51 protein-coding genes and 1 pseudogene (1 of these 52 running past the window's edge) are annotated in these 56033 nt (G+C 70.5%); 25 read left to right on the forward strand and 27 right to left on the reverse strand.

Annotated features, from left to right (window positions below):
* Window positions 1-94: 94 nt before the first annotated feature.
* Genes CLV67_RS47310 through CLV67_RS47330 form a run of 5 tightly spaced genes read left to right on the forward strand, consistent with a single transcriptional unit; the run spans window position 95 to window position 5354 of the window.
* Window positions 95-1687 (forward strand): sugar ABC transporter ATP-binding protein, encoded by a 1593-nt coding sequence (locus CLV67_RS47310; RefSeq protein WP_106330545.1) that lies wholly within the window; start codon window positions 95-97, stop codon window positions 1685-1687.
* Window positions 1684-2679 (forward strand): ABC transporter permease, encoded by a 996-nt coding sequence (locus CLV67_RS47315; RefSeq protein ID WP_106330546.1) that lies wholly within the window; start codon window positions 1684-1686, stop codon window positions 2677-2679. Before CLV67_RS47310 ends, CLV67_RS47315 begins: the two co-directional genes overlap by 4 nt.
* Window positions 2676-3743, forward strand: a complete 1068-nt coding sequence (locus tag CLV67_RS47320) for an ABC transporter permease (RefSeq protein WP_106330547.1) — start codon at window positions 2676-2678, stop codon at window positions 3741-3743. Before CLV67_RS47315 ends, CLV67_RS47320 begins: the two co-directional genes overlap by 4 nt.
* Window positions 3740-4894: an L-rhamnose isomerase gene (gene rhaI, locus CLV67_RS47325; protein ID WP_106330548.1), complete on the forward strand. Its 1155-nt coding sequence runs from the start codon at window positions 3740-3742 to the stop codon at window positions 4892-4894. The genes CLV67_RS47320 and rhaI overlap by 4 nt, the downstream gene beginning before the upstream one ends.
* A 55-nt stretch (window positions 4895-4949) precedes the next feature.
* Window positions 4950-5354, forward strand: coding sequence for an Hpt domain-containing protein (locus tag CLV67_RS47330; RefSeq protein ID WP_106330549.1), 405 nt, complete (start codon window positions 4950-4952; stop codon window positions 5352-5354).
* Between the two features lie 8 nt (window positions 5355-5362).
* On the opposite strand, the gene CLV67_RS47335 is transcribed toward CLV67_RS47330, so the two are convergent.
* Entirely contained in the window at window positions 5363-6529 is a 1167-nt protein-coding gene (locus tag CLV67_RS47335; protein WP_106330550.1) for a response regulator, read from the reverse strand.
* A 187-nt stretch (window positions 6530-6716) separates the two neighbouring features.
* Here CLV67_RS47335 and CLV67_RS47340 point away from each other — a divergent pair, with 187 nt between their 5' ends.
* On the forward strand, window positions 6717-7901 hold the full coding sequence (locus tag CLV67_RS47340) for a GAF domain-containing sensor histidine kinase (protein ID WP_106330551.1): 1185 nt from the start codon (window positions 6717-6719) through the stop codon (window positions 7899-7901).
* A gap of 73 nt (window positions 7902-7974) precedes the next feature.
* Window positions 7975-9579: a methyl-accepting chemotaxis protein gene (locus tag CLV67_RS47345; protein ID WP_106330552.1), complete on the forward strand. Its 1605-nt coding sequence runs from the start codon at window positions 7975-7977 to the stop codon at window positions 9577-9579.
* Here CLV67_RS47345 and CLV67_RS47350 read toward each other — a convergent pair.
* Window positions 9547-9951, reverse strand: coding sequence for an ATP-binding protein (locus CLV67_RS47350; protein WP_106330553.1), 405 nt, complete (start codon window positions 9949-9951; stop codon window positions 9547-9549). The genes CLV67_RS47345 and CLV67_RS47350 overlap by 33 nt on opposite strands.
* A 98-nt stretch (window positions 9952-10049) precedes the next feature.
* Between CLV67_RS47350 and CLV67_RS47355 the strand changes: the two genes are divergently transcribed.
* From CLV67_RS47355 to pflA, 3 genes are read left to right on the forward strand one after another with little or no spacing between them, the layout of a single operon-like run.
* Window positions 10050-12020: an ATP-binding protein gene (locus CLV67_RS47355; RefSeq protein ID WP_106330554.1), complete on the forward strand. Its 1971-nt coding sequence runs from the start codon at window positions 10050-10052 to the stop codon at window positions 12018-12020.
* A 17-nt stretch (window positions 12021-12037) separates the two neighbouring features.
* Window positions 12038-14263 carry a formate C-acetyltransferase gene (pflB, locus tag CLV67_RS47360; protein WP_106330555.1) on the forward strand — a complete coding sequence of 742 codons (2226 nt, stop codon included), beginning with the start codon at window positions 12038-12040 and terminating at the stop codon, window positions 14261-14263.
* Window positions 14260-14982: a pyruvate formate-lyase-activating protein gene (gene pflA / locus CLV67_RS47365; RefSeq protein WP_106330556.1), complete on the forward strand. Its 723-nt coding sequence runs from the start codon at window positions 14260-14262 to the stop codon at window positions 14980-14982. The genes pflB and pflA overlap by 4 nt, the downstream gene beginning before the upstream one ends.
* On the opposite strand, the gene CLV67_RS54505 is transcribed toward pflA, so the two are convergent.
* The 5 genes from CLV67_RS54505 to CLV67_RS47385 form a co-directional block, all read right to left on the reverse strand.
* The gene (locus CLV67_RS54505; protein ID WP_275414984.1) at window positions 14976-15104 is read right to left on the reverse strand and encodes a hypothetical protein; all 129 of its coding nucleotides are present in this window, start codon (window positions 15102-15104) and stop codon (window positions 14976-14978) included. The two genes, pflA and CLV67_RS54505, sit on opposite strands and share 7 nt — an antisense overlap.
* A complete protein-coding gene (locus CLV67_RS47370; RefSeq protein WP_106330557.1) occupies window positions 15101-16756 on the reverse strand; it encodes a CocE/NonD family hydrolase in 1656 nt (551 codons plus the stop codon). Before CLV67_RS47370 ends, CLV67_RS54505 begins: the two co-directional genes overlap by 4 nt.
* Window positions 16756-17211 (reverse strand): MarR family winged helix-turn-helix transcriptional regulator, encoded by a 456-nt coding sequence (locus tag CLV67_RS47375; RefSeq protein WP_106330558.1) that lies wholly within the window; start codon window positions 17209-17211, stop codon window positions 16756-16758. Before CLV67_RS47375 ends, CLV67_RS47370 begins: the two co-directional genes overlap by 1 nt.
* Window positions 17208-17639, reverse strand: coding sequence for a Rossmann-fold NAD(P)-binding domain-containing protein (locus CLV67_RS47380; protein WP_106330559.1), 432 nt, complete (start codon window positions 17637-17639; stop codon window positions 17208-17210). The genes CLV67_RS47375 and CLV67_RS47380 overlap by 4 nt, the downstream gene beginning before the upstream one ends.
* A 101-nt stretch (window positions 17640-17740) precedes the next feature.
* Complete coding sequence (locus CLV67_RS47385) at window positions 17741-18388, reverse strand: response regulator (RefSeq protein ID WP_106330560.1); 648 nt, start codon at window positions 18386-18388, stop codon at window positions 17741-17743.
* 67 nt (window positions 18389-18455) lie between these two features.
* Here CLV67_RS47385 and CLV67_RS47390 point away from each other — a divergent pair, with 67 nt between their 5' ends.
* The 6 genes from CLV67_RS47390 to CLV67_RS47415 all read left to right on the forward strand — a co-directional run bounded on the left by CLV67_RS47390 (window position 18456) and on the right by CLV67_RS47415 (window position 23713).
* Window positions 18456-20099 carry a GAF domain-containing sensor histidine kinase gene (locus tag CLV67_RS47390; RefSeq protein WP_106330561.1) on the forward strand — a complete coding sequence of 548 codons (1644 nt, stop codon included), beginning with the start codon at window positions 18456-18458 and terminating at the stop codon, window positions 20097-20099.
* A 47-nt stretch (window positions 20100-20146) separates the two neighbouring features.
* Window positions 20147-21103 carry an Acg family FMN-binding oxidoreductase gene (locus tag CLV67_RS47395; protein WP_106330562.1) on the forward strand — a complete coding sequence of 319 codons (957 nt, stop codon included), beginning with the start codon at window positions 20147-20149 and terminating at the stop codon, window positions 21101-21103.
* Window positions 21104-21167: 64 nt separating this feature from the next.
* The gene (locus tag CLV67_RS47400) at window positions 21168-21869 is read left to right on the forward strand and encodes an energy-coupling factor ABC transporter permease (RefSeq protein ID WP_203737818.1); all 702 of its coding nucleotides are present in this window, start codon (window positions 21168-21170) and stop codon (window positions 21867-21869) included.
* The gene (locus CLV67_RS47405) at window positions 21866-22201 is read left to right on the forward strand and encodes a PDGLE domain-containing protein (protein WP_106330563.1); all 336 of its coding nucleotides are present in this window, start codon (window positions 21866-21868) and stop codon (window positions 22199-22201) included. The genes CLV67_RS47400 and CLV67_RS47405 overlap by 4 nt, the downstream gene beginning before the upstream one ends.
* Window positions 22198-22947: a cobalt ECF transporter T component CbiQ gene (gene cbiQ / locus CLV67_RS47410; protein WP_106330564.1), complete on the forward strand. Its 750-nt coding sequence runs from the start codon at window positions 22198-22200 to the stop codon at window positions 22945-22947. Before CLV67_RS47405 ends, cbiQ begins: the two co-directional genes overlap by 4 nt.
* Before the next feature lie 4 nt (window positions 22948-22951).
* A complete protein-coding gene (locus CLV67_RS47415) occupies window positions 22952-23713 on the forward strand; it encodes an energy-coupling factor ABC transporter ATP-binding protein (protein ID WP_106330565.1) in 762 nt (253 codons plus the stop codon).
* 8 nt (window positions 23714-23721) lie between these two features.
* Here CLV67_RS47415 and CLV67_RS47420 read toward each other — a convergent pair whose 3' ends face one another.
* The gene (locus CLV67_RS47420) at window positions 23722-24174 is read right to left on the reverse strand and encodes a peptidoglycan-binding domain-containing protein (protein ID WP_106330566.1); all 453 of its coding nucleotides are present in this window, start codon (window positions 24172-24174) and stop codon (window positions 23722-23724) included.
* 263 nt (window positions 24175-24437) lie between these two features.
* The gene (locus CLV67_RS47425) at window positions 24438-26870 is read right to left on the reverse strand and encodes a phosphoketolase family protein (RefSeq protein WP_106330567.1); all 2433 of its coding nucleotides are present in this window, start codon (window positions 26868-26870) and stop codon (window positions 24438-24440) included.
* A 169-nt stretch (window positions 26871-27039) separates the two neighbouring features.
* On the opposite strand from CLV67_RS47425, the gene nhaA reads away from it, so the two are divergent.
* The 5 genes and pseudogenes from nhaA to CLV67_RS54650 all read left to right on the forward strand — a co-directional run bounded on the left by nhaA (window position 27040) and on the right by CLV67_RS54650 (window position 30515).
* Complete coding sequence (nhaA, locus tag CLV67_RS47430) at window positions 27040-28263, forward strand: Na+/H+ antiporter NhaA (RefSeq protein WP_106330568.1); 1224 nt, start codon at window positions 27040-27042, stop codon at window positions 28261-28263.
* A gap of 30 nt (window positions 28264-28293) precedes the next feature.
* Entirely contained in the window at window positions 28294-28632 is a 339-nt protein-coding gene (locus CLV67_RS47435) for a hypothetical protein (protein ID WP_106330569.1), read from the forward strand.
* A 62-nt stretch (window positions 28633-28694) separates the two neighbouring features.
* Window positions 28695-30026, forward strand: a complete 1332-nt coding sequence (locus CLV67_RS47440; protein ID WP_106330570.1) for a DUF418 domain-containing protein — start codon at window positions 28695-28697, stop codon at window positions 30024-30026.
* Window positions 29974-30234: pseudogene (locus CLV67_RS54645) on the forward strand (Uma2 family endonuclease); the annotation flags it as partial. The gene CLV67_RS47440 and the pseudogene CLV67_RS54645, both read left to right, overlap by 53 nt.
* A gap of 119 nt (window positions 30235-30353) precedes the next feature.
* On the forward strand, window positions 30354-30515 hold the full coding sequence (locus CLV67_RS54650) for a hypothetical protein (protein ID WP_307833906.1): 162 nt from the start codon (window positions 30354-30356) through the stop codon (window positions 30513-30515).
* A 278-nt stretch (window positions 30516-30793) separates the two neighbouring features.
* Here CLV67_RS54650 and CLV67_RS47450 read toward each other — a convergent pair whose 3' ends face one another.
* From CLV67_RS47450 to CLV67_RS47485, 8 genes are all read right to left on the reverse strand, one after another.
* Entirely contained in the window at window positions 30794-31708 is a 915-nt protein-coding gene (locus tag CLV67_RS47450) for a TIGR01777 family oxidoreductase (protein WP_106330571.1), read from the reverse strand.
* Window positions 31705-32778 carry a DUF2071 domain-containing protein gene (locus tag CLV67_RS53025; protein WP_106330572.1) on the reverse strand — a complete coding sequence of 358 codons (1074 nt, stop codon included), beginning with the start codon at window positions 32776-32778 and terminating at the stop codon, window positions 31705-31707. Before CLV67_RS53025 ends, CLV67_RS47450 begins: the two co-directional genes overlap by 4 nt.
* Before the next feature lie 514 nt (window positions 32779-33292).
* On the reverse strand, window positions 33293-35551 hold the full coding sequence (gene yicI, locus CLV67_RS47460) for an alpha-xylosidase (protein ID WP_106330573.1): 2259 nt from the start codon (window positions 35549-35551) through the stop codon (window positions 33293-33295).
* A gap of 9 nt (window positions 35552-35560) precedes the next feature.
* Window positions 35561-36445, reverse strand: a complete 885-nt coding sequence (locus CLV67_RS47465) for a carbohydrate ABC transporter permease (RefSeq protein ID WP_106330574.1) — start codon at window positions 36443-36445, stop codon at window positions 35561-35563.
* Entirely contained in the window at window positions 36442-37338 is an 897-nt protein-coding gene (locus CLV67_RS47470; RefSeq protein WP_106330575.1) for a carbohydrate ABC transporter permease, read from the reverse strand. The genes CLV67_RS47465 and CLV67_RS47470 overlap by 4 nt, the downstream gene beginning before the upstream one ends.
* 57 nt (window positions 37339-37395) lie before the next feature.
* A complete protein-coding gene (locus tag CLV67_RS47475) occupies window positions 37396-38706 on the reverse strand; it encodes an extracellular solute-binding protein (protein WP_106330576.1) in 1311 nt (436 codons plus the stop codon).
* Between the two features lie 104 nt (window positions 38707-38810).
* Entirely contained in the window at window positions 38811-39812 is a 1002-nt protein-coding gene (locus CLV67_RS47480) for a LacI family DNA-binding transcriptional regulator (protein WP_106330577.1), read from the reverse strand.
* Between the two features lie 240 nt (window positions 39813-40052).
* Window positions 40053-42959, reverse strand: coding sequence for a glycoside hydrolase family 3 protein (locus tag CLV67_RS47485; protein ID WP_106330578.1), 2907 nt, complete (start codon window positions 42957-42959; stop codon window positions 40053-40055).
* A 222-nt stretch (window positions 42960-43181) separates the two neighbouring features.
* Between CLV67_RS47485 and CLV67_RS47490 the strand changes: the two genes are divergently transcribed.
* A complete protein-coding gene (locus CLV67_RS47490; protein ID WP_106330579.1) occupies window positions 43182-44534 on the forward strand; it encodes an FAD-dependent oxidoreductase in 1353 nt (450 codons plus the stop codon).
* Here the strand turns inward: CLV67_RS47490 and CLV67_RS47495 are convergent.
* Entirely contained in the window at window positions 44531-45064 is a 534-nt protein-coding gene (locus tag CLV67_RS47495; RefSeq protein ID WP_106330580.1) for a CG0192-related protein, read from the reverse strand. The genes CLV67_RS47490 and CLV67_RS47495 overlap by 4 nt on opposite strands.
* On the opposite strand from CLV67_RS47495, the gene CLV67_RS47500 reads away from it, so the two are divergent.
* Window positions 45063-46067 carry a hypothetical protein gene (locus CLV67_RS47500; RefSeq protein ID WP_146169602.1) on the forward strand — a complete coding sequence of 335 codons (1005 nt, stop codon included), beginning with the start codon at window positions 45063-45065 and terminating at the stop codon, window positions 46065-46067. The two genes, CLV67_RS47495 and CLV67_RS47500, sit on opposite strands and share 2 nt — an antisense overlap.
* Here CLV67_RS47500 and CLV67_RS47505 read toward each other — a convergent pair.
* From CLV67_RS47505 to CLV67_RS47520, 4 genes are all read right to left on the reverse strand, one after another.
* Window positions 46019-46924, reverse strand: coding sequence for an ornithine cyclodeaminase family protein (locus CLV67_RS47505; protein WP_106330582.1), 906 nt, complete (start codon window positions 46922-46924; stop codon window positions 46019-46021). The two genes, CLV67_RS47500 and CLV67_RS47505, sit on opposite strands and share 49 nt — an antisense overlap.
* A gap of 196 nt (window positions 46925-47120) precedes the next feature.
* Entirely contained in the window at window positions 47121-48278 is a 1158-nt protein-coding gene (locus CLV67_RS47510) for an acyl-CoA dehydrogenase family protein (protein WP_106330583.1), read from the reverse strand.
* Between the two features lie 15 nt (window positions 48279-48293).
* Window positions 48294-49040: a 3-oxoacyl-ACP reductase FabG gene (gene fabG / locus CLV67_RS47515; RefSeq protein WP_106330584.1), complete on the reverse strand. Its 747-nt coding sequence runs from the start codon at window positions 49038-49040 to the stop codon at window positions 48294-48296.
* A gap of 17 nt (window positions 49041-49057) precedes the next feature.
* Window positions 49058-50206: an acyl-CoA dehydrogenase family protein gene (locus CLV67_RS47520; RefSeq protein WP_106330585.1), complete on the reverse strand. Its 1149-nt coding sequence runs from the start codon at window positions 50204-50206 to the stop codon at window positions 49058-49060.
* 80 nt (window positions 50207-50286) lie between these two features.
* Here CLV67_RS47520 and CLV67_RS47525 point away from each other — a divergent pair, with 80 nt between their 5' ends.
* A complete protein-coding gene (locus CLV67_RS47525; protein ID WP_106330586.1) occupies window positions 50287-50904 on the forward strand; it encodes a TetR/AcrR family transcriptional regulator in 618 nt (205 codons plus the stop codon).
* 195 nt (window positions 50905-51099) lie between these two features.
* The gene (locus CLV67_RS47530) at window positions 51100-51504 is read left to right on the forward strand and encodes a RidA family protein (protein ID WP_106330587.1); all 405 of its coding nucleotides are present in this window, start codon (window positions 51100-51102) and stop codon (window positions 51502-51504) included.
* A gap of 257 nt (window positions 51505-51761) precedes the next feature.
* Here the strand turns inward: CLV67_RS47530 and CLV67_RS47535 are convergent, their stop codons facing one another.
* The 5 genes from CLV67_RS47535 to CLV67_RS47555 form a co-directional block, all read right to left on the reverse strand.
* The gene (locus CLV67_RS47535; protein WP_146169603.1) at window positions 51762-52733 is read right to left on the reverse strand and encodes an S-4TM family putative pore-forming effector; all 972 of its coding nucleotides are present in this window, start codon (window positions 52731-52733) and stop codon (window positions 51762-51764) included.
* Window positions 52734-52829: 96 nt separating this feature from the next.
* Window positions 52830-53996 (reverse strand): ABC transporter permease, encoded by a 1167-nt coding sequence (locus tag CLV67_RS47540; protein ID WP_106330589.1) that lies wholly within the window; start codon window positions 53994-53996, stop codon window positions 52830-52832.
* 5 nt (window positions 53997-54001) lie between these two features.
* Complete coding sequence (locus tag CLV67_RS47545; protein WP_106330590.1) at window positions 54002-54691, reverse strand: ABC transporter ATP-binding protein; 690 nt, start codon at window positions 54689-54691, stop codon at window positions 54002-54004.
* Window positions 54688-55773, reverse strand: a complete 1086-nt coding sequence (locus CLV67_RS47550; RefSeq protein ID WP_249037993.1) for an efflux RND transporter periplasmic adaptor subunit — start codon at window positions 55771-55773, stop codon at window positions 54688-54690. Before CLV67_RS47550 ends, CLV67_RS47545 begins: the two co-directional genes overlap by 4 nt.
* A protein-coding gene (locus tag CLV67_RS47555) for a hypothetical protein (protein WP_106330592.1) crosses the window boundary here: on the reverse strand, window positions 55743-56033 show its 3' portion. Its footprint extends 159 nt past the window's final position; the window shows 291 of its 450 coding nt (coding positions 160-450); the start codon falls outside the window, past its right edge — the gene reads right to left on this strand; its stop codon occupies window positions 55743-55745. The genes CLV67_RS47550 and CLV67_RS47555 overlap by 31 nt, the downstream gene beginning before the upstream one ends.

Here is a 56033-nt window from a genome sequence, read left to right on the forward strand (position 1 = left end):
TGTCCGCGGTCGCGTACACCGAGGCCGACAAGATGCTCCTGCTCGGCCCGGCGCTCGCGATCACCGACCAGAACGTCGACCAGTTCAACTACTGATGACCGACACGAACGAGACGCCCCGGCTGCGCCTGACCGCTATCAGCAAGCGGTTCGGCGCGGTCCGGGCCATTCAGCACGCGGACTTCACCGTGACCGCGGGCAGGGTCCACGCCCTGGTCGGTGAGAACGGCGCGGGCAAGTCCACGATGATCAAAATCGTGGCGGGGGCCGAGACCGCCGACACCGGCGAGATCGAGTTCGAGGGTGAGCAGGTCAAACTCGGCTCGACGACCGCCGCGATCGCGCTCGGGATCGCCACCGTCTATCAGGAGCCGCAGCTCTTCCCGGAGCTGACCGTGGCCGAGAACATCTTCCTCGGGCGCGAGCTCAAGAAGACCGGACGGGTCGACTGGACGGCTCAGAACGCCAAGGTGGTCGAGCTGCTGACCCTGCTCGGCCTGCCGGAGCGGTACGCGACCGCCGAGGTCGGCACCCTGTCGGTGGCCGAGCAGCAGCAGGTGTCGATCGCGAAGGCGCTGGCCTCGGACGCGAAGGTGCTGATCCTCGACGAGCCGTCGGCGATCCTGACCGACGCCGAGATCGAGGTGCTCTTCGACGTGGTCCGGCGGCTGACGGCGGCCGGGGTCGCGGTCATCTACATCTCGCACCGGCTCGACGAGCTGTTCCGGATCGCCGACGAGGTGACCGTGATGCGCGACGGCCGCACGATCGGCACGTACCCCATCAAGGATTTGAGCGTGCGGCAGATCGCCCACCTGATGGTCGGCGAGGAGCTCTCCGACGCCCGGCCCCATCGGGAGGTCCCGGAGGGACCGGCGGTGCTGGAGCTGCGCGGCCTGAGTCGTGCCGGGAAGTTCCGCGACGTCGACGTGAGCGTGAAGGCCGGCGAGATCGTGGTGCTGTACGGCCTGGTCGGCTCCGGTGTCTCCGAGATCGCGGCCTGTGTGTACGGCATCGACCGCAGCACGGACGGACAACTGCTCGTCAACGCGAGCCGGGTCGACATCAAGAGTCCCGAGCACGCCCAGCGGCTCGGCATCGCGCTCCTGCCTGCCAACCGCAAGGTCGAGGGAATGTTCGGCTTCCAGTCGATCGCGTTCAACATCTCGGCCGGTCATCTCGGGCTGCTGTCGAAGTTCGGGGTCTGGGTGGACCGGGCGCGGGAGAAGGCCGTGGCGCTGAAGCTGATCGAACGGCTCGCGGTGAAGACGCCGCACGAGCGTCAGCCGATCAGCGCGATGTCCGGCGGCAACGCGCAGAAGGTGGTGCTGGCCCGGCAGCTCGTGGAGCGGCCGAAGGTACTGGTGCTGGCCGAACCGACGCAGGGTGTCGACGTCGGCGCCAAGGAGGAGATCCACCGGTTGATCACCGAGCTCGCCGAGGAGGGCACCGCGGTGCTGGTGGTCACCTCGGACCTGCCGGAGGCCCTGCGCATCGCCGACCGCATCCAGGTGGTGCGCGGCGGCACGACGACCGTGGAGTTCGGCCCCGACGCCAGCCAGGTGGACCTGCTGGCAGCGGCCGCGGGAGGCAGCGAACCCGCCGGCGGCACGACGAAAGCAGCGGCCGCGGGAGGCAGCGAACCCGCCGGCACGACGAAAGCAGCGGCCGCGGGAGGCAGCGAATGACCGCGGTGGCGGAAGCGAAGATCAAGAAGCGGGTCCTTCCCTCGCCGGTCACCGGACAGGAGTTCGTGCTGGTCGGCGTGCTGGTGCTGCTCTGGGCCGCGCTCGCGGTCAGCACGCCCGCATTCCTGACGGCCGGCTCGATCCAGCCGCTGCTGGTGGCCACGGCCCCGGTCGCGCTGGTCGGCGTCGCGATGACGATCGTGATCATCACGGGCGGCATCGACGTCTCGGTCGGCGGCGCGATCATGGTGTGTTCGGTGCTGACCGCGAAGGCGCTGGTCGGCTCCGAGGTGAGCCTCGGCGTCGCGGTGCTGCTGTCGGTCGCGGCCGGTGGTCTGCTCGGCCTGGTCAACGGCGTGCTCATCGCGTACGGCCGGGTGCACGCGATCATCATCACCTTCGGTACGGCGAACCTGTTCATGTTCCTCGGCCTGCAGATCTTCGGCTCCGGGACGGTCAATGGCATCCCGGGCACGCTGGCGTTCTTCGGCCGCGGCCCGGACGGCCGCACGCTGGGCGTACCGCACGCGTTCCTGATCACCCTGCTGATCACGGCAGCGGCCTGGTGGTACCTGCGGCACACCGCGGGCGGCCGGCACTTCTTCGCGATCGGCGGCGATCCGCAGGCGGCCCGGCTGGCCGGTGTCCGGGTGCAGCGCCGGGTGCTGCTGGCCTACGTGCTGACCGGTCTGCTGGTCGGCCTGGCGTCCTGCTTCGTGATCGCGCAGGGCACGTCGACGCTGGATCAGTCGGTCGGTTCCGGCAAGGAGCTGGCGGTGATCGCGGCGGTCGTCATCGGCGGCACGAGCATCATGGGCGGCCGCGGTTCGGTGCTCGGCACCCTGCTCGGCGCGCTGCTGGTGCAGTCCGTCGCGTCCGGGGTGACCCAGCTCGGCTGGCGATCGCAGCTGTCCGACCTGTTCGTCGGCATCTTCATCATCGTGGCGGTCGGCGCCGACCTGCTGCGTGCCCGCGCCAGGAGGAACCGATGACCGCGGCCACCGTGAACGCCCCGGCCGAGAGCACGGCCGCGAAACTTCTCAGGGTCCTGCTCACGCAACGGATCGCCCTGCTCGCGGTACTGATCGTCATCGTCGTCGTCACGTTCTTCATCAACGACGCCGGTGGTTACCTGACCGCGCCGTACGACTTCGACTACATGTCGGCGAGCCTGATCAACGCGATCCCGCTGGCGATGCTCGGGCTCGCGGAGCTGCTGGTGATCCTGTCCGGACGCGGTGGCATCGACCTGAGCGTCGGCGCGATCGTGAGCCTGGCCGGAATGGGATTCGGTTTCGCGTACGGCGAATGGGGCTGGCCGCTGTGGCTGGCGATCCTGGCCACCGCCGGGTTCGGCGCTCTGCTCGGCGCCGTCAACGGGTTCCTCGTCTCGTACATCGGCTTCCCGGCTCTGATCGCGACCCTGGCGACGTTCTACGCGTACAAATCGCTGGCGATCGTGATCAACAACCAGGAGCCGATCAGCACCGAGCCGATCCAGGAGCTGTTCTCCCTGAGCAAGTCGGTGGAGCTGCCGCTGTTCGGCCAGTACGTGCCCGACGTGCCGCTCGGGATCTTCACCTTCCTGCTGCCCACCGCGGTGGCGGTCTGGCTGCTGCTGGCCCGCACCTCCTACGGGCGGCGCCTCTACGCGATCGGCACCAATGACGTCGCCGGTCGCTGGGCCGGGCTGCCGGTCCGGGACACGCGCTTCAAGGCGTACGTCTACGCGGGTCTCATCTCCGGCCTGGTGGCCGTGGTGACCGTGGGACAGTTCGCCTCGGCCCGCCCGGACGCCGGTGTCTCCGGCAACGGCATGGCCCTGCCCGCGATCACCATCGCCGTCCTCGGCGGGGTGGCGATCACCGGCGGCATCGGCCGGGTGTCCGGGGTCGTGCTCGCCACGCTGCTCATCGTCTGGCTCAACGCCGGCATCCTGCTCGCCTTCGTCGGTAACGAGGGCTCGCAGTACCAGCTCCTCGCCCTCGGCGCGGTGCTGGTGTTCGCCGCTCTGTTGAACGGGCTCACCAACCGCAAGTACGGAGGATCTCAATGATTGACCTGGATGGCCTCGACGGCTTCACGATCGAGGTCCCGAGCTGGGCGTACGGGAACTCGGGCACCCGGTTCAAGGTCTTCACCCGTCCCGGTGGGCCACGCAACCCGTACGAGAAGCTGGCGGACGCGGCACAGGTGAATCGTCTCACCGGGCTCGCCAACCGGGTTTCGCTGCACATCCCGTGGGACCTGGTCGACGACTGGAGCGACCTGAAGGCACACGCCGACAAGCTGGGCGTGAAGATCGGCGCGATCAACTCGAACGTCTTCCAGGACGACGACTACCGGCTGGGCTCCCTGTGCAACCCGGATCCGGCGATCCGCCGCAAGGCGATCGACCACCACAAGCAGTGCCTGGACGTGATGCGCCAGACCGGCTCGACGGATCTGAAGATCTGGCTGCCGGACGGCCTGAACTACGCCGGCCAGGACTCACTGCGCGGCCGTCAGGACCGGCTGGCCGAGGCGCTGCGGGAGATCTACGACGCCTCCGACGACGACCACCGGATTCTGCTGGAGTACAAGTTCTTCGAGCCGTACTTCTACTCCACCGACATCCCGGACTGGGGCACCTCGCTGCTGCACTGCCTGGCGCTGGGTGAGCGGGCGACCGTCGTGCTGGACACCGGCCACCACGCGCCGGGCACCAACATCGAGTTCATCGTGATGCAGCTGATCCGGCAGGGCCGGCTGGGCGCGTTCGACTTCAACTCGCGCTACTACGCCGACGACGACCTGATCGTGGGCTCGGCCGACCCGTTCCAGCTGTTCCGGATCATGTCGGAGATCGTGGCGGCGGACGCGCACCGGCCCGAGTCGGGTGTCAACTTCATGCTCGACCAGTGCCACAACATCGAGGAGAAGATCCCGGGCCAGATCGTCTCGGTGCTCAACGTCGAGCAGGCGCTGGCCAAGGCGCTGCAGGTGGACAAGGCGGCGCTGGCCGCCGCGCAGCGCGAGGGTGACGTGCTGGGCGCGCACCGGGTGCTGATGGACGCCTACGAGACCGACGTGCGGGGCGCTCTCGCGGACCGGCGGGAGGCACGGGGGCTGCCGCGCGATCCGGTCAAGGCTTTCCAGGACTCGGGGTACGCCCAGACGGCCGCCACCGAACGCGTCGGCGGGACACAGGCGAGCTGGGGGGCCTGACGCCGTTTCGGCGGAATCCGCTCATGGCGTGCCCCGGCGGGCGCACCATGAGCGGATGGGGACCGCCACCGCATCGGAGGACCTGGCCAGGGTGGCCGGCGTCCGGGCCCGTCTCGCCGATCTCGTCGAGGCCAGGCCGTCGCCGGCCGAACTGGCCCTGATTCTCCGGTTGCTGCGTTCGTTCGCCGCGAAGGCCCCTCTCGCGGCGGACGACCTGGTGCGCCTGCTGCACGAGGGCGACGCCGTCCGGGTGCGCGACCACGCGCACAGCCTGAAGGGTTCGGCCGCGAACATCGGCGCCGGAACCCTGGCCGCCCTGTGCGGGCAGGTCGAGGACCAGGCCCGGACCGGCAGCGTCACCGCTCCCGGTCCGACCGGTGACCGGCTGCGCGCCGAGATCGACGGCGCGCTGCGGGCCGTGCACCTGCTCACCGGCGAGTACGAGCGAATCGCCGGATGACCGGTGGCTCAGGCCGCGGTCAGCACCGGTTCGACCAGACCCACCATGCGCGAGAAGTTGTTCAGCCGGTCGAGCATCACGTCGGTCACGACCGTGCCGCTGCCGATCAGGACCACGCCGTTCTGCGCCCTGACATCCTCGGCCAGACGCATCCCGACCTGCAGGTCGGCCAGGGCATACGCCTGTGTGGCGGTCGAGGCGGTCTCGAGGCCCTTGAGCTTGCGCAGGGCGGCGAGCACGTGCGGCGCGCAGGTCCCGGCCCGGGTGATGGCGGTGATCGCGGTCGACGGCTGGTGGGTACGGGACTCGGCGGTCACGTACTCGATCGCCGTCCGGACCACGCTGATCGCGCCCTCGGCCAGCGGCGACCAGCCGCCCGCCGGCGGTGCCTGACCGGCCAGGCCGCGGATGGTGGCCACCACGTCCTCGAGCATCGGGATGTCCTTGATCAACGGCAGCACCATGCTCGGCATCGCGTTGACCTGGGCCTGCTCCTCGGGCGACAGGTGGTCGCCCTCGCAGAGCCTGCGCATCACCTCGGCCGGCACGGTGACCGCACCGACCTGCGACGCCATCGCCGCGACCTCGATCTCCCACAGCCCGTCCAGCTCGAGCACGTGGACGAGCTCGGCGACCAGGGAGCGGATCCGGCCGGCGCGGGCGAACCCCTGCGGGCTGGACAGCTCCAGGAGCCCGAAGATGGCCTGGACACTGGTCTTGAGGGTGGTGTCGAGCTTGGTGCGCTCGGCCATCGAGTGTTCGTGCTTGGTGACGGCCTGCTTGACGGTCTGCATGATGTCGTCGCGTCGCGCGGGCTTCGGCAGGAAGCGGTAGACGCCACCGGAGTTGATCGCCGCGATGGCGGTGTTCATGTCACCGTGGGCGGTGTGCAGGATCCGCATCACCTCCGGGTATTCCGCCTGGATACGGCCCAGCAGCTCGACACCGTTCATGCCGGGCATCATCATGTCGGTGATGACCGCGGCGACCGGGCCGTTCGCGGCCAGCAGGCGCAGCGCCTCCTCACCGTCGCCGGCGACCAGAAGCCGGTGATCCCTTCCCAGCTGGAGGGAGAGTGTGGCGATGGTGCTCTCGTCGTCGTCGACGAGCAGCAGAATAGGCTTGCCTGCATTACGGGTGTCGGCATCGCCCGACCGGTACAGCTCGGTCCGCATGTGCTCTCCTTCGCCTGACCGGCCTTCGGGGTTACGTGGCTCCCTATCGCCGCGCCGGGTCGGTGGCTGAGGGTTGGGCGGACGGCGATTTCTCCGGCGGCCAAGTTCTCAGACCGGGGCTCCGACCAGCCGAAATGCTTCAGGCGCGGCGGAGAACCCGCCTCGTCTGAGGGAAACGGATGCAATTGTGAGCGCAGTAGGGGAAGACGCCCGCCTCGCGGCGGTGCACAGCTATCACCTGCTCGACGCCCCGCGCCCGGTGGTGCTCGACGAGCTGACCCGGCTGGCCGGGGCGGTCTTCGGCACGCCGATGTCCACGGTGACACTGATCGACGCCGACCGGGAGTGGTTCGCCGGCAAGACCGGCGTTCCCGGTCACGGCGGGCCGCGGGCCACGTCCTTCGCCGGGCCGGTGGTCGACTCCCGCGAGCCGCTGGTGATCGAGGACGCCCTCGCCGAGCCGCGGTACCGCGGCTGGGCCAGTGTGCTGGGCTCCCCCAACATCCGGTTCTTCGCCGGGGTGCCGCTGATCGACGAGGACGGCCACACCATCGGCGGCATGTGCGTCCTCGACGACAAGCCGGGCACGGCCGGCGACCGGCAGCTGGACCTGCTGCGGACCATGGCCGGGCAGGCCGCCGGTCACCTGGCTGCGCTGCGCAACCGGCAGCTGCTGGCCGAGGTGGGTGACGAACTGTCCCGGGCGATCAGCCGCGAGGAGGACTTCGTCGCGACCGTGTCGCACGAGTTGCGGACCCCGGTCACCACCATCCAGGGCTATCTGGAGCTGCTGGTCGACAACGAGGAGCTGGCGCCGTACCGCGGGATGATCGAACCGATCCAGCGCAACGGCGAACGCCTGGTACGGATGGTGGACCACCTGCTGGCCGGCACCCGCCCGTCGGGCGCGCCTCTGCCGTTGCTACGGGCCAGTACCGACCTGATCGCGGTGGCCGAGGCGGCGATGGCGTCCTGCCGCGCCCAGGCGGCGCAGCGCGAGGTGCCGATCGTGATCGAGGCGGGCCCCGGCCCTTTCTCGGTGCCGGGCGACCTCACCCGGCTCAGTCAGGCGGCGGAGCATCTCGTACGCAATGCCGTGATCTTCAGTGGCGCCGGGCAGACCGTGACCATCCGGGTGACCGCGAGCGCCCTCGAGGTCGCCGACACCGGAGCGGGCATCCCGGCCGATGAGCTGCCGCACGTCATCGAGCGGTTCTATCGCGGCCAGTACGCCCGTGACCAGGCCGTTCCCGGAGTCGGGCTGGGCCTGAGCATCGCGGACCGGATCATGCGGGCGCACGAGGGCATGCTCACCGTCCGGTCCGCCGGGCCGGGCCGCGGAACCGTCGCGAGGATGACCGTCCCGAAGTGATCATCCACCGCTCAGCACCGGGTCGCCCCTGCCGATGGGAGGGACGGGAGCCGGAGGCGAGCGGGGGCACTCGATGGCGATTCTGCGGCGGATGCGACTGGCCGGGCGCCTCGGCGGCGCCTTCCTGATCGTGCTGGTCCTGCTCGGCGTGGCCGTCGGCATCGGCGTCTGGGGGCTGAACAGCCAGTCGGCCACGGCCGCGCGGCTGGAGCGTTTGCAGCGGCTGCAACACCAGGTGGACGAGCAGAAGTTCTTCAACGGCGACATCTCCGGCTGGCAGATCGCCTACGTGTGGGACACCCGCCGGATGAAGCCGGCCGACGCCGTCGGTCCGGACAACGAGAACCGCAAGGGCCTGCAGAACGACATCGGCCTGCTGGAGAAGCTCCTCGCCGACACCGACACGGGGGCCATGACCGACGCCGAGCGGGCCGAGTTCGGCAAGCTGGGCGACATGTGGGACCGGTTCAAGGCGACCGACGAGCAGATGGTCGCCCTGTACGCGGCCGGCCGCCTCGACGACGGCGACAAGCTGCTGCTCGAGGGCAGCTACCCCGTCTACTTCGAGATCAGCGAGACGACCAGCAAGCTGGTGGCCTCGGTCGTCGCCCGCGCGAGCAAAGCGGCCCAGGACGCTCAGGACGAGGCCGCGTACCTGCGTACCGTCATGATCGTCGTCTTCGTCCTGGCGGTCGTCGCCGCCGCCGTCTGCACGGTTGCCGTGACCCGCAGCGTCACCGGCCCGGTCAGCCGATTGGTCGAGGTGCTGCGCGGCATGGCCCGGGGCGACCTGACCGTGCGCCCGGACGTCACCGGCACCGACGAGGTCGCCGTGATGTCCCGTGCCGTGGACGAGGCCGTCGCCGGGGTGAAGGCCACGGTCGCCGAGATCGTCGAGAACGGTGGCCGGCTCACCGACGCCTCGGACACCATGCGCCGGGTCAGCCGGGAGATCGACGGCGCCATCGCCGAGGCGGACCAGCAGGCCGGCCTGGCCGCGGCCGCCGCGAACGGGGTCTCCGGCAACGTGCACACCGTCGCGGCCGGAACCGAGGAGATGGGCTCGGCCATCACCGAGATCTCCCGCAACGCCGCCGACGCCGCCCAGGTGGCCACCGACGCGGTCGCCGCGGCCCGGGCCACCAGCGAGACGATCAACCGCCTGGGCGAGTCGTCCGCGCAGATCGGCGACGTGATCGAGACGATCACCGCGATCGCGTCGCAGACCAACCTGCTGGCGCTGAACGCGACGATCGAGGCGGCCCGCGCCGGCGAGTCCGGCAAGGGGTTCGCCGTGGTGGCCAGCGAGGTCAAGGACCTGGCCCAGGAGACCGCGCGGGCCACCGAGAAGATCTCCCAGCAGATCGCCGTGATCCAGAGCGACACCGGTCAGGCGGTCACCGCGATCGACGAGATCAGCCGGATCATCGAGCAGATCAGCGACTTCCAGACCACCATCGCGTCGGCGGTCGAGGAGCAGAGCGCCACCACGGCCGAGATGAACCGCGGGGTGAGCGAGGCCGCCAGCGGTGTCACGGACATCGCGAGCAGCATCGCCAGCGTCGCGCACGGCACCGCGTCGAGCAGGCAGGCGGTCGGCGAGGTGGCCCGGACCGCCGAGGACGTGCAGTCGCTGGCCGACGGGTTACGGGCAGCCGCGGGGCGATTCTCGATCTAGGTGGGGCAGCTCGACGCGTACGCGCTTGCCGCCCTGGTAGTTCTCCACGGTCCAGCCGGCCGACAGCGCCTCGATCAGGGCCATCCCCCGGCCGCCGACCCCGTCCGGGTCACGACGCCGGGGCACCACCGACGAGCCGTCGGCGACCGACACGATCACCCGGCCGCCGTGTGCCTCCAGCTGCAGGGAGACGCAGCCACCGCCGTGCCGGACGGCGTTGGTGACCAGTTCGCTGACGACGACGGCAGCCGCGTCGAGCCAGTCGGCATCGTGGAAGCCCCAGCCCTCCAGCACCGCGGCGACGGCCCGGCGGGCGGCAGCGGGGGCGCTACGGTCCAGTGGAACGTCCAGGTGGGCGGTGAGCTCACTCATGCAAAACCCCGAGATTCGCCTGCGTGCCGACGCACAGTACCCGGCCTCCGCCACCGACGAAACCTCTGCGGCTTTTAATATGATTTAGGGTTACAAGCATGGCTTCGGTGCTGGTGGTTGAGGACAACCCGGAACATCAGGCGGTGATCGCCGAGGTGGTCCGCAGGCTCGGTCACCGGCCCATGCTCGCCGACGACGGCCGCGAGGGCCTGGCCGCCGCGGTGGCCGAGCCTCCCGACCTCGTCGTCGCCGACGTGGACATGCCCCATCTCGACGGCATCCGGATGTGCCGGGCGCTGCGCGAGCACCCGGCCACCGCCACCGTGCCGGTCGTGCTGATCACCGCATACCTGCCGCCCGGCGACACCACCCTGGCCTCGGCCGAGGCCGACGCCGTGGTGCCCAAGCCGTTCAGCGTCAAGGAGCTCAGCGAGACGCTGCGGACCTGCCTGGAGTCGCCGCCGCCCCGGCACGACCCGGCCTTCACCGAGGCGCTGCTGCGCAGCCTGGACGCCGGCGTGGTGGCCTGCGACCTCGACGGCCGGCTCGTCGTGATCAACCAGGCGGTCCGTGACTTCTTCGGCGACGAGAGCCTCGGCGTGCCGGCCCGCGACTGGGCCGAGCGGTTCGGGCTGCGCCGCCACGACGGCAGCCCGCTCCCTCCCGACGAGGTGGCGCTCTACCGTGCCCTCGGCGGCGAGGAGATCCGGCACGACGGGGTGCTCGCCCACGACCGGCAGGGCCGGCGCCGCTGGTTCGCGATCAACGCCCGGCCGGTCCGCGACGCGGGCGGCAACATCCTCGGCGCGGTCGCCGCCGTGCACGACGTCACGGCCGAGCACCATCAGCACCAGTACGAGCGGTGCAAGACGGAGGTGCTCAAGGCGCTGGTGCACGCGCCGGACGCCGACCGGGCCGGCACCGAGGTGCTGCGCGCGATCTCGGCCGAGCTGGGGTGGCCGTACCTGCGGCTGTGGCTGGTGGACCCGGTCACCCAGCGGCTACGGCCGGCCGCCACCCACGTGGCCGAGGGCGCTCCGGTCGTACAGCTGCCTCCTGTTCTTGATCGTGGGGAAGGGCTGGCCGGGACCTGCTGGGACAACGGTGAGCCGATCTGGGTGCCGGACCTGCGGGCGCCGGACGTGCCGGTGATGATCGAGGCTGAGCACTACCGGGCCGCCGTGGCCGTGCCGGTGCGCAGCGCGGACGATGTGATCGGCGTGCTCAGCGTCCTGACCGTCGAGCACCAGGAACCCGACCCGGCCCTGACCGTGCTGCTCAGCGGCATCGCCGGGCACATCGGCGGCTACCTGGAGCGCCGCCGGGCCGAGGAGCTCGCCCACCAGCTGGCCGCCAGCATCGGCGAGTACATCGCGCTGGTCGGCCACGAGCTGCGCACCCCGCTCACCTCGATCGGCACGTACACCGACCTGATCGCCGAGGAGGCCGACGACACCACCGTCGGCGAGGTCCGGGAACTGCTCGGGGTGATCGAGCGCAACAACGCCCGGCTGCGGTCGCTGGTCGAACGGCTGCTCGACCTGTCCGCGCTGGAGGCCGGCCACGCCCAGCTCACGGTCGGCGACGTCGACCTGGCCGCGGTCGTCACCGAGGCGCTGCCGGGCACCGCGATCCGCACCGACCTACCGGACCGCCTGATCGTCCCGGGCGACCGCGCCCGGCTGCGGCAGGTCGCCGAGAACCTGATCGGCAACGCGGTCAAGTACAGCCCTGACGGCGCGACCGTGCACGTGACCCTGACCGCCGACGAGGACGCCGCGGTCCTGACCGTCAGCGACTCCGGCATCGGCATCCCGGCCGCCGAGCGCGACCGGCTCTTCGCCCGCCTCTACCGCGCCACCAACGCCCGGCACAGCGGCATCCCCGGCGCCGGGCTCGGCCTGGCACTCAGCCGCACCATCGTCGAGCTGCACCGCGGTGCCATCACGCTGAGCGGCAACGACGGCGGCGGCACGGTGGCCACGGTCCGGCTTCCCCGCCGGACCGGGACTTCCGGCCCTGCCCGGCCGGCCGGCCCGGACGAGACGCTGGGAGGGAACCACCAGTAGGGACAGGGGAGGCGGACATGGACGCGTGGCGCGGTTTCGCGGGCACGACCTGGCAGACCGGCATCGACGTGGCCGGGTTCATCCATGACAACGTGCGGCCGTACGACGGCGACGCCGCCTTCCTCGCCGGGCCGACCGAGCGCACCACGAGGATCTGGGCCACGCTGTCCGAGATGTTCGTGAAGGAGCGCGCCGACGGCATCTACGACGCCGACGCGTCGACGCCCTCGTCGATCACCGCGCACGCGCCCGGTTACATCGACCGGGACGCCGAACTGATCGTCGGCCTGCAGACCGACGCCCCGCTGCGCCGTGCCATCATGCCCGCCGGCGGGCTGCGGATGGTCGAGGGCGGCCTCGCGGCGTACGGGCGTGAACTCCCCGGCGACATCAGGAAGATCTTCACGGACTACCGCAAGACCCACAACGCGGGCGTCTTCGACGCGTACCCCGCCGACGTGCTCGCCGCCCGCCGATCGCACATCATCACCGGCCTGCCCGACGCGTACGGCCGCGGCCGGATCATCGGCGACTACCGCCGGGTCGCCCTCTACGGCGTCGACCGCCTGATCGAGGACCGGAAGCGGATCAAGAGGTCGCTGAACGACCGGCGGTCGGTCGCCGACGTGATCCGCGACCGGGAGGAGCTCTCCGAGCAGATCCGCGCGCTGGGCGAACTCAAGACGATGGCCGCCTCGTACGGCCACGACATCTCCGGCCCGGCGACCACCGCTCAGGAGGCCGTCCAGTGGCTGTACTTCGCCTACCTGGCCGCCACCAAGGAGCAGAACGGCGCGGCCATGTCGCTGGGCCGCACCTCGACGTTCCTGGACGTCTACCTCGCCCGTGACCTGGACGAGGGCCGGATCACCGAGGAGTTCGCCCAGGAGCTGATCGACGACTTCGTCATCAAGCTGCGGATCGTGCGGTTCCTGCGCACCCCGGAATACGACGAGCTGTTCTCCGGCGACCCGACCTGGGTGACCGAGTCCATCGGGGGCATGGGCGCCGACGGTCGGCCGCTGGTGACCCGGACCAGCTTCCGCTACCTGCAGACGCTCTACAACCTGGGGGCGGCGCCGGAGCCGAACATGACGGTGCTGTGGTCGCGGCGGCTCCCTCGCGGATTCAAGGAGTTCTGCGCGCGGGTCAGCATCGACACGAGCAGCATCCAGTACGAGAACGACGACCTGCTGCGGCCGTACCTCAGCGACGACGCGGCGATCGCCTGCTGCGTGTCCGGGATGCGGGTCGGCAAGGACATGCAGTTCTTCGGCGCCCGGGCCAACATGGCGAAGGCGCTGCTGTACGCGATCAACGGCGGCCGCGACGAGATCAGCGGCGCGCAGGTGGCACCTTTCAGGAAACCGCTGGGTGACGACGTCCTGGACTACGACGAGGTCTTCGAGGCCTACGACAGGACGCTCGACTGGCTCGCCGAGGTCTACGTCGACGCGCTCAACGTCATCCACTACATGCACGACAGGTACGCGTACGAGCGCCTCGAGATGGCCCTGCACGACTACCCGGCGCACCGGTTCCTGGCCACCGGCATCGCCGGCCTCTCGGTCGCCGTGGACAGCCTGTCGGCGATCAGATACGCCCAGGTCAAGCCGGTCCGCGACGAGACCGGGCTGGTCGTCGACTACACGGTGGACGGCGAGTACCCGACGTTCGGCAACAACGACGACCGGGTCGACACGATCGCGGTGGACCTGGTCGGCCGGTTCATGGAGAAGATCCGCCGGCAGCCGATGTACCGCGGCGCCGAGCCGAGCCTGTCGGTCCTGACGATCACGTCGAACGTCGTGTACGGCAAGCACACCGGCAACACACCCGACGGGCGCCGTCTCGGCGAGCCGTTCGCGCCCGGCGCCAACCCGATGAACGGCCGGGACAAGCACGGACTGGTGGCGGCCGCGCTGTCGGTGGCGAAGCTGCCGTACCGCAGCGCCCGCGACGGCATCTCGCTGACCATCACGTCGACCCCGGACGGTCTCGGGCGCACGAAGGAGGAGCAGGCCGGCAACCTGGTCGGTGTCCTCGACGGGTACACCGACGGGCAGGGCTTCCACATGAACGTCAACGTGCTCGACCGGGCCACCCTGGAGGACGCGATGGAACATCCTGAGAAGTATCCGCAGCTCACGATCCGGGTGTCGGGTTACGCGGTCAACTTCGTCCGGCTCACCAGGGCCCAGCAGCGCGACGTCATCTCACGCACGTTCCACGGCTCGTTGTGAGCGTCCACTCGTTCGACGTGTCGACGGGTGTCGACGGGCCGGGCACGCGATTCGTCGTCTTCCTGGCCGGGTGCCCGCTGCGCTGCCAGTACTGTCACAGCCCCGACACCTGGTACCGGCGCAGCGGGCGCCCCATGGACGCCGACGAGCTGATGTCCGAGATCGCGCGATACGAGCGTTTCATCAAGGTGGCGCGGGGCGGCGTCACGGTCTCCGGCGGCGAGGCACTTCAACAGCCCGATCTCGTACGGGAGATCTTCACCCGTTGCCACGAGAAGGGCATCCACACCGCTCTCGACACCAGCGGATACCTCGGCGCCAAGGCGTCCGGCGAACTGCTCGACGTCACCGATCTGGTGCTGCTGGACATCAAGGCCGGTGACGAGGAGACGTACCACGAGGTCACCCGGACCGGGACGCTCGCGCCGACGATCGAGTTCGCGCACCGCCTCGCGGAGCGTGGCATCCCGATCTGGGTCCGTTTCGTCCTCGTCCCGGGTCTCACGGACAGTGTCGAGAACGTGGAGGCGGTCGCCGCGATCGCCGCGTCGATCTCCACCGTGGAACGGGTCGAGGTGCTGCCGTTCCACCGGCTGGGCGCGGCCAAGTACGCCGCCCTCAACCAGCCGTTCCCACTGGCCGGCACGCCGGCACCGTCCGCGGAGCTGCTCGATCGCGTCCGTGCCCAGTTCCGCGCCCACGGCCTGACCGTCTACTGACGGTGGCCGGCCGCTGCGGATTCCGGCCGTACGCAGGTGGACGTGCCGTGGTCCTCCAGCGGCCCGAGCCGCACCTCGGCGTCGAACGCCGCCTCCAGGCCGGGCACCGCCGGGGCGGTCATGCCCTCCACACCGGCAGGTCGAGGTGTGACGGGCGGACCGGGTCGTGGGAGATCTCCTGCGTGGCCGGGAACACCGCCGCCGCGGTGGCGGCCGGCTCGCCGGAGCCCGGGTTGCGGGCATACCGCGGATGGGCCCCGGAGCTGACCTGCACACTGATCCGGTGGCCGGCCGCGAAGGTGTGGAACGCCGGCCACAGCTCCACCTCGGCCTCCTGGAAGTCGTCACCGGTCGGGCCGATGCGGCGGATCGCGTCGCACACGGTCATCGACCGGCCGTCCGGGTGTACGTCGCAGACCCGGACGAAGACGTCGGCGCTCGGCTGCGACGACCGGAACAGGATCCGGGCCACCGGGGTTCCGGCGATCGTCACGGCCTCCGGCAGCGGGTCACCGCGGAACACGGCCACGTCGGGCCGGGCCTCGTGGGCGGCGTTGTCGACGGGGCCGGAGTCCGGCAGCAGGCTGGGACCGCCGAGGGCCGGGGTGGGGTCGTCGGGGTCGTAGACGTAGGCCGTCACTCCGCCGTCGTCCGGCGGAGCCGGGTGGAGGCGGCCGGAGGCGTGCAGGTGCCAGGTCTCGGTGGTGGCGCCGGGCGGCGGCCAGGACGGCAGGTCGTGCCAGATGCCGGCTCCGGTCCGGAAGGCCCGGACCGGAGCGGGGCGCGCGTCGGGCGTACCCGCGAAATGGCCTTTGAGAAAGGCCGTCGTCTCGGAGACCGCCGGAGCACCCATGCCGCGGGAGAGGTGGCCCCATGGTCCGATGGTGAGCCGCGGCGGGCGACCGGCGGCGGCGAGTGCGGAGTAGTCGCGCACCTGCCAGGGCAGGAAGATGTCGTACCAGCCGGTGATCATGTAGACCGGGGCGGTCACGTCCGGCACCGAGGCGGTGTGCGACTGCCGGGTCCAGTACCCGTCGGTGAGGTGCTCGTGCCGGACCCAGTCCCGGTACCAGGGGATCTCCCGGCCCGCCGCGGCCACGTCGCCGCCGGTCAGCGGGAGCACGCCGAACGCTTTGCGCAGACGCGGGTCGGGCCGGATCTGGCCGAGGATCATGGCGAGGAGCTCGCGGTTGATCATCCGGCTCATCATCTGGCTCCAACCGAGCGCGTTGCGTAGCGCGAACGCCCCGTTGTCCCAGGTGATGGCTCCGAAGTCGGGCATCGTGGTGATGAGGCAGAGGGCGTCCGGAGCGGTTCCCGGCTCCTCGCGCTGGAGCCTGCCGGCGACCGCCCACTGGGTGAAGCCCATGTAGCTGGCACCGAATGTGACCACCGGGCCGGCGCACCAGGGCTGGGCGCGCACCCAGCGATGGGTGGCGATGCCGTCGCGCTGCTCGTCGATCTGCGGGGTGAACGTGCCGCCCGAGCCCCAGGTGCCCCGGCAGCTCTGGAACAGCACCGGGAAACCCTCCCGGGCCAGGGCCCGGGCCTGCCCGGCGACCGGGCCGCTGCGGCCGTACGGTCCGCGGATCAGCACGACCGGCAGGTTCTCCTCCGAGCCGATCGGCAGGATCAGATCGGCGAGCAGTTCCACGCCGTCGTCCATCGGAACCCGCAGGTTCTTCCGGATCCGGACGTCGTAGGGGCCGGGTACGAGGCCGGAGAGGGTCCGCGATTGCACCCATCGGGAGAATCGCTGTCGCAGCGTGCTCATCAGATGTCCTTCGGAGACGGCCGGCTCAGGGCGTCGCGCAGGCGTTCCAGGGCCGGGAGGGCGGCGGTGAGGGCCTCGCGGTCCTCCGGGGTGAGGGTTGCGGCGGCCGCGGAGACGAGATCCCCGCCTGCCCGGTCGAAGCGGTCGAACAGGTCCAGGGCCTTCGCGGTGACGACGACCTCGACGTGGCGGCGGTTGCCGGGGCGGGGACGGCGTTCGACCAGCCCGTTCGCCTCCATGGCGGTGAGCAGGTTGCTGACCGTCGGACGGCTCAGCCCGAGCCGTCCGGCCAGCTCACCGGGCGAACTCGCGGTGTCGCGGGGCAGCGCCCGGATGATCTCGATCTGTGCGTCCGGGATCTCCGGCAGGTGCTCGGCGTCGCGGGCCGCCGAGAGCAGGGTGCGCCGCAGCGGGGAGATGACCGCCGCGAGCCGGGCGGCGTCGAGGGCGGTCATGCGGGGCTCAGCGAGGGCCGGTTGTCGAGGGCGTCGGGGTGGGACCCGGCCGCTCCCTTGTAGCCGGTGTCCGGGCCGAGCCGCTCGCGGACCGCGGCGAGCAGCTCCATCCGCAGCGGTCCCCGGTGCACCGAGAGCTGCGGCCAGCGGTGACCGGCGTCCAGACCGCGCGGCTCGCTCCAGATCGGCTGACCGTGCCGGTTGTGGTAGGCGAGCGTGCCTGGCGCCGTTCCGAGGCGGGCGATCCGTTCGCCGAGGCCGAGTTCGGTCAGTTCACGGACGGCGTGCGGCAGCAGGTTGAGGCCGACGCCGAGCGGGCGCAGCGTGTCGGCCCGATCGTGGACGGCGAGCTCGGGGAAGCCGGCGGCGTGAAGGCTCAGCGCGGTGGCGAGGCCGCCCATGACGGCGCCCGCGATGACGATCACCATGGCCGGACAGTTTTGTGACAAACATGTCGGCTGTCAACACCGGGGCCGAGCAGCAGCGGCAGCCGCGCACTACCGTGACGCGTCAACGGCCGCCCGGCCGGTCAGTGGTGCGAGGGGTGATCGCCGAGGAGCTTCGTGGCCAGGACCGCGGCCTGGGTGCGGCGCTCCAGGCCGAGTTTCGCCAGCAGGCTGGAGACGTAGTTCTTGACCGTCTTCTCGGCCAGGAACATGCGGCCGGCGATCTCCCGGTTGGTGAGGCCCTCGGCGACGAACTCCAGGATCCGGCGCTCCTGATCGGTGAGGGACGCCAACTCGCGGGGCTGCTCGACGCCGTTGCGGATGCGTTCCAGGACGCGCTGGGTGACGGCCGGGTCGAGCAGGGACTGGCCGGCCGCGACCCGCCGGACCGCGTCGACCAGGTCGGTGCCGCGGATCTGCTTCAGGACGTACCCGGAGGCGCCGGCCATGATCGCGGCGAAGAGGGCCTCGTCATCCTCGTACGAGGTCAGGATCAGGCCTTTGATCGACGAGTCGACGGCACGCACGTCACGGCAGACGTCGATGCCGTTGCCATCCGGCAGGCGGGCGTCGAGGACTGCCACGTCGGGCCGCAGGGCGGGGATGCGCCGGGCCGCCTCCTGGGCGGAGCCGGACTCGCCGACCACCTCGATGTCGCCGCCCGCCTGGAGCAGGTCGATGAGGCCGCGGCGGACGACCTCGTGGTCGTCGAGGAGAAAGACTCGGATCATGCCTTCTTTCTACCTCGGGACGGTCCCGATGACCCAGGGCCGAAGGTCCCGGCGATAACCTCGACGCGTGGCCGAAGGATCGACTCCCTCGCTAGGGCTGACTCCACTGTCCCGTGTCCGGCTCGACGAGCTGCTGCAGGAGATGCAGAACCGGGTCGGTGACATCGTCACGAGCCGGGAACGGCTGCGGGCTCTGCTGGACGCGGTCGTCGGCATCGGCACCGACCTCGATCTGAACAGCACGCTGCAGCGGATCGTGGAGGCGGCTTGCGCGCTGGCCGACGCCCGGTACGGCGCTCTCGGCGTGCTCGCACCGGACCGCAACAGCCTGTCCGACTTCGTGACGCACGGCATCGATCCGGCGGTCCACGCGAGGATCGGTGACCTGCCGACCGGCCGGGGTGTGCTCGGCCTGCTGATCACGGAGCCGACACCGGTCCGCCTGCCGGACATCACCAGACATCCCAATTCGTACGGCTTCCCGCCCAACCACCCGCCGATGCACAGCTTCCTCGGTGTCCCGGTGCGGACCCGCGACCAGATCTTCGGCAACCTCTACCTGGCCGAGAAGCGGACCGCCGCCCAGTTCACCGACGACGACGAGGAGATCGTGGTGGCGCTGGCCGCCGCGGCCGGTGTGGCGATCGACAACGCCCGCCTCTACGAGCTGGCCCAGCGGCGGCAGCGCTGGCTGGCCGCCGCCTCGGAGATCACCGGCGTGCTCCTGGGCACGGTCAAGCGCACCGAGGCCCTGCGCCTCATCGCCCGGCGCGCCCGTGAGGTGGCCGACGCCGAGATGGTGCTGGTGCTGCTCTTCGAGAGCGAGGGCGACCGCTACCGGATCGAGGTGGTGGAGGGCGGTGACCCGGCGATGACCGGCAAGGCGCTGCCCGCGTTCGACGACTCGTACCGTCTCGTGGAGAACCTGCGCGACGCCGCCGAGTGGCCCTGTGCGGTGCCGGACGGCCCGGCCCTGGTCGCGCCGCTGAAGAGCGGCCCGCAGGGTGTGCTGATCGTGAGCCGTCCAGCCAGCACCGACGACGCCTCGCTGCTGTCGACCTTCGCCGACCAGGCGGCGCTGGCCCTGGAGCGGGCCCGCGCCCAGGAGGAGCGGGAGCTGCTGGCCGTCCTGGAGGACCGCGAGCGGATCGCCCGCGACCTGCACGACGTCGTCATCCAGCGGCTGTTCGCGACCGGTATGCAGCTGCAGGGCGCGATGGCTCCCGGGGTGAGGCCCGAGGTGGTGAACCGGATCAACGCGGCCGTCGACGACCTGGACGCGACGATCAAGGACATCCGCCGGTCGATCTTCGAGCTGCGGGCGCCGGTGGACGCGACGCTGCGCACCGAGCTGCGGGACACCTGCGACGCGGCGCTGGACACGCTCGGGTTCCGGCCGACCCTGGAGACGACGGGACCGGTGGAGAGCGCGGTGCCGGACGACATCGTGCCGGAGCTGATCGCGGTGCTGCGGGAGGCGTTGTCGAACGTGGCCCGGCACGCGCGGGCGAGCAGCGTGCGGGTCTCCGTCCGGGTGGCCGATCAGCACGTGATCCTGCAGGTGGAGGACGACGGGGTGGGTGTCGACCCGGCCCTGGCACGCGGTGGGGTGGTGAACATGGGCGAGCGGGCCGGCGATCTGGGCGGCGAGTTCGAGATCGGCCCGCGGCCCGGCGGCGGCTCCCTGGTGACCTGGCGTGTGCCGGTGTAGGACCTTCGGCCCTTAACGCCACGAAAAGCAGACGGCACCGTGGAGGTATGACCCGCTACGACTCGTCCGACCTATGGCGTGCGGCCGCGGCCGGACTCCAGGCTCCCTCCATGTACAACAGCCAGCCCTGGGCGTTCCGCCTGCGGGACGGCGCCGTCGAGGTGCTCGCGGATCCGGGCCGTCAGCTGACGGTCGCGGACAACGCGGGTTGGGCGATGCGGCTGGCGCTGGGCGCCGCCACGTTCAACGCCCGTCTGGCGCTGGCGTGGGCGGGCACCCCGGCCGAGGTGAAACTGCTGCCGGACAGCACCGAACCGAACCTGATCGCCCGGCTGACCCCGGCGCCGCGCCGGGCGCCCACCTACACCGAACGTGACCTGCACGCCGCGATCGAGCGCCGCTACAGCAACCGGCAGCCGTTCTGGCCGGACCCGGTGCCGGCGGACGTCCGGGTACGGCTGATCGAGGCGGCCAAGGTCGAGGGCGCCTGGCTGGACCTGCTGGTCGGGATGACCGCGCTGACCGGTTTCTCGGAGATCGCGCACAGCGCCGACCGGGTGCTGCGCCGCGATTCCCGTTACCAGGCCGAGCTGGTCGCCTTCACGGACACCGGCTCGGCGTCCGAGGGCATCCCGGAGCTGGCCGCCGCCACGGTGACCGAGGCACAGGACCTGATTCCGCAGCGCAACTTCGGCGGGCGGCGGCGCGCGCCGGGCCGGGACTACGAGCCGGAGCCGCTGGTCGGCATCCTGGGAACGGCCGGCGACCGCAAGCTCGACCAGCTGATGGCCGGTCAGGCGCTGCAGCACGTGCTGCTCACCGCCACCGAGGCGGGCCTGGCCAGTTCGCTGATCTCGCAGCCGATCGAGGTGCCGACGGCCCGCGACCAGCTGCGGCGTTCGCTGGGCCGCTCGGGGTTCCCGCAGATCGCGTTCCGGATCGGGTTCGGCCAGCCGGGTCACCCGTCCCCGCGTCGCGAGGTGGCGGACGTCCTGGTGGGGTGAAGATCATCACTGGCCCAGTTGCCAACTATATGCAACAACCATAGACGGCGAATATATTGGCGCCATGGACGACGTGCAGGCGATGCACATCGCGAACGGGATCATCAACGGCCCCGTCTCGGCGATCTTCATGGTGATAGCGGTGGCGGGCCTGGCGGTGTGCGTCTGGCGCGCCAAGATCGACCTCGACGACCGGCTGGCCCCGATGGCCGGTCTGGTGGCGGCGTTCATCTTCGCCGTGCAGATGCTCAACTTCGGCGTGCTGCCCGGTGTCTCCGGGCACCTGCTCGGCGGCACCCTGGCGGTGATCCTGGTCGGGCCGTGGGTGGGCGCGCTCTGCGTGGCCACCGTGCTGATCGTCCAGTGCCTGATCTTCAGCGACGGGGGCCTGACCGCACTCGGGCTCAACATCACCAACATGGCGCTGATCGGCGCCGCCGCGGCGTACGTCCTCGTCGCCCTTCTTCTCCGGGTCCTGCCGCGGACCACCGCCGGGCTCGGTGCGACCGCGCTGATCGCCTCGGTCATCGGTGTCGTGCTCGCGTCGATGGGCTTCGTCGCCGAATACGCCCTGGGCGGCACCACCGAGCTGTCGCTGGGCGGGATCGCCGCGACCCTGGCCGGTGTGCACACCCTGATCGGCATCGGTGAGGGCCTGATCGCCGCGACCACCGTGGTGACCGTGGCCAAGGTCCGCCCCGACCTGGTCTACGCGCTGCGCGCCTTCCGCAAGCCGACCTACGCGAAAGCGGGATCCGCGGCATGAAGAAGTTCCTGATCGGCGGCCTGCTCGTGGCCCTGCTGCTGGCGGGCGTCGTCTCCAGCTTCGCGTCCGGCAGCCCGGACGGCCTCGACCACGCCGCCCGCGAGGGCTGCACCTTCAACGCCGACGACGAGATCACCGGCGGCACCTGCATGGCCCAGCAGGAGCAGGATCACCAGCTCGCCGGCAGCCCGCTCGCCGACTACGCGCTGCGCGGCATCGACAACGAGTACCTCGCGACCGGTCTGTCCGGCGTGATCGGCGTGCTGGTCACTTTCGCGATCGGCGGCGGCCTCTTCTGGGTGCTGCGCCGCCGGCCCCGGGCCGACGGGTGAACTCGCTGCACCTGAGCGGGACGAGCCCGGTGCACCGGCTCTCCCCCGAGGCGAAGGTCGTGGCGGTGCTGCTCTTCACCGTCGTCGTGGTGCTCACGCCGCGCGAGGAGTTCGCCGCGTTCGCCGGGTACGCGGTCCTGCTCGCCGTGGTCGCGGCCGTCGCCCGGGTACCGGCCGGATGGCTGCTCAAGCGGACCACGATCGAGCTGCCGTTCGTGCTGCTCGCGGTTCTGCTGCCGTTCTTCGGTCACGGCGCGCGGGTCGACTGGCTGGGCCTGTCGCTGTCGGTCGAGGGCCTGTACGGCGCGTGGAACATCTTCGCCAAGGGCACCCTGGGCGTGCTCGCGTCGCTGCTGCTCGCCGCCACCACCACGGCCCGAGACCTGATCCACGGCCTGGACCGGCTGCGCTGCCCGACCGTGATCACCCAGATCATGACGTTCATGCTGCGCTACGTCGACGTGCTGATCGACGACGCCCGCCGGATGCGGATCGCCCGGCTGTCGCGCGGCTACGACCCCCGGTTCCTCTGGCAGGTCAAGGCGTTCGCGGTCGGGGTCGGCGCGCTGTTCCTGCGGTCCTACGAGCGTGGCGAGCGGGTCTACCTGGCGATGCTGTCGCGCGGTTACGCCGGCCGGCTCCCGTCGCCTGCCGCCGGCCCGGCCGCCGCCCGCGAGTGGGCGTTCTCGTCGGCCCTGCCGGTCGCGGCCGCCGGGATCGCCGTCGCGGCGGCCGTCCTAGCATGACCTCATGACCGCGGCGCTCAAGATCACCGGCCTGACGTTCGCCTACCCGGACGGGCGGCAGGCACTGCACGGCGTCGACCTCACCCTCGCCCCCGGCGAGCGGGTCGCGCTGCTCGGGCCCAACGGCGCCGGCAAGACCACCCTGGTGCTGCACCTCAACGGCATCCTGCACGGCGGCGAGGGCAGGGTGGAGATCGGCGGCCTGACGGTCACGCCCGGCGATCGCAAGGCGATCACCGAGATCCGCCGCCGGGTCGGCGTCGTCTTCCAGGACCCCGACGACCAGCTGTTCATGCCGACGGTCGCCGAGGACGTGGCTTTCGGCCCGGCCAATCTGGGTGTACGGGGTGACGAGCTCGACAACCGCGTCACCGAGGCACTCACCGCGGTCGGCATGCTGGAGCACCGCGACCAGATCCCGCACCATCTGTCGTTCGGCCAGCGACGCCGGGTGGCCGTGGCGACGGTGCTGGCGATGCGCCCGGAGATCCTGGTGCTCGACGAGCCGTCGTCGAACCTCGACCCGGCCAGCCGGCGCGAGCTGGCCGAGATCATCGAGTCGTTGCCGGTGACCGTGCTGATGGTGACGCACGATCTGCCGTACGCGCTGGAGCTGTGCCCCCGCTCGGTGATCCTGGACGCCGGCCGGATCGTCGCCGACGCCCCCACCGGCGAGCTGCTGGCCGACCGCGACCTGATGGCCGCGCACCGCCTGGAGCTCCCGTTCGGCTTCGACCCCGCGACGGTTCGCCGCGGGGTCGCGTAGCCGGGGTCTCAGGCGGCCTTCGAGAGGGGTGCCGCCTCGCGCAGGCCGCTCACCAGCGCCTGCCAGGTCTGCGGGCCGACCACGCCGTCGACCTCGATCGTCGTGCCACTGCCGCGGATGGTCCGCTGGAGATCGCGGATCGCCGCCTCGGTCTTGGGCCCGTAGATGCCGTCGGCACCGTCGAGGGCGAATTCCTCCTGCAGTCCGCGCACCGCGCTGCCCCGCATCCCGGGCCGTACCGGTACCAGAAGCGCATGCCACGTGGCGGCATCGACCACCCCGTCGTCGGGCAGGTTCTTGGCCCGCTGAACGGCGCGTACCGCGTCGCCGGTCTCGGAGCCGAAAACGCCGTCAACGGTGACCGTGTGACCGTGGGCGAGCAGCAGGTACTGCAGTGTCTGCACCGGGTGGTCAGTGGAGCCCTGCCGGGTCGTCGGCCAGGGGTTCAGGGTGGCGGGCATACGGGGATCCCCTTCCTCATCGTCGAGCGACGGGTATGTGCTCCCCTCACTTTCGCTGCCCGCGCCGATGATTGAAAGGGTGAGACAGGTCTCGACCGCAGTTTCGCAAGAAATCATTTCCGGCGGCTGACCGATTCGCGAACTCCAATAGGCGAACCGCGCGCGAATCTGTTAATTCGCGCGCGGTAACGCTCATCTACGTGCACCCTGCAGTGGGATTTCCCACCGCCGTGAACACCACCGGGATCGGCTCAGTGTTCGGCTCAGTGTTCGGCCCAGTCGCCGAGCGACCAGTCCCGCACCTCGGGCATGTCCTCCAGGTGCTCGACCACGTACTTCTCGTGCTTCGCCAGCTGCGCCTCGCACCAGTTCTTCAGGTCGGTGGCGCCGGCCGGCAACCGCTTGGCGTTGTTGATCGCGTCCATCACCAGGTGGTAGCGCGAGGCCCGATTGCGGACCGTCATGTCGAACGGCGTGGTCGTGGTGCCCTGCTCGATGAAGCCGCGCACCCGGAACCGGTCGGCGTCCGGACGGCCGTGGACCAGCTGGTGGATGGCGCCCGGGTAGCCGTGGAAGCTGAAGACGACGTCGACGTGGTCGGTGAACAGCTCGCGGAACATGGTCTCGCTCATGCCGTGCGGGTGGTCCTTCGGCCGCGGCAGGGTCATCAGGTTGACCACGTTCACCACGCGGACCTTGAGCTGCGGCAGCTTCTCCATCAGGATCCGCGCGGCAGCCACGGTCTCCATGGTCACCACGTCGCCGGCACAGGCCAGGACGATGTCCGGGTCGCTGCCGCCGTCGTCGGTGCCGGCCCACTCCCAGATGCCGGCGCCCCTGGCGCAGTGCTCGATCGCCTGATCCATGTCGAGCCACTGCAACTGGGGCTGCTTGTCGATGACGATCAGATTGACGTACGACCGTGAGCGGAAGCAGTGGTCGGCGACCGAGAGAAGCGTGTTCGCATCCGGCGGCAGGTAGACGCGGGCCACGTTGCCCCGCTGGTTGAGCACCACCTGGATCAGGCCGGGTCCCTGGTGCGAGAAGCCGTTGTGGTCGTTGCGCCAGGCCGTCGAGGTGAGCAGGATGTTCAGGCTCGGCACCTTGGCCCGCCACGGCAGGTGCGACGCCTCCTGCAGCCACTTGCCGTGCTGGACCGTCTGCGAAGCGCTGACCATGGCGAACGCCTCGTAGGTGGCGAACATGCCGTGCCGGCCGGTCAGGTTGTAACCCTCCAGCCAGCCGTGGCAGTTGTGCTCGGACAGCACCTCCATGACCCGGCCGGTGTTGCTGAGCTTCACGTCGTCGCTGGTGACACTCTCCATGAAGGCCCGGTCGGAGACCTCGAAGACGGCGCCGAGCCGGTTGCTGTTCGTCTCGTCCGGGCAGAACAGCCGGAACCGGTCCGGGTTGCGCGTGTAGATGTCGCGCATCATCTCGCCGAGCTTGCGGGTGGACTCGGCACGCAGCTCCGCGGGCCGCTTGACGTCGACGGCGTACTCACGGAAGTCCGGGAGGTCGAGGTCGGCGGTGAGCAGGCCGCCGTTGGCGTGCGGGCTCGCGCTCATCCGCAGCGAGCCGGGCGGCGCGAGCTCCCGGATCTTGCCGACCGGGGCGCCGGTGGCGTCGAAGAGCTCCTCCGGCCGGTACGACTTCAGCCACTTCTCCAGCTCGGCGAGGTGCTCGTCGTTGCCCTTGACGCCGGAGAGCGGGACCTGGTGCGAGCGCCACGTGCCGGTCACCGTGATCCCGTCGATCTTGCCGGGGCCGGTCCAGCCCTTGGGCGTACGCATGATGATCAAAGGCCACCGGGGGCGGCTGCCGTCCCACGTACCGCCGCGGGCCTGGCTCTGAATGGACTTGATCTTGCCCCAGGCCTCGGCCAGCAGCGCCGCGAACCGCGTGTGCATGCCGGGCAGGTCCTCGCCCTCGATCTCGAGGACGTCGTAGCCGTGACCCTCCAGGAGTTTGCGCACCTCGGCCGGATCCTTGCGGGCCAGAACGGTCGGGCCGGCGATCTTCGCGCCGTTGAGGTGCAGGATCGGCAGGACCGCGCCGTCGTGCGCCGGGTTGAGGAAGGAGATGCCCTTCCACGAGCCTTCGAGGGGGCCAGTCTCGGCCTCGCCGTCACCGACGACGGCGATCGCCAGCAGGTCCGGGTTGTCCATCACCGAACCGAACGCGTGCACCAGCACGTAGCCGAGCTCGCCACCCTCGTGGATGCTGCCGGGCGTGGTCACCGACACGTGGCTCGGGATGCCGCCCGGCGAGGAGAACTGGCGGAACAGGCGCAGCAGGCCGCTCTCGTCGAGGCCGACCTTCGGGTACACCTCCGAGTACGTGCCCTCCAGGTAGCCGGCGGCGACCAGGGCCGGACCGCCGTGACCGGGACCGGCCAGGTAGATGGCCTGCTGCCCGGTGTGCTTGATCAGCCGGGACACATGGGCGTAGACGAACGACAGACCCGGGCTGGTCCCCCAGTGGCCGAGCAGCCGGGGCTTGATGTGCTCGGACTTCAGCGGCTCGCGCAGCAGCGGATTGCCCTGCAGATAGATCTGTCCGACGGTCAGGTAGTTGTTGGCCCGCCACCAGGCGTCGAGGCTCGCGACCTCGGCATCGTCCGGAGCGGCGAGCCTCCGCACGAGTTCCTGGTCGAAAGTGGCGGCCCGGTTGTCCGAAACGGCGGTCACGGTCATTCCTCTCGGGTGGTGTTCTCGAGTTCCTGACTGGTCACGATCAACGTATCGGCGGTGCGAATCGGCGACACGGGTCTTTCGGCCCCTCCGGCCGGGCCTGACGTAAAGTGGCACGCGGTGTGCCGGGAAGCCTGGTCGGCGAGTGTTCACTCATGCCCGGAGGTCGACCATGACGCTGTTCTCGCTCGGTTCCTGGCCGGAGGCCCGCCGGATCGCCGACGTGCTGCGCACCGAGACGGTCGGCGGCGTGCTCCTGCTCGGCGCCACGATCGTGGCGCTGATCTGGGCGAACTCCCCATGGGGAAACTTTTACCAGGATTTGTCGGCGCTCCGGGTCGGCCCGGCGCAATGGCACCTGAACCTCTCCCTCGCCGCGTGGGCCGCCGACGGCCTGCTGGCGATCTTCTTCTTCGTCGCCGGGCTGGAGCTCAAACGCGAGTTCGTCGCCGGCGACCTGCGTGATCCACGCCGGGCGGCCCTGCCGGTGGCGGCGGCGGTCGGCGGCATGATCGCGCCGGCGCTGATCTTCGTGGCCGCCGGGGGCGAACCGCGCGGCTGGGCCGTCCCGACCGCCACCGACATCGCCTTCGCCCTGGCCGTGCTCGCCGTGATCAGCACCCACCTGCCGACCGCACTGCGTACGTTCCTGCTCACCCTCGCGGTCGTCGACGACCTGCTGGCGATCGCCGTCATCGCGGTCTTCTACACCTCCGGTCTGCATCCGCTCCCTCTCCTGTGCGCCGCGGTGGGCGTCGCCGTGTTCGGGCTGCTGGTCCAGCGCGGCCGGACGGCCTGGTGGTTGCTGATGCCGCTGGCTGTCACTGTCTGGGCGCTTACCCACGCATCCGGCATCCACGCAACCGTCGCCGGTGTGGCACTCGCCTTCACGGTCCCGGTGAACGGGCCCGGCGGCATCACCCTCGCCGGACGATTCGAGCACGCGTGGCGCCCGGTCTCGGCCGGTTTCGCGGTGCCGGTGTTCGCCTTCTTCGCCTCTGGCGTGGCCGTCGGCGGCAGCGCCGGAACGGTCACCGTCGCCGTGGTCCTGGCCCTGGTCCTGGGTAAGCCGCTCGGCATCACGGCCGCCACCTGGCTGGTCCAGCGCTTCACCCGGGCCCGGCTCGCCGACGGCCTGAGCTGGTGGGACGTGCTCGGCCTCGGCCTGCTCGGCGGCATCGGCTTCACCGTGTCGCTGCTGATCAGCGAGCTGGCCTTCGGCTCCGGCAGCACCCTCGACGACCAGGCGAAACTCGGCGTGCTGACGGGTTCGCTGCTGGCCGCCCTGCTGGCCACCGTGGTGCTGCGGATCCGCAACCGCCACTACCGGCGGCTGCGTGCCACCGAGGAGGCCGACGACGACGCCGACGGGATTCCGGACATCTATCAGAAGTGATGCCCCGGCGGGGTGCCAGACTGGAGGGCGATGGCTACCACTCCGGATGATCCGCACATCCACGTCGAGGCCGGCGCGCGTTCCAGCGCGGCCGCCCGCAACCTGCTCGCGTCCACGTTCGGCTTGGTCGCCGAGCTCCCGGCGCAGGTGGCGACCGGCTGCGGCCGCCAGGTGCCGCGCGCCATGACGTCCGGGGTCCCGGAGAGCGTCACCTGCCTGCCCTGCCGCGAACACGCCGCCGAGCAGCACCTGCGCCTCGCCGACCTGGCCGCGACCCTCGGCCCCCTGCCCGGCTCTCCGATCAGCGTCGCCGACGCACACCAGGCCGCCGCCCATCACCGCGACCTGGCCCGGCGCTTCGATACTTAAGTCGCGGATTCATAGACCTCAGCCAACTACAGATCAAGACCATTCGTTCGTACGTTCGACGCATGCGAACCGGGCCTCTCGAAACCTCCTCGCGGGCCCTGGGCCCCGACCTGGCACGCGGTCTCATGCTGCTGTTCATCGCGCTGGCCAACACGCACTACTTCCTGCGTGCCCCGTCCGTCCTGGGCGGCTACCCACGGGACGGCTCGGCCGTCGACCGGGCCGTGACCTGGCTGCTCGCCACGTTCGTCGACGGGCGGGCGTTCCCGATGTTCGGCCTGCTCTTCGGCTACGGCGTCGCCCGGATCGTGCACCGCCAGATCGTGCACCGCCAGGCCGCGCCCCACCCGGCAGCACACCACCCGGAGCCGGACCGCCCGGGTGTCCGCGGCGCCCGGAGGCGGGACCGCCGGGCCGTCCGGCGGCTGCTATGGCGCCGGGCCGCCGCCCTGATCGTGATCGGCCTGGTCGACGCGGTGCTGTTCTATGTCGGTGACATCCTGGCCGCCTACGGCGTGCTGCTGTTCATCGGCGCCTGGCTGGTCTTCCTGCGTGACCGCTGGCTGATCGTCGTCGCCGTCGTCTTCTTCGTCCTCACCGCCCTGCCGAACGCCGACCTGTCGGTGATCAGTCCGGCCGGCCCCGACGCGGCGATGCTGCCCACGGCTGTGTCCGCCCTGATCCCGGATCGTCTGCCGGTCGCCCTGCTCGTCGCGGCGCTGGGCCCGCTCGGCTTCCTGTGCCCGTTCGCGATAGGCCTGCTGGCGGGCCGCCGCCGCATCCTGGAGCACCCGGACCGCCATCGGCGGCTTCTGCCGGCCGCCGCCGCGGGCGGTCTCGGCGCCGCGGTCCTGGGCGCTCAGCCGATCGCCCTGCTCCTGGCGGGCGTGACCACGCCCCCGGCCCAGCCCGCACTGGAACAGCTGGCCGCCCTGCACGGCGCCACCGGGACACTGGGCGGCCTCGGATACGCGGCCCTGTTGTCGCTCGTGGCCCTCCGCCTGCGGCGGCCAGGACCGGTGTCCCGGGCTGTGGCAGCGGCCGGCCAGCGGTCGATGACCTGCTACCTCCTGCAGTCGGTGACGTGGGCGGTGGTGTTCACCCCGTTCCTGCTCGACCTGTCCGGCACGCTGACCGTGACGGGCACGGCCGTGCTGGCCACCGCCACCTGGCTGGCCACCGTCCTGATCGCCGACCGGATGCGGGCCGCCGGCCACCGGGGCCCGTTCGAGACGCTGACACGGCGTTGCACTTATGGCTGGCTTCGCGTGCAGGAGACGCACCATGGCAGGCTCGAGGCCGAATCCGCCGACAAAGTGAGGCGAACCGATGAGCATGGCAATGCTGGAGTACCCAGAACCCTGGACCGAAGAGGAATTCTTCGCGCTCCGTGAGACCCCCAATCGGATCGAACCGATCGATGGGAGCCCGTGGGTCAGCCCCGCGCCGAGCAAACGCCATCAGTACCTCGCCTACCTACTCGCCGTCGGGTTGTACGCACCCGCCGAAGAAACCGGGCTCCTGGTGCTGCAGGGCGTCAATCTGCGGCTCGCGGGCGGGCGCATCGTCCAGCCCGACATCGTCGTGGCCGACACCGACGATCTCGGGACGACGGTCGAGGCGGCCGAGGCCCACCTCGTCGTCGAAGTGGTGTCGCCGGGACGGACCGGCTGCTCAAGCCACAGCTGTACGCCGCGGCCGGCATCGGCTGGTACCTACGGGTGGAACAGCCGGAGGACTCGGTCGAACTGCACCTGCACCGCCTGGCCGACGGCTGCTACGGCCAGGCCGAGGTCGCGGGCCCCGGCCAGACCTTGGCTTCCGAGGAGCCGTTCCCGTTCGCCATCGACGTGGCGTCCCTGACCCGTCGCCGCCGAGTCTGACAGCCGGACCACGACTCGACCTCGCCGCAAGCGGCGACTGCCGCTCCCGCGGCCTGGCCCCGCCTCGTCCGACGACAGCTCGAAATATCTGGACCACTCACCCGCTGGCGCCGCTGCCGGGCCCGTACGACCCGTCGGCCACCGCAGCCGGACACTGCTCTCACCCGGTGACACCACTCCTGGGCTGCACATCTTCGGCAGCCATGGCCGGGCATCGCTCCCCCGCTGGCACCGCTGCCGGGGCTGCACATCCGTCGGCAGCCGCCGCTGGGCACGGTCTACCGGTGAGCGCCGCCACCGAGCAGGTCGGCGAGGGCGGGTTCCAGTTCCGGATGGGTGAACTCGAACCCGGCGTCGCGGAGGCGGGCCGGTACGCAGTGGCGGCCGGTCAGAGCCAGCATCGGGTCGGCGCGCATGAACACCGAGCCGACCCGGACCAGGGGCGCGGGGGCCGGCAGCCCGACGGGGCGGTGCAGCGTCCGGCGGAAGGCCGCCATGAGGTCGCTGTTGCGAACCGGTTCGGGCGAGGTGGCGTGGACGATGCCGGACAGGCCGGGATCGTCCAGGCAGCGGCGCACGATCGCGCACAGGTCGTCGACATGCAGCCAGCTGATCCACTGCCGGCCACTGCCCATCCGGCCGCCGAGACCCCACCGCACGAAGCCCGCGATCCGGTCGAAGGCGGGCGTGCCGGGGTCGAAGACGATGCCGGTGCGCAGCGTGACCCGGCGCGCCGCGATGATCTCCGCCGAGGCCTCCTCCCAGGCACGGGCCACACCGGCCATCTGCGGCGGCCCGTCGGCGGGCGGGGCGGACTCGTCGAGCACGGACTCACCGGCATCGCCGTAGATCGCCAGCGTGCTCATCTGCACGAGCACCCGCGGTGGCCCGTCCAGGCTCGCGCAGGCGCGCGCCAGTGCCCGGGTGGGTTCGGTCCGGGAACGGGTCAGCAGCTCGATGTTGGCAGGTGTCGCCGGACGGAACACCAGCTCACCGCAGAGATTGACCAGGGCGGCGCCGGACAGTTCGGCAGCCCAGGATCCGACGGTCCGGCCGTCCCAGCGCACATGGCGACCCCATCGGACGGGCGTTGCCGATCGGCTCAGGACGACCACGTCGACACCTCGGCCGATCAGGTCACGGGCGATCCGCTGCCCGAGCGAGCCGGACCCGCCGGCGATCACGACCCTCATCGGCTCGCGACGGTGGACAGGCCACCGGCGGCCCGCACCGCCATCGACGGGAGAGGCTTCCACACCGCTGCCAGGTCGCGCATCAGCAACCCGCAGTCGAGCGTCGCGGACCCCGGCGGGAAGCGGTCCGGGTCGTCGAAGAAGGTAGACCGCACCGAGACCAGCTCGACCGCCGTGACCGGCAAGATCGGCTGCGGCATACCGGGTGTGACCGCTTGCCAGGCCGGGGCGTACAACTCCACGCCGTCCAGGCGGCCCGGATCGGGGGTGACCGAGTATCCCGCCGATCCGCGCCGGAAGAACTCCGATGCCTGAACGAGGTCGCCGAAGAGCCGGCTGCCCGGTAGCCCGGCCGCGCCCGCACCCGGCAACGCTCCCTCGCTCGACAAGGCGCCCTCACCCGACAAGGCCCCCTCGTCCTGACGAAGCGCCCTCGCTGGGGCGGAGCTGCCGGGTGAACCCGCACTGCTGGGTGAGAACGCGATGCCGGATGAGGACGCGCTGCCGGACGAAATCGGACTGCCGGACGAAACCGCACCGCCGGACGAAACCGCACCGCCAGGCGAAACCGCACCGCCAGGCGAAACCGGACCGCCGGACGGAACCGGACCGCCGGGTGAGGACGCTTTGCCGGCGATCCGCACGTGGACGCCGGCACTCGTCGCGTCGGCCGGATCGGTGAAATCGATCCGCAGTTCCGCAGGAGTCTCGTGCACGTCGAACCGGCTGAGATGGTGCCGCCCAGGGAACACCCGCCCGCCGGCGACGGCGTTGATCCGGGAGCCGGTGTCGCGACGCGGGATGTAGACGCCGTAGGCGACGCCGTCGGGCGTGTCCCACTCGACCGCGATCCGGTGCGCGGCGTTCTCACTGCCCGGCCCGAGCGGCGCTGGCACGAACAGCGGCCGCGTCCGGCCCAGCCGGATCAGGCAGATCCCGGACACCGCCCACCCCTCGACGATCTGCGGCCGCATCGGGGCGGGCACCAGCCGGGCGGTGATCTCCGGGTCCGTGCGGTAGTTGATCAGGAGGCGACGCTCGACCCGACTCGTCAGGCGCGGGGTTCTCATCTCAGTCCTCCAACGGTGCCGGCCACCATGATTGAGCGGTCGCTCAAACCTGAGCCTAGAGCAGTTTAAGCAGTCGCTCAACCAGGATGCCGAATCGAGTACCAGCAGCGTGCGATCAGACAGGCCGCCGAACTGATCAAGATCGACGGGCAGGAGCGCAAGGGACGAGCAGGAGCGCAAGAAACGCCCGGCCCCGGCACCCGCGGCCACAACGCCCTGCCGCCCCGGTGCCGGCGGTGGGCGGCGGGCCTGTGCCGACCGCAGCGGCTGGTCGCTGATTCCCCAGCGCCGGACACGGTGAGAACGGCAGCTCGCCGAACCCGGAACGCCGGACACGGTGAGAACGGCAGCTCGCCGAACCCGGAACGCCGGACACGGTGAGAACGGCTGCTCGCCGAACCCGGAACGCCGGACACGGTGAGAACGGCAGCTCGCCGAACCCGAGGCGTCAGGCGCTGTGAGAACACGGAAGCGCCCGGCACCGCCGGAGGGCGGTGCCGGGCGCTCCGGGCTGCTAACCCAGGGTGAGGGTGCAGCTGTCCTCGTCGGCGGGCAGGTCGGTGACGGTGTCGCCGAGGCGGACGCGCCAGGGCAGCGCGTCGCCCATCCGGCCGATCACGATGCGGGAGCCCTCGCGGGCGACGGTGAACACCGTGTCGGCGCTGTTCAGGCCCGGGACGACGACCGCGGTACGGCCCTCGGCCGGTTCGAAGAGGTGCAGGGTGACGCCGTCGCGGTAGTCGTAGTCGGGGCGGTCCTCGCGGGCGCCCACCGGCAGGACCGTGCCGGGGCGGACCAGCAGCGGAGCGGTGTCGAAGCCGTGGGTCTCGGTCACCCAGGAGGGGCCCTCGATGACGTCCGCCGTGCCGGTGGCCGGCAGATAGCGGGTCCACCGGCCGGCCGGAACGTAGTAGGAGACCTCTCCCCCGGCCGAGAACACCGGTGCCACCAGCAGGTTCTCCCCGAGCATGTACTGCCGGTCGAGGTGGGTGACGGCCTGGTCGGCGGGGAACGCCACGGCCATCGGGCGCATCACGGGCAGGCCGGTCCGGTGCGCCTCGACGGCGGCTCCGTAGATGTACGGCATGAGCCGGTGCTTCAGGTGCGTGAAGGACCTGAGCACGTCGACGGCTTCCTCGTCGAAGAGCCACGGCACGCGGTACGACGAACTGCCGTGCAACCGGCTGTGCGACGACAACAGCCCGAACGCCACCCAGCGCTTGAACACCGCCGGGTCGGGCATGCCCTCGAAACCGCCGATGTCGTGGCTCCAGAAGCCGAAGCCGGACGACATGAGGGACAGTCCGCCACGCAGGCTCTCCGCCATCGACTCGAAGGTGCTGGAGTTGTCGCCGCCCCAGTGGACCGGGAACTGCTGACCGCCGACGGTCGCCGAGCGGGCGAACAGCACGGCCTCGCCCTCGCCCTTGACCTCGCGCAGCACGTCGAACACGACCTGGTTGTAGAGCTGCGTGTAGTAGTTGTGCATACGTTCCGGGTCGGAGCCGTCGTGCCACACCACGTCGGTCGGCACCCGTTCGCCGAAGTCCGACTTGAACGCGTCGACACCCATCTCGGCCAGGCCGCGCAGCTTGCCGGCGTACCACTGGCGGGCCTCGGGGTTGGTGAAGTCGACCAGGCCCATGCCGGCCTGCCACAGGTCCCACTGGAAGACATCCCCGTTGGGACGTTTCACCAGGTAACCCTTTTCAGCGCCCTCGGCGAACAGCGGGGAGCGCTGCGCTATGTACGGGTTGATCCACAGGCAGGTGCGCAGGCCCCGGTCGGCGAGCCGCTTGAGCATGCCCGGCGGGTCGGGGAACACGCGCGAGTCCCATTCGAAGTCGCACCAGTTGAACTCGCGCATCCAGAAGCAGTCGAAGTGGAACACCGACAGGGGCAGGTTGCGGTCGGACATGCCGCCGACGAACTTGTTGACCGTCTCCTCGTCGTACGACGTGGTGAAGCTGGTCGTCAGCCACAGGCCGAAGGACCATGCGGGCGGCAGCGCGGGACGGCCGGTCAGCGCGGTGTACTTGCGGATGACGTCGGCCGGCGTGGGACCGTAGACGACCAGGTAGGACAGCCGCTGCCCGGCGACGCTGAACTGGGTACGGGTGACCATCTCGGAGGCGACCTCGAAGGACACCTTGCCGGGGTGGTCGACGAGTACTCCGTACCCACCGTTGGTGAAGTAGAAAGGCACGTTCTTGTAGGACTGCTCGGAGCTGGTGCCGCCGTCCTCGTTCCAGATGTCGACGGTCTGACCGTTCTTGACCAGTGGCCCGAACCGCTCCCCCAGTCCGTAGACGACATGGCCGACGCCGAGGTCGAGCTGCTCGTGGATGTACTGGCCGTCAGGGCCGGTCGCGACGCCGATGCCCTTCCAGCCGCTGCCGGTCAGCCGGCGCCCGTCGGCGAGGAAGTCGAGCGCCCAGTGGTCGCCGTCGGAGAACCGGGCGGTCAGCGCGCCCGAGGTGATCGACGTGTTGTCGACCGACACGTCGCCTGACGACTCCGATATCGCGAAATTCGGGAACTTGGAGCGCTCTCCCTGATAGTTCTCGATGGTGACCCTGATGACGTCGGGGGCGGGGGCGGTGCACGTGACGGTGATGAGCGGCGCGTTCAGCGTGTCACCGCGGTGCTCGATGCGCCGGGTCGCCGCCCACGCGGTCAGCGAGTCCGGACCGGGCCGGGTGTCCTGCAGGTGCGCGGGGTGCAGCACGGTGAAGCCCTCGCGCTTGCGCCAATAGCCGTCGGTGAACTTCATGAAAGTCCTTTACTTGATGGCGCCGGCGGCGATGCCGCGCGTGAGGGTCCGCTGGAAGATCAGGAAGAAGAGCATCGCGGGGACGATGCCGATCAGGGCCGAGGCGCTGGTCGTCGTGGCGTCCATCATGCGGTCGCCCTGCAGGACGCCGAGAGCGACCGGAACGGTCTGGTTGTCGTTGGAGACCAGGAAGATGAGGGGCAGGAAGAACTCGTTCCACGTCCAGATGAAGAAGAACGTGAACAGCACCGCGAGGGTGGGCCCGCTGACCGGCACGACGACGCGCCACAGGGTGCGCCATTTGCCGGCGCCGTCGACGGCGGCGGCGTCCAGCAGTTCCCGGGGGAATTCGGAGTAGACCGAGGTGAGCAGGTACGTGCCGAAGGCGCTCTGGATGACCGTGAAGATGATGATGATCGCGATCAGGCTGTCGTAGAGGCCGGCCTCCTTGGAGATGTAGTACAGCGGGTAGACCAGCACCTCCTGCGGCAGCAGGTTGGCGACCAGGAAGAACACCAGGAACCAGACCCGCCCGCGGACGCGGCCGATACCCAGGGCGTACGCGTTGAGGATGGACAGCACGACGCCGAGCACGGCGACCGTCAGGCTGGTGACGAAGCTGTTCCAGAGCTTCTGGCCGAAGTCGACACGGTTCCAGAAGTTGACGATGCCGTCCCAGTACAGGCTCACCGGCACCGACAGCGGCCCGTTGGCGGCGTAGTCGGCAGGGCTCTTGAACGCGTTGACGGCGATCACCAGCAGCGGCCCGACCAGCAGCAACAGCAGGACGAGCAGGCCGCCGAGGACGATCCAGCGGACCGGGTCACGGCGTCTGGCGGCTTTCGGGGCGTCCGGGGCGGGCGCCTTGGTCACGGACGGAAGAACGGCAGTCATCGCAGCTCCTCCGAGCGGTGCTGAAGACGGAGGAACAGGAAGGCGAGGATCACGATCAGCACCGTCAGGACCGTGGAGATCGCTGACCCGTACCCGACCTGGGCTTTTTCGAAGAAGTTCTTGTACGCGAAGTAGGACGGCACCAGGGTGGAGTTGCTCGGCCCGCCCTTGGTGAGCACGAAGACCTGACCGAAGATCTTCAGCGCGGCGATCGTGGTGGTGACCAGCACGACGTAGAACTCGGGCCGGATCATGTGCACGGTGATCTTGCGGAACCGCTGCCACCAGGTCGCGCCGTCCAGGTCGGCGGCCTCGTACAGCGATGGATCGATGCGCGACAACCCGGACATGAACATCACGATCGGGTAGCCAAGCTGGAACCAGACCATCACGAACATGACGCTGTACAGCGCGTAGTCGGGATCGCCCAGCCAGTTCTTCGCGAGACTCCCGAGCCCGACCGACTCGAGGATCTGGTTGAGCGCGCCGTACCCGGGATGCAGGATCCAGCTCCAGACGATGCCGGTGACCGCGACCGGCAGCACCTGCGGCACGTAGTAGCCGGAGCGGAACAGCCCGGCCCACCGGTCGCCGAACCGCTTGGCCACGTAGTCGAACAGCACGGCGGCCAGCACCAGCCCCAGCAGGGTCGGGATCACCGCCATCGCGAAGACGAGCAGGCCGATGTTGCCGAACGACTGCCAGAACAGGGTGTCGCCGAAGAGCCGGGTGTAGTTCTCCAGCCCGACCCAGCGCGGGTCGCCGACGCCGGTCCATTTGGTGAAACTGACGTACACCGTCATCACGAGCGGCACGACGATCACCGCGAGTGAGGCGAGCACGCCGGGAATCAGATACACCGCGTAGCCGCGGTTACGTACACGACCGGCCATGCCGGACCCCTTCCCCACGCGGTGCGGGCGGTGGTCACCGCCCGCACCGCGCCACGATCATTTGCCGAGGTCGGCCAGATTGTCGTTGTACGGCTTCGCGATCTCGTCCAGGAAGGCGTCCGGCGTCTTCGAGCCGTTGATCAGGCCCTGGGTACCGGCCACGAGCACGTCGTAGTAACCGGGCGCCGGCCAGTCCGGGTAGAACGCGAGACCGTCCGAGGTGGAGATCTTGTTGAAGGTCTCGACCAGTTCCTTGTTCTTCGGGTCGGTGATCGCCGACGGGTCGGCCGCGACCGGGACACCGCCGCTGTTGCCGAGCAGTGCCTGCACCTCAGGCTGCATGGTGATGTCGATGAAGTCGTACGCCAGCGCCTTGGCCTTGCTCTTCTCCGGAACCACCCAGAGGTTGCCGCTGGAACCCGGGTGCAGGGTGTTGCCCGGGAAGAGGAAGGTGCCCCACTCGAAGTCCTTGATCTCGTCGGCGAACCGGCCGTACCACCAGGAGCCGGAGATCAGGATCGGGAACTTGCCCTGGGTGAAGGAGCCGCCCATGTCCTCGGCCTTGATGCTGGCCGAGTCCTTGCTGATGTAGCCCTTCGACACCCACTCGGCGAACGTCTGCGCGCCGTAGGTGAGCTGCGGGCCCTTGAAGTCGACCTTGTTCTTGTAGAGCTGGTAGTCGTCGACGAACTTGCGGTCGGCCTTCGACAGGGCGAGCTCGTAGAAGATCTGCTGGGCGGGGTATTCCGCGCCGCCGACGGCCAGCGGGGTCACCTTGTTCTGCACGAAGGTGTCCATGACCTTGGTGAACTCGTCGAACGTGGTGGGAACGGCCAGTTTGTACTGGTCGAACATCTTCTTGTTGTAGTAGACGGTGACGAACTCGCCGTAGTTGGGCACCCCGAAGACCTTGCCGCTGCCCATGATTCCGTCTTCGTCGTACTTCGCGGTGGTCTGCAGGCTGGCGCTCAGCTTGGAGTCCCAGCCGCGCTTGCCGAACTCGTCCGAGATGTCGGTGAGCAGGCCCTGCTTGGAGAGCAGACCGGCGGTCGCGTTTCCCTTGTTGTACTCCATGATGTCGGGCGCGCTGTCCGAGTTGAGGATCATCTGGGCGTTCTGCTGGATCTGCTCGAAGCCCTTCTCTTCGAACTTCACCTCGACGCCGGGGTGGCTGGCCTTGAACAGCTCGATCGCCTTGTTCCAGGCGATGCCCATGGCGCTGTTGGGGCCCTCGTAGTGCCAGAGGGTCAGGGTCTTGGCGTCGGCACCTTCGGTCGCACCACCGTCGTCGCTGCCGCACGCGGTGAGACCGAGGGTTGCTGCCAGCAAAAGAGCACCGGCCGCGAGACCGGATCGTGATCGGAGCATTGCGGTACCTCCGGGGGAAGTCCTCGCGATCGTCGAAGCGCTTCGACGATCGGCCTTGTCGAGACGCTATGAAACGAGCCCGCTTCATGTCAACGGTGTGACGTTCAGATTTCGCGGCAGGAGTCGCGCTCGACCAGGCTGGGAGCGAGCAGCCGGGTGTACTCCACGCGCCGGCCGTCCAGCAGCCGCATCGCGGTCTCCACGGCCAGGGTGCCGACGTCGTGCGCCGGGATGTCGATCGAGGTCAGGTTGATCGGCATCGAGGTCGCGACGTCCCGCGGGCAGATCGCGACGATCGAGATGTCCTCGGGCACCCGCCGGCCGGTGGCGTGCAGCAGGTCGAGCAACGGCCGCAGCGCCTCCTCGTTGTGCACCACCAGGGCGGTCAGGCCGTCGAGTTCGGCGTCGAGGTCGGCCATGCAGGACCGCACCCCCTCGGCGCCCGGCTCGCACGGGTGCGTGACCGTCCGCAGATCGAACTCGGCCGACGCCTCCAGGAAACCGGTGAGGAACCGGTCGGCGTAGGTGGTCTGCCGCTTGTACACCGCCGGGGACGGGCCGACCAGGCCGATCCGCCGGTGGCCGTGCCCCGCCAGGTGCGCCAGCGCCTCCCGCGCGGCGGCACCGAAGTCCAGGTCGACGCAGGCGATGCCCGAGTGGTCGGCGGGCAGGCCGATCAGCACCGACGGCTGCTTGAGCTTGCGCAGCGCCGGGATGCGAAGGTCGTCGCGCTCCAGGTCCATCACTATCAACGCGTCGACCATGGTGCTGTGCGCGACCCGCTCCAGGCCCGCGGTGCCCTCGTCCTTGGTCAGGAGCAGGACATCATGGTTGTACGAGCGAGCGGCGGTCACCACGGCGGTCGCGAACTGCATGATGACCGGCACGTTGACGTCCACGCGCAGCGGCGCGACCAGGGCGATCACGTTGGTCTTGCTGCTGGCCAGGGCACGGGCGCCGGCGTGCGGGTGAAACCCGAGCTCGGCGATGGCGGCCTGGACGCGGGCGCGGGTCTCGGCCGAGATCGGGCGGCGGCCACTGAGCACGTACGACACCGTGCTCGGCGACACCCCCGCCGCCTTGGCGACATCATTGATCGTCGGCATCGCGCCTCCCCAAGTCGCCACAGCCAGCTCTGCGGTCGATCCTACTGATCAGCGCCCCCACCCCCGCGCGTGGTGACCTACGCCCACCCACAAGCCGCAACTCACCACGCGAACGCCGGGCCCCGCTGCGTGGTGACCTACGCCCACCGCCGAGCCGCAACTCACCACGCGAACGCCGGGCCCCGCTGCGTGGTGACCTACGCCCACCGCCGAGCCGTAAGTCACCACGCGGGTGTGGGGTCAGCCGATGCTGAACGTGGCCAGGCGCAGGCCGGGGCTGGGCAGCAGGTAGACCGTCTGCCGGCCGGAGAAGCGGGCCAGCGGTGCGTTCACCGTCGTGTAGCGATAGACGTCACCGGTGCCGGCCAGCGTCGCCGTGCCGAGCAGGCGGCCGGTCGGCGAACCGAGACGGACCTCGACCGTGCCCGCTCCCGAGGCACTCGCCGTGAAACGGGTGCCGCCGCGCAGCGCCGCGTCCTTGAACGCGATCCAGTCACCGGCCCGCGCCGCGCCGACGACGGTTCCGGCGGCCTTGCTCTCGTCGAGCAGACGGACACCGGAGTACGCGTCGAAGGTCTCCGCCCTGGTCGGCCGCGACAGGTCGCGGGCCGGGATCGTCTCGCCGCGGACCCGCAGGGTGGCCCGCTGCCGGATGTCGGCCGAGGACGAGCCGAGCAGCACGTCGTGGACCGCGTTCTCGACCACCCACCGCTGCCGGGTCTGGTCCCAGCGCGCGAGGTCGGACGGCTTCAGCGCGAACGTCACCGTCTTGGACTGCCCGGCCGCCAGCGCGACCTTCTGGAAGCCGCGCAGCTGCTTGGACGGCGCAGCGTCGCGGGAGGTGCGCTGGTGGGTGTAGAGCTGGACCACCTCGTCACCGGCCCGGTTGCCGGCGTTGGTCACGGTCACGCTGACGTGGCCGTTGCGGACCGACGGGACGCCGTAGCGGAACCTCGTGTACGACAGCCCGTGCCCGAAGGCGTAGAGCGGGGTGTCGTCGCTGTACAGGTAGGTCTGCCTGGTGTCGATGATGTCGTACTGGAGCAGGTCGTCCGGCAGCTGGGACTCGCTGCGCGGCCAGGTCTGGGTGAGCTTGCCGGACGGGTTGACGTCGCCGTACAGCACGTCGGCGACAGCGTGCCCGGTCTCGGCTCCGGCGTGGGTGGTCCACAGGATGCCGGGGACGTTCGCCTGCGCCCAGTTGATCGTCTGCGGGTAACTGCTCTGCACCACCACGACGGTCCGCGGGTTGGCCGCCCTGACCGCCTTGATCAGCGCTTCCTGGCGCGCGCCGAGGCCGAGTCCGGTGCGGTCGTGGACCTCACGGCCGGCGACGAACGGGTCGGTACCGACGACGACCACGGCGGTCTGTGCCTTCTTCGCGCTCGCGGCGGCCTGGGCCACCCCGTCGACGAGCAGTTCCCGCGTGAACCTGGCCGCCGAGGCGCGATCACCGAGCGTCAGGTTGCCGTCGGCGCCCACGGTCACGTAGTCGGTGTCCGGGAACCACGACTCCTGGGTCTCGTAGCCGGCGTAGTGCAGCACGACCGTACCGTCACCCTGGTCCTCGATCTTGAATTGCTCCTGGACGAACCAGCCGGTCGGGTCGTCGTTCTGAGTGATGAACGGGCCCCAGCCGTAGCCGACCAGCTTGCCGTCGGCGACGCTGCGCAGGGTGGAGACGCCATCGCCCCAGTCGGTCGTGTCGAACTGGGCGGCCGCCTCGGTCGCGGTGGTTCCGGTGACGCCGACGCTGCCGGAGCCGGCCGTCACGTACCGGCCCGTGGCGACCTCCTTGAGCGCGATCCGGTCGGCGCCCGCGCTGGTGGTGACGGCCGACGCCCGCTCGGTCACCCCGTCGAGCACGCTGACCTCGTAGGGCAGCTGTCCCCCGTACCAATCGCTGTAGAGCTTGTCGGCCGTGGGTCCGACCACGGCGACCGAACCGCCGGCCCTGAGCGGAAGGATGCCGTTGTTCTTGAGCAGGACCGCGGCCTCGGCGGCGGTCTCGCGGGCCAGCGCGCGGTGCGCCGGGCTGTCGATCACGGAGGGCGAGATTCCGGCGTACGGGCCTCCGTCCGGATCGAATTCGCCGAGTCGGAAGCGGATGCTCAGTGCGTTGCCGACCGAATTGTCGATGTCGGCCTCGGTGAGCAGCCCCCGCGCCAGCGCCTCCTTGATCGCGGTGACCGTGGGCACGGCGTCGGTGTCGTTGACCGTGAAGCTGTCGAGACCGGCCTTGAGGGTGGCGGCGTTCGCCTCGGCCTGGGTGGCGTAGTAGGCCTGCGAGCCGGTCAGGTTGGTCGGCGCCCAGGCGTCGCTGACGTTGAAGAGCCGTTCGCCGCTCCAGTCGCGGACCAGGGTGCCGAGGTCCGGGTCGACGGTGGCGGGCCGTCCGTTGATCAGGTTGTAGGAGGCCATCACGCCGGTCGCGGCGTCGTTGCGCAACGCGATCTCGAACGGCTTGCGGTCGTACTCGTTGAGCACGCGCTGCGGCACGTTCGACGAGGTCCGGTCGCGGGCGGTCTCGTTGTTGTAGGCGGCGTAGTGCTTGAGCGTCGGCGCGACCTTGAGGTGGTCCGGGTCGTCGCCCTGCAGGCCGTCGCCGTACGCGGTGGCGATCAGGCCGGACAGCAGCGGGTCCTCGGAGTAGCCCTCCTCGTTGCGGCCCCAGCGCGGGTCGCGCAGCAGGTTGACCACCGGCGCCCAGGCGTTGAGGCCCCAGACGGTCGGGTTCTGCGCGTGCAAGCCGCGCAGCTCATCGCCGACGGCGCTGCCGACCCGCTCGATCAGCGCCGGGTCCCAGGTGCTGGCCAGGCCGACGGCCTGCGGGAACACGGTCGCCGTTGCGTCGATCTTGGCGCCGCCGTTGTCGTGGTCGGTGGACCAGGCGACACCGTGCAGGGCCTCGGTGCCGGTCTTGAAGACCTTCAGGCCCAATCGCGGTACGGCCGGCTGGTACTGGTGGAGCAGCGAGATCTTCTCGTCCAGGGTGAGCCGGCCGACCAGGTCGCCGACACGCGCTTCCAGCGGCAGGCCCGGGTCCCGGAACGGGTAGGAGGGATCGGCGGCGCGCGCCGCGCCGGGAGAGAGCGGCACGATCAGCAGGGCCGCGGCGAGCGCGGTCAGCCCGCGTCTGAGACGCATGGCGATCTCCTTCGCGATTAATAAGCGCATGGTTAAAGGACCGTCCGGCGGCATTGACCAGGGACGACGCAATTAACCAGAATCGGTCGAAGCGCTTCGACGGACGGTATGCGGAAACGGATGGCGTAATAGGTATCGGTGAGGGTCACCATAGAACTCGGCTGATGTGATGGGCAACCATCGACCGCAGCTTGCCGGAAATCTTCCGGTAACCGGGGCAGAATGGGCCGGGTGCGATTGATCGTCATCGGCGGCGACGCGGCCGGCATGTCCGCCGCGTCCCAGGCGCGTCGCCGGCTCGGGTCCGGCGACCTCAAGATCACCGCGTTCGAGCGGGGCGAGTACACGTCCTACTCGGCATGCGGGATCCCCTACTGGGTGGGCGGGCTGGTCGACGGGCCCGGCGACCTCATCGCCCGCGACCCGGCCACCTTCCGGGAGAGCGGCATCGAGGTGCACACCGGCCACGAGGTCACCGGCATCGACCTGGCGGCCCGGACGGTCACGGTGAACGGCCGCACCGAGAGCTTCGACCATCTGGTGTACGCGGCCGGCGCCACCCCGATCCGGCCGCCGTGGGCCGGCACCCCGGCCGGCGGCGTCTTCGGGGTGCAGACGCTCGGCGACGGCGCGGCGCTGCAGCAGTGGCTGGACGGCGGACGCGACAGCGCCGTTGTCATCGGCGCCGGCTACATCGGCGTCGAGATGGCCGAGGCCCTCCAGCGCCGCGGGCTGAGGGTCACCCTCGTCGAACGCTCCGGGCAGCCGATGTCCACGATCGACCCGGACATGGGCGCGCTCGTCGCCGACTCGGTCCGCAAGCTCGGCATCGAACTGCGTACCGGTGTCACCGTGCAGGGACTGGAGACCAGCGGCGGCCGGGTCAGCGCGGTCGTCACCGATGACGGGGTGCTGCCGGCCGACGTGGTGGTCCTGGGCCTGGGCGTGCGGCCGAACACCGCCCTCGCCGACGCCGCCGGGCTGCCGCTCGGCGTCACCGGCGCGCTCGCCACCGACCTGGGGCAGCGGGTCACCGGCCCGGACGGCATCGTCGAGGGCGTGTGGGCGGCCGGCGACTGCACGCAGGTCACCCACCTGGTCAGCGGGCGGCCCGCGCACGTGCCGCTGGGCACCCACGCCAACAAGCAGGGCCGGGTCGCGGGCATCAACATCGGTGGCGGGTACGCCACGTTCCCCGGCGTCATCGGCACGGCCATCACCAAGATCTGCGACCTCGAGGTGGCGCGGACCGGGCTGTCCTCGAAGGAGGCCGAGGCTGCCGGGTTCCGGTTCGTCACGGCGACCGTCGAGTCGACCAACCGGGCCGGGTACTTCCCCGGTGCCGTGCCGATGACCGTCAAACTGATCGCCGAGAAGGACACCGGACTGCTGCTCGGCGCCCAGATCGTCGGCCGGACCGAGGCCGCCAAGCGGATCGACGCCTTCGCGGTCGCCGTCTGGAACCGGATGACGGTCACCGAGATGACCGCGCTCGATCTCGGGTACGCGCCGCCGTACGCCCCCGTCTGGGATCCGGTCTTGATCGCCGCCCGTAAGGCCGGTGACGCTCTCTAACCGTCGACGAGCAGCGCCGAGCCGCCGTCCCAGGTTCCGGCGAGGCCGGTGCCGGCCGTCTCGCCGATCGCGCGGATCACGGTCAGTTCGCCCGGCTCGGTGCCGCTGCCGCGCAGACGCAGTGACGGCTCACGGCGGACCAGCTCACCGTCGGTCTCGACCTCCTCGGCCGCCTCGTGCCCGCCGGTCCGGATCACCTCGGCGGCCACCGCAAGGTAGACCGGGTCGCCGGCCGCGTCGTAGACCCAGCGGGTGCCCAGCACGGAATGCTCGGTGGTGCCGACCAGCCACTGCTCGGCGCCGGCGAGCGGCGCACCCCGATAGGTCAGCGGCACGTGCCACAGCGTGCCGTCGCCGGCCCGCACGATCAGGGTCTCGACGCCGACCTCGCCGGCCGGATCGTCGAACCGGGCCGCGGCCACCCGTTCCGGTTCACCGGCCGGACCGGTGTACCAGTCACGGGACGGCAGCCAGCCGGCGAGCAGTTCGAGCTTGCCGGGCACGATCTGTGCCTTGTGGAGAAGCGCCATGCCCGGCAGCCTAGGGCACGTGATCACCTCGGTCCTCGACGAACGCGTCCGCGAGCTGATCGACGTGGCACGGCCGTACTGGCAACGGCTGAGCGACGCGGTGTCGTGGTCGGAGGAGACGAACCGGCGCCTCGACGAGCACGACCTCGGGCGTGGACGCTACCTGCCCGCACCGGCTGAACCGGCACGGGCGATGGCCGGGCTGCTGGCCACACGCTGGGATCCGGGGCGGCTCGATCATGTGCTGGCCACGGTCCGGGTGCCGAATCACCGCGAAGACCTGGCTCACCTGGTCGTACGGATCCTGTCCGAGAACTCGCTGCCGCCGGCTGAGCTGGAGTCGTGGATTCGGTGGGTGTTTCGTGGAGGGCTCTTTGAGGTAGAACGTTCTTTCTCATTCTGGTGGCTGCCGCATTTCCGGGTGCTCCTCCCGCCGGAGACCGCCGCACGCACCGTGGCGTCGTTCGCCGGCATCACTTCCCCGGCCGAGCAGTACGGTTACCACCACTCGACCGGCCGCGGCGCCCGTGACTTCGCCTGGGCGCACGATCACATCCCGGACGGACTGCCGCACCTCACCGAACGGCTCGGCGGACCGCTGGGCCGCGTGCCGCTGCGCCCGCAGTGGGAGGGTGCCAGCGTGGCCACGTTGCTCGCCGAGGGCTGGACGGCCGAGCGGATCCGGCGCGAGGTGCCGCCCGGCCCTCCGAGCCTGCGCGACCGGGTGCTCGGCTCACTCAGCGCGCTCGTCTTCATCCCACTCCCCGGCCTGGACGCCTGGCGCGACGCGCTCACTCCGGCGGAGATGCCGCCCCACGAACGGCTCACGGCGATGACCGCCTGCACGCGGCTGCGGACGCTCGTACGTCTGTGGCAGTCCACCGGTCTGCCGGACGACGTGGCGCCGTGGTACGCGGCGGCCGGGCTGTCCCCCGAGGAGGCGATCGACCGGCATCAGAACGGGACGTCGCTGCCCCGGCCGGACGACCGGGCCCGCTCGTAGAGGTGGCGGGCCACCACGACATCCTCGATCGCCAGGCCCAGCGACTTGAACACGGTGATCTCCCCGGGTGCGGTGCGCCCGGGAGCACGGCCCGTCAGGACCTCGCCGAGTTCACCGCGTACATGTCCGGGACCGATCAGGTGGGCGGCCCGTAGGTAGTCGCCCGACTCGTTGAGCAGCGACTCCCGGCGGTCGGCGAACAGGACCGACTTCGCCAGCAGGTACGGGTCCAGTTCGGCGGCCGTGGGAATGGACGAGCCGACCGCGTTGACGTGCGTCCCGGGTTCCACCCATTCGGCGAACAGGATCGGGTCGGTCGCCGTGGTGGCGGTGACGATGACGTCCGCGCCGGCGCAGGCGGCCGCCGGGTCCGCCGTCGACCGGGTGACCGTCCGCACCTCCTCGAACGAACCGGCCAGCGCCCTGAGGTGGGCCCGCGCCTGAGTGCCGTTACCGAAAACGGTCAGCACGCGGGCGTCCGGGCGGGCCAGTACCGCGGTGGCGAGAGCGGACACCGCGGCGGTACGGATCTCGGTGACCGCGGCCGCGTTGATCACCGCCAGCGGTTCGCCGGTGCCCGGGGCGAAGAGTGTCACCACCCCCTGGTGGGCGTCTTTGCCGGAGCGCGGGTTGTCCGGGAAGACGCAGACCGACTTCATCCCGAACGCCGGGTTCTCACCGAACAGGTGTGTGGGCATCAGCGCGATCAGGCCGTTCAGGCGCGGCGGCCGGACGACCGTGCGCAGCGGCAGGAAGACCCGGTCGTCGGCGAGCGCGGTCAGCGCCTCGCGCATGAGTTCACGGCAGGAGTCCGGAGTCAGCAGGGCGTGCACGTCGGCGGCGGAGAGCACGAGCATGCGCTCACCATAGGGACCGGCTGTGCGGCAGCGCTGTCCCGGGCGGGCCGGGACAGCGGTGCCGCACAGCCGGTGACCACCGCATAAGCCCGGCGGTCGCGCTGTCGGCCCGGACCACCGCGGACGTCGCGCGGTAGTCCGGGACTGTTCCGATGCGGCGAGAGCTGTCCCTTCCGTACCGGATAATGGTTTTGATCTAGAGACCCATGTCCTTCGCGATGATCATCTTCATCACCTCGGAGGTGCCGCCGTAGATCCGGTTGACGCGGTTGTCGGCGTAGAGGCGGGCGATCGGGTACTCGTTGATGAAGCCGTAACCGCCGTGCAGCTGCAGGCAGCGGTCGATCACCCGGTGCGCGACCTCGGTGCAGAAGAGCTTCGCCGACGCGGCCTCGGCGGCCGTCAGCTCGCCCGCGTCCAGCGCCTCCAGCGCACGGTCGGCGACCGCCTGCGCGGCGTCCACCTCGGACTGACAGGCGGCCAGCTCGAACTTCGTGTTCTGGAAGCTGGCGACCGGCTGGCCGAACACCTTGCGGTCCAGCACGTACTGCTTGGCGAACCGGACCGCCGCCGCGGCCTGCGCGTACGCGCCGTAGGCGATGCTCAGGCGCTCCTTCGGCAGGTTCTTGCCGAGGTAGTAGAAGCCCTTGTTCTCTTCGCCGAGCCGGTCCTCCACGGGAACCTTCACGTCGACGAACGCCAGCTCGCCGGTGTCGGAGGTACGCAGGCCGAGCTTGTCGAGCTTGCGGCCGACCGAGTAGCCGGGCAGCGAGGTGTCGACGTTCAGCAGGGTGATGCCGTAGCGGCGGTCGTCGGGCTTGGACGGGGAGGTACGGGCGCAGACGATCACCCGGTCGGCGAGGACACCACCGGTGATGAAGGTCTTCGCGCCGTTGAGCACGTAGTGCGTGCCGTCCTCGCTCAGCTTCGCCGTCGTGCTCATGCCGGCCAGGTCACTGCCGGTGCCCGGCTCGGTCATGGCCAGCGCGTACATCGTGTCGCCGGAGACGAAGTCGGGCAGCCAGCGCCGCTTCTGCTCCTCGGTGCCGAGGTCCAGCAGGTACGGCAGGCCCAGCGCCACGTGCGCCCCGGCCGCGCCGAACGAGACCCCGGCACGCATGGTCTCCTCGGTCTGCACCGCGGCGAACTTGAAGCTGTCGATGCCGGCGCCGCCGTACTCCTCGGGCACCTCGATGCCGAACAGGCCCAGCTCGGCGAGCTGCTTGTAGAAGTCCCGCGGCACCTGACCGTCCTGGAACCACTGGTCGTAGCGGGGAACCACCTCGGTCTCGATGAAGTCCCGCAGGGTCTGGCGGAACGCCTCGTGGTCCTCGTTGAAAACAGTGCGGCGCATCAAAGATCCTCTGTGCTAGAGACGGCGTCCGCCGTCGACGTAGATCGTCTGTCCGGTGATGAAGGATGCCGCGTCACTGGCGAGGAACGCGACCACCCGGGCGATGTCCTCGGGCCGGCCGACCCGTCGCAGCGGCGTGACCTCGGCGGCCTTGGCCCGCATGTCGGCCGCGGACACGCCGACCCGGGCCGCGGTGGCGTCGGTCATCTCGGTGACGATGAAACCTGGCGCGACCGCGTTGATGTTGATGTTGAACGGTCCGAGCTCCATGGCGAGGGTACGGGTCAGGCCCTGGATACCCGCTTTCGCCGCGGAGTAGTTTGCCTGACCACGATTGCCGAGCGCGGACACGCTCGACGTGTTCACGATCTTGCCCGAGCGCTTGGCGACCATGTGCCGCTGGGCGGCACGGCTGCACAGGAACGCGCCACGCAGGTGCACGTTCATCACGATGTCCCAGTCGAGCACGGACATCTTGTGCAGCAGGTTGTCGCGGAGCACCCCGGCATTGTTGACCAGTACGTCAACCCCGCCAAGCTCCCCGGCCACCTTGTTGATCACGGCGTCGACCTGTGCCTCGTCGGCGACATCACAGCCGAACGCGATCGCGGTGCCCCCGGATGCCTTGATCCGGTCGACGGTCTCGCTGCACGCCTGCTCGTCGAGGTCGAGCACCGCGACGGCGGCGCCCTCGCGCGCGAACTGGATGGCGGTGGCGGCGCCGATACCCCGCGCGGCGCCGGTCACGACGGCTACCCTCATGTTGCGATTCCCCTGTCTCAGAACGCGCTGATTCCGGTCAGCGCACGGCCGATGAGAAGTTTCTGGATCTGGCTGGTGCCCTCGTAGAGGGTGGTGACCCGGGCGTCGCGCATGGCCTTGCCGACCGGGAACTCGTCGACGTAGCCGTACCCGCCGAAGATCTGAATGGCCTGGTTGGCGGCCTTGACGGCGGACTCGGTGGCGAACAGTTTCGCCATCGAGGCCTCGGTCCGATACGGCAGGCCGCGGTCGACCAGGTCGGCGGCCCGCCAGACGAGCAGGCGGGCGGCGTCGGTCTCGACCGCGACGTCGGCGATCATCTCCTGGACCAGCTGGTAGCTCGCGATGGGCTTGCCGAACTGGGTGCGCTCCCCGGCGTACGCGATGCTCGCCTCGAGGCATCCGCGGGCCAGTCCGACCGAGCCCGCGGCGACGGCGATGCGGCCCTTGTCGAGGGCGGCCATCGCGATCTTGAAGCCCTCACCCTCCCCGCCGAGCCGGTGGGCGTCACTCACCCTGACCTCGTCGAGGCTGATCTCCGCCGTGGCCTGGCCACGCAGGCCGAGCTTGCCTTTGATCTCTTTTCGACCGAAACCTTTTTCATTCGTGGGTACGAGGAAAGCCGTCACGCCCTTCGGACCAGGACCGCCGGTGCGCGCGAAGATCAGCGCCACACCCGCCCACGTGCCGTTGGTAATGAAGATCTTCTCGCCGCTGATCACCCAGTCGTCGCCGTCACGCACGGCTTTCGTGATCAGCGAACCGGCGTCGGAGCCCGTGCCCGGCTCGGTCAGGCCGAAGCAACCGAGCACCTCGCCCGCGCACAGCTTCGGCAGCCAGTCGGCTTTCTGCTGACCGGTCCCGTATTTCTGGATGCTCTTGGCGACGAGGCCGAGCGTCACCGAGACGATCCCCCGGACCGACGTGTCGCCGCGACCCAGTTCTTCCATCATGAGGCAGTACGTCAGGAAGTCACCGCCCGAGCCGCCCCACTCCTCGTCGATCCCGAGGCCGAGGAAACCCAGCTCGGCCAGCTTGCCGACGATCTTGGTATCGACCTGCTCGGCACGGTCCCACTCGGTGGCGTACGGGACGACCTCACGGTCCACCCATTCGCGGGCGACGTCCCGGAACTGCTGCTGTTCCGCCGTCAGGCCGAGGTCCATAGCGGCTCCCGTAATTGAACGCTGTCAGGTTTCTCGGGCCATGCTAACTTAACAGCGTTAGTTAAACCAAGGGGGTTCGCATGCCACGGCCGACCACGCCGCTTCTGAGTCGGGGCGGCATCCGCGCGGCCTCCCTGGAGATCATCGACCGCGACGGGCTCGACGGGCTGAGCATGCGCAAACTGGCCGCCGCGCTCGGCGTCTCGGCCCCCGCGCTGTACTTTCACTACCCCACCAAGGAACAGCTGCTCGACGACGTGGCCAGCGAGATCATGGAGAAGGTGGACGTGTCGGCCTTCGCCGACGGCTGGCGCGAGGGCCTGCTGACCTGGGCCCGCTCCTACCGGGCGGCGCTGGCCGAGCACCCGAACATCGTCCCGTTCCTGGCACGAGGCCCCGGCCAGCGCGACGCCTCACTGCGCCGCGCCGACGCCATCCACGGCGGCCTGGTAGCCGCCGGCTGGCCCCCACGCGAGGCCACGATGATCGGCGCGTCCACGAAATACCTGGTGCTGGGCGCGGCGATGGGCAGTTTCTCCCGCGGGTTCGTCGACGACGTCCAGGTCTACCTCGACCGCTACCCATCGCTGGGCGACGCCCACCGCCTACGCGAACACGCCGACGCCGTAGACCGCGACAGCTTCGACTTCGCCCTGACGATGTTCGTCGACGGCCTGGCCGCCCGCCTGGCCACCTGAACCACCGCCAAGACCCGCCCACCCGGCCATACCGCCGCCGAGACCTTGTCTCACCCGCCCGGCAAGACCCGGCCGCCCACCGGCCCGCCGGGCCACCCGTGACTATGGTGACGCGCGGTGCGGATCGCGGCCGGATGCATCACGCGACCGGGATAAGTCGGTGGCCTCGGGCGGCGGCGACTCGATAATGGACCGATGATCGACAGGTCCAACCCGTCCACGGTGCACGAGCCGGACGGCTACAGCCACGTCACCATCTCGTCCGCGGGGCGGCTCGCCCATCTCGCCGGCCAGTGTCCGGTAGATCTCTCCGGGTCGGTCGTCGGTGAGCCCGGCGACTTCGCGGCGCAGACCGAGCAAGTGATCACGAACTGCCTGGCCGTCCTCGACGCGGCCGGCGCGAGCCCGGCCGACGTGGTCCGTTCGGTGGTCTACGTGGTGAGCGCCGACAGCGACGTCCTCACGGCGGTGTGGCGGCAGCTCAACGCTTCCCCGCTGGCTCCGGCCTTCACCACGGCGAGCACCTTGCTCGGCGTGACCGCCCTCGGCTACCGGGGCCAGCTCGTCGAGGTGGACCTCACCGCGGCCCTACCGAACTGAGCCCTGCCGATCGCAGACCTCACCTGATCAACCAGCAGCGAACCGAGCACCCCATCCCCACCCACAACCCCGAACCCGATCGACCAGCAGTGGGGCACGCACCCTTCCCTGCCCGGGAAGCAGCCACCACCCGCAGCCGATCTCCAGAAACCGCCCTTGTTGATCGTCCAGCACCGGCCCACTGCTGTTCACGGGCCACGCCCGGCCGCACGCGATCAAGGACGGCGACCGAAACAACACGGACCAGTCGCAAGCGGTCAGGGGCGGTGGCCGGGGCGGGGCGGGCGGATGTTCAGACCGGCGGAGACGAGGGCCCGGCGCATCTCGGCGAGCCCGGCCGTGAAGTCGCTGCTGTCCTGCACGTAGTAGCGGCGGAAGAACCACGACGGCACGCGGGGCGCCCGCCGCCGGGTGAGGAAGAGCTGGTCCTGGACCTGGCGGGCCATCAACCACAGATCCTGTCGTACGGCCGGATCCGGCCCCGCCGGCGCCGCCAGCAAGCACCGCGACCGGGACCAGCGGGCCACCCGCCGCCGGTCGGCGAAGACGCCTCGCTGCTCGCGGAACGTGTCCCAGCCGAGCATCAGCAGGCCCAGCGACGGCACGCACCACTGCACCAGGAAGTCGGTGACCGTCGAGCCGCGCAGCATCGCCGAGAGCAGGCCGAACGCGGTCCAGGCGAGCAGCGCGGCACCGACCGCGCGGGCGTACCGGCGGCGGACCCGGCCGCCCCACGCGAGGTTCTGCTGCTGGCGGGCCAGCACGTCGAACGGCGGCGGCAGGTTCGGCATGGCGTACGACACCCGCAGTGAGTCCTCCGAGCCGCGGAACCGGCTGCTCAGCTTGTGCACGTCCTCGGGCGGCACCTCGTCACCGGCGAGAACGTGGTTCCAGCCGAGGTGGAACATCCGCACCTCGAAGGTCTCCTGCAGCAGCGCGGCCCGGTGCAGTTCCCGGTGCGCCCAGGACGCCAGACCGAGCGAGTAGGTCAGCGCCCAGAGCGCACCGGCCAGGGTGACCGTGATGCTCAGCGACCGGGTGAACGGCGTCGAGTTGAGCGAGCCGGCCAGGACGGCGACGAGCCCGGCGACGGCCAGCGTCACGGAGATGGCGATCCGCAGTGCGGCCAGCCGCCGGACCCGGGCGTGCGAGACCGTCATCGCACGCAGAAGGTGACAGAGTGTCGGTTCCAGCTGACGCTGCCGCACCACGGATCGACGATCGGACATGCGCGCCACCGCCTGTCCACGAAATTGATTTGATACGCCAAGATTATCCCCGATATTTAGATACGCTCATCTATTTCTCCAGATAGCGGGGTTGTTTCACGGCGTTTGCAGGGCCTCGGTCGGTGACAGCCGGGCCGCGCGGACCGCGGGGTAGAGCCCGGCCACTCCCCCGATCGCCAGCGTCGCCGCCAGACCGCCGCCGAGCGTCCACGCGGGGACCACCCACGGCCACGTCTGGTACGTGGCGTAACCGGCGGTGACGGCCGCGCCCAGCAGCACTCCCCCAACCCCGCCCAGGGCCGAGAGCAGCAACGACTCGGCCAGGAACTGGATCCGGACGTTGCCCCGGGTCGCGCCCAGCGCTCGCCGCAGCCCGATCTCCGGCCGCCGCTCCAGCACCGAGATGACCATCGTGTTGGCCACACCGACCCCGCCGACCAGCAGCGCCACCGCCCCGACGCCGAGCAGCAGTCCGGCGAACGCCTGACTGGTGGCCTGTTTGGCGGCGAGCGCGTCGGACGGCCGGGACACCTCGACCTCGTTCGGTGCCGACGGGTTCGCGGTGGCGGCCAGCAGTTCGCGGACCGTCTCGAGCCGGGTCTCGTCGGATCTGGTGTAGACGGTCGTGGCGTGCCCGTCGAAGCCGAGCCGCCCGGCCCCCGCCGGCCAGCCCACGAGCACGGCGCTGTCCAGTTCGGCGGCGAGCGGGACCGCTTCGAGAATGCCGATCACGGTGCACCGCACCCCGCCGACGACGACCTGGACATCAGGGCCGGCGGTGCCGATCCCGAGCCGCTCGGCGGTCTGCTCGCCGAGCACGACCGCGGGGAATTCGGCGGTGGCCGCGTTGAGCCACACCCCGTCGCGGAGCGAAGCGCCGACCAGATCGAGCAGGTTCTCGCGAGCCGCGTACGCAATGATGCCGTTCGTCTTGGCGTCGGGGATGTGTTCCGACCGGTAGACCTTGGCGTCGCTGATCCGGCCGACCGCGGAGACCCGCTCGACGCCGTCGATCCGTTCGATCATCGCCTCGGCCTCCAGCGGCAGTTCGGCGTCCTGGCCGAGCAGCGTCTGCCCGGGCCCGACCGTGAGCAGGTTGGTGCCGAGCGCCGACAGGGTCCGATCGAGTTCCGCGCCCGACGACGACGAGATCCCGACCACCGCGACCATCGCCGCGATGCCGATGGCGATACCGAGCGCCGACAGGAACGCCCGCATCGGCCGGGTCCGCAGGCCGACCCCGCCGACCCGCACCACGTCCATGGCCCTCACGCAACCGCCCCCGAGGAGGAGGCAGCGGCGGCGGTGGAGAGGACCCGGCCGTCGCGCATCCGGATCTGCCGGGGCAGCGATGAGGCGATCTCGAGGTCGTGCGTGATGATCACGACCGTGGTGCCGGCCGCGTTCAGCTCGCCGAGCAGCTCCATCACGCCCTCACCCGAGCGGGAGTCGAGGGCGCCGGTCGGTTCGTCGGCCAGCAGCAGCGGCGGCCGCCCGACGACCGCCCGGGCGATCGCCACCCGCTGCCGCTCGCCGCCGGACAGCTCGTGCGGATCGTGCCGCAGCCGGTGCCCGAGCCCGACCCGGTCCAGGGCCTCGGCAGCCAGCCGGCGGCGTTCGGAGCGCCGCACGCCGCGATAGAGCAGGCCGTCGGCGACGTTGTCCAGCGCGCTGGTACCGGCCGCCAGATGGAACTGCTGGAAGACGAACCCGATGCGGGTCGCGCGCAGCGCCGCGAGCCGCTTGTCGGACAGCCCGGCCACGTCGTGACCGTCGATCCGTACGGTTCCCGCGGTGGGCCGGTCGAGCGTGCCGATCAGGTGGAGCACGGTCGACTTGCCGGAGCCGGACGGGCCGACGACGGCGACCAGCTCGCCCGCAGCTACGGAGAGGCTCACCCCGTCGAGCGCGCGCACCCCACCCGGATAGGCCTTGACCACGTCGATCAGCTCGATCACTTCGGCACTCCGACGCTCATGCCCTCGGTCAGCCCGTCCCCGGTGATCTCGACGCGGCCGTCGGCGAACAGGCCGGTCCTCACCGCCACCCGCCGGGTCGCGCCGCCGTCGACCACCTCAACGGCGAAACCGCCGCCGGGCGCCGCCGTCAGGGCCGCGACCGGCACCGTCAGCACCCCCTTGCGCTCGGCCGCGGTGAACGTCACGTCGACGGACGCCGAGCCCAGCGCGGCCGCCGCCTTCGGGTCGGCCAGGGTGATCTGGGCCTCCACCTCGGTGGTGGGTTCGGCGTCGGCGCCGCTGCCCGGCTCGATCACGGTGGCCACCTCGGTGACCTTGCCGGTGACCCGTTCGCCGTCGGGCAGCGTCACGGTGGCGGGCGCGCCCGTCTTCGCCAGGGCGCCGTCGGTGACGTCCAGCCGTACCGTGATCACCTTGCCGGTGCCGGTCCAGGTGAGCAGGTCACGGCCGGGCGCGACGGAGACGCCGGCCTCGGTGATCAGCGAGTCGACCCGGACGGCGCCCGACGCGAACACCACCTGGCCCAGCCTGACGACGCCGGTCTCGGGCAGGCCGTTGTCCTCCTGCCACTGCTCGACCGCGTCGGCCGTGGACCCGGTGTATTCGTCGTCGGCGGTGAATCCGTCGTAGCCGAGGGCCGTCAGGTTGCGTTCCAGCTGGGCCACGTCCGGGCCCTCGGCTCCGGGGGCGAGGTCGCGGTAGGCGGGCACGGCTCCGTACATCAGCACCGCCGGGTCGTCGTCGATCCGGTGCAGCGGCTTGCCGCGGGTGATAACAGCGCCGCTGTCCGGCAGCCAGGTGACGGTTCCACCGCGCCGGGCCGTGGCGGTACGCGTGGGGCCGTACCCCAATTCTCCGTCGGCCTCCACCGATTCCCGCAGCGTCTGCCGGGTGATGGCGCTGGTGGCCGGCGGCAGCGGGTCGCCCGCGGTGGCCTCGTCACCGCCGCCGGGCCGGGCGGCCAGCACCGCCGCGGTGCCGGCCGACGCCACCGCCACCACCCCGGCGGCGATCTTCAGGATGCGGCCACTCATTCCGGTGCCCGCATCAGCGACGCGCACGCCTTCTCGGCGGTCTTGAAGTCGGGGTCCTCGGCGGAGCCCGGGTCGAGGCGGACCATGCCGCCCTCGGGGTCCGGGAAGCTCGCCACCCCGTTGTCGCGCATGCACTGGGCGTACTTGCGCATCGTCTCGTCGCGGACCGGATCCGCCGCGCCTCCGCCGGTCATGCCGACCGGCGCCCATTCCCGGCAGGCCTCCATGGCGGCCTGCACCTTCTGCTGGTCACTGCCGGGGCCGAACTTGAGCGTCATGCCCTTGCC

Source organism: Actinoplanes italicus, assembly GCF_003001815.1.
GTDB classification, from domain to species: Bacteria; Actinomycetota; Actinomycetes; order Mycobacteriales; family Micromonosporaceae; genus Actinoplanes; species Actinoplanes italicus.

Coding starts and splice junctions, on each gene's coding strand:
- CLV67_RS47440 (WP_106330570.1), top strand. CDS start 28,695: ATGCGAACCGGGCCTCTCGAAACCTCCTCGCGGGCCCTGGGCCCCGAC.
- CLV67_RS47345 (WP_106330552.1), top strand. CDS start 7,975: ATGGCGATTCTGCGGCGGATGCGACTGGCCGGGCGCCTCGGCGGCGCC.
- CLV67_RS47420 (WP_106330566.1), bottom strand. CDS start 24,174: ATGCCCGCCACCCTGAACCCCTGGCCGACGACCCGGCAGGGCTCCACT.
- nhaA (WP_106330568.1), top strand. CDS start 27,040: ATGACGCTGTTCTCGCTCGGTTCCTGGCCGGAGGCCCGCCGGATCGCC.
- CLV67_RS47400 (WP_203737818.1), top strand. CDS start 21,168: ATGGACGACGTGCAGGCGATGCACATCGCGAACGGGATCATCAACGGC.
- rhaI (WP_106330548.1), top strand. CDS start 3,740: ATGATTGACCTGGATGGCCTCGACGGCTTCACGATCGAGGTCCCGAGC.
- CLV67_RS47320 (WP_106330547.1), top strand. CDS start 2,676: ATGACCGCGGCCACCGTGAACGCCCCGGCCGAGAGCACGGCCGCGAAA.
- CLV67_RS47480 (WP_106330577.1), bottom strand. CDS start 39,812: ATGCCGACGATCAATGATGTCGCCAAGGCGGCGGGGGTGTCGCCGAGC.
- fabG (WP_106330584.1), bottom strand. CDS start 49,040: ATGAGGGTAGCCGTCGTGACCGGCGCCGCGCGGGGTATCGGCGCCGCC.
- CLV67_RS47435 (WP_106330569.1), top strand. CDS start 28,294: ATGGCTACCACTCCGGATGATCCGCACATCCACGTCGAGGCCGGCGCG.
- CLV67_RS47450 (WP_106330571.1), bottom strand. CDS start 31,708: ATGAGGGTCGTGATCGCCGGCGGGTCCGGCTCGCTCGGGCAGCGGATC.
- CLV67_RS47520 (WP_106330585.1), bottom strand. CDS start 50,206: ATGGACCTCGGCCTGACGGCGGAACAGCAGCAGTTCCGGGACGTCGCC.
- CLV67_RS47395 (WP_106330562.1), top strand. CDS start 20,147: ATGACCCGCTACGACTCGTCCGACCTATGGCGTGCGGCCGCGGCCGGA.
- CLV67_RS47475 (WP_106330576.1), bottom strand. CDS start 38,706: ATGCTCCGATCACGATCCGGTCTCGCGGCCGGTGCTCTTTTGCTGGCA.
- CLV67_RS47425 (WP_106330567.1), bottom strand. CDS start 26,870: ATGACCGTGACCGCCGTTTCGGACAACCGGGCCGCCACTTTCGACCAG.
- CLV67_RS47495 (WP_106330580.1), bottom strand. CDS start 45,064: ATGGCGCTTCTCCACAAGGCACAGATCGTGCCCGGCAAGCTCGAACTG.
- CLV67_RS47500 (WP_146169602.1), top strand. CDS start 45,063: ATGCCCGGCAGCCTAGGGCACGTGATCACCTCGGTCCTCGACGAACGC.
- CLV67_RS47310 (WP_106330545.1), top strand. CDS start 95: ATGACCGACACGAACGAGACGCCCCGGCTGCGCCTGACCGCTATCAGC.
- CLV67_RS54505 (WP_275414984.1), bottom strand. CDS start 15,104: ATGACCGCCCCGGCGGTGCCCGGCCTGGAGGCGGCGTTCGACGCCGAG.
- CLV67_RS47530 (WP_106330587.1), top strand. CDS start 51,100: ATGATCGACAGGTCCAACCCGTCCACGGTGCACGAGCCGGACGGCTAC.
- CLV67_RS47490 (WP_106330579.1), top strand. CDS start 43,182: ATGGGCCGGGTGCGATTGATCGTCATCGGCGGCGACGCGGCCGGCATG.
- CLV67_RS47375 (WP_106330558.1), bottom strand. CDS start 17,211: ATGACCGCCCTCGACGCCGCCCGGCTCGCGGCGGTCATCTCCCCGCTG.
- CLV67_RS47330 (WP_106330549.1), top strand. CDS start 4,950: ATGGGGACCGCCACCGCATCGGAGGACCTGGCCAGGGTGGCCGGCGTC.
- CLV67_RS47380 (WP_106330559.1), bottom strand. CDS start 17,639: ATGGTGATCGTCATCGCGGGCGCCGTCATGGGCGGCCTCGCCACCGCG.
- CLV67_RS53025 (WP_106330572.1), bottom strand. CDS start 32,778: ATGAGAACCCCGCGCCTGACGAGTCGGGTCGAGCGTCGCCTCCTGATC.
- CLV67_RS47485 (WP_106330578.1), bottom strand. CDS start 42,959: ATGCGTCTCAGACGCGGGCTGACCGCGCTCGCCGCGGCCCTGCTGATC.
- CLV67_RS47315 (WP_106330546.1), top strand. CDS start 1,684: ATGACCGCGGTGGCGGAAGCGAAGATCAAGAAGCGGGTCCTTCCCTCG.
- CLV67_RS47505 (WP_106330582.1), bottom strand. CDS start 46,924: ATGCTCGTGCTCTCCGCCGCCGACGTGCACGCCCTGCTGACTCCGGAC.
- CLV67_RS47535 (WP_146169603.1), bottom strand. CDS start 52,733: ATGTCCGATCGTCGATCCGTGGTGCGGCAGCGTCAGCTGGAACCGACA.
- CLV67_RS47405 (WP_106330563.1), top strand. CDS start 21,866: ATGAAGAAGTTCCTGATCGGCGGCCTGCTCGTGGCCCTGCTGCTGGCG.
- CLV67_RS47470 (WP_106330575.1), bottom strand. CDS start 37,338: ATGGCCGGTCGTGTACGTAACCGCGGCTACGCGGTGTATCTGATTCCC.
- CLV67_RS47540 (WP_106330589.1), bottom strand. CDS start 53,996: ATGGACGTGGTGCGGGTCGGCGGGGTCGGCCTGCGGACCCGGCCGATG.
- CLV67_RS47415 (WP_106330565.1), top strand. CDS start 22,952: ATGACCGCGGCGCTCAAGATCACCGGCCTGACGTTCGCCTACCCGGAC.
- CLV67_RS47335 (WP_106330550.1), bottom strand. CDS start 6,529: ATGCGGACCGAGCTGTACCGGTCGGGCGATGCCGACACCCGTAATGCA.
- CLV67_RS47465 (WP_106330574.1), bottom strand. CDS start 36,445: ATGACTGCCGTTCTTCCGTCCGTGACCAAGGCGCCCGCCCCGGACGCC.
- CLV67_RS47355 (WP_106330554.1), top strand. CDS start 10,050: ATGGCTTCGGTGCTGGTGGTTGAGGACAACCCGGAACATCAGGCGGTG.
- CLV67_RS47350 (WP_106330553.1), bottom strand. CDS start 9,951: ATGAGTGAGCTCACCGCCCACCTGGACGTTCCACTGGACCGTAGCGCC.
- pflB (WP_106330555.1), top strand. CDS start 12,038: ATGGACGCGTGGCGCGGTTTCGCGGGCACGACCTGGCAGACCGGCATC.
- CLV67_RS47370 (WP_106330557.1), bottom strand. CDS start 16,756: ATGAGCACGCTGCGACAGCGATTCTCCCGATGGGTGCAATCGCGGACC.
- yicI (WP_106330573.1), bottom strand. CDS start 35,551: ATGAAGTTCACCGACGGCTATTGGCGCAAGCGCGAGGGCTTCACCGTG.
- CLV67_RS47385 (WP_106330560.1), bottom strand. CDS start 18,388: ATGATCCGAGTCTTTCTCCTCGACGACCACGAGGTCGTCCGCCGCGGC.
- CLV67_RS47525 (WP_106330586.1), top strand. CDS start 50,287: ATGCCACGGCCGACCACGCCGCTTCTGAGTCGGGGCGGCATCCGCGCG.
- CLV67_RS47510 (WP_106330583.1), bottom strand. CDS start 48,278: ATGCGCCGCACTGTTTTCAACGAGGACCACGAGGCGTTCCGCCAGACC.